This is a genomic window from Candidatus Limnocylindrales bacterium (assembly GCA_035559535.1).
Lineage (GTDB): Bacteria > Moduliflexota > Moduliflexia > Moduliflexales > JAUQPW01 > JAUQPW01.
This window is the reverse complement of sequence record DATMBG010000011.1, coordinates 1-52,166: the sequence shown is the minus strand read 5'-3', so window position 1 is coordinate 52,166 and position 52,166 is coordinate 1. Positions and strand designations below refer to the sequence as shown.

Genomic DNA, 52,166 nt, shown 5'->3' with positions numbered 1-52,166 from the left:
GGCCTCCCGCCCCTACGGAGAGGGGAAACTGGGGGGTTAGAGGGGGGGGGATGGGGGTGAGGTATGCGAGGTTTCAACGTAGAAAGGGTATTATGTATCGTTCTTTGCAGATAAAAAATATATGGGAATGATGGCGGTTAAATAAGCAATCTGACCACCGATTAAAGCTGCAGAAAACCCCAGGGTAATGGCCAATACCATAGCCAAAACCGAGGCTAAGACCGAAGTGGCCCCATTAACTCCCCAGACCCATGGAATTAAGGTACTGGCATAGGTATCTACCAGCTTGATCCCTAAGGGAAGGGGCATTCCCATGAGCAGTCCCAGAGGTAATAAAAGCAGAACGGTCAAGAGAATTTTATAACCGGTCTTAATGGCCAGAAGGGCATTGATCAAATGGGGAAGATAAAAAATATAGAAGACCAGAAGAAGACCCAGTATCGGCAGGATCTTCAAGAGATATTTTTTCGTCTGGGTGGGAGGAATAAACGTGGTAAGATAACTGCCTACTCCACTGAACAGGAGAAGAGAGAAAAGAATAACCGAAAGGGCGTAAATAGGATGGCCTAAAAAAAGAATAAATCTCTGGATCAAAGGGATTTCTACCAATATAAATCCCAGGCCCAGGCAGGAGAAGTAGACCAGGAAGGAAATGGTTTCCGGCGTTTGGGCATACGAATGGGCCGAAATTCCATCCCTGCTAAAAATCCATAAGGGTCCCAGAATAAAAACAATGACCAGGCTTGTAACCACGAGAAAGAGGATTCCGAGTACAGAAACGGCCCGAAAATTCATGTTTATGATTTCAGGAGGGATGTTTTTATTGAAAAAGTCACTGAAACGCATCATGTGAAAGAAGAAGGGTTTATTATCGGTCGGTGGGGAGATATCCAGAAGGAAATTTTCGTAAAAAGCAGATCGATCGGCTGAGCCGGTCAGTTGGGCAAAGTAGGGGTCCTGGGGAGACCCCGGTGTATAAATGACCTCGAATCCGAGTTGCCGGCTTACTTCCAGGAGGGTTTGGATTTCCTCGGTGGTGAAAGGCTGCTTCTTCATCAAAAGGGTTGCAACTCCGTTGGGGCCGAAGGCTTTCCAGGTTGTTTTTTTGATGATAATCATATGTTGTTCGGGATGTTGGACTCCGGCCTTCTGCCAGGCCTCGAGTCCGAGAGCTGAAAGTCGGAGACTTTCGGCAGGAAGACCTTCAAAAAACCACCGGGACATGGTTAAAATGCCGTCTTCTTTAAGATGGTGGAAGTAGTTTAAAAAAGCCTCCTGGGTATATAAGTTGTTTTCTGTTAAGATAAAGGCCCCGGCCGTGGTGGCCGCCCAGGTATCGATCAGAGAAGCCTGGATAATATCGTAAAGTTCGTTGGTTCGGGCAATGTAGCTCCGCCCTTCGTCCATGACAATGTTGACTCCGGGATAGTCATACAGGTGATGGGTAAAATCCCCAAATACTTCATTAACAGTCTGAATGATCACGGGATTCACTTCAACTCCGGTAATTTTTTTTTGTCTGAAGACCAGAGCAGTCAAAATGTCCCGTCCGCCGCCGGGTCCTATGATCAAAATATCAGCATCTTTTTTAAGATAATGGGCCAGGGCCGTTACATCGTATTTTAGGTAGTTTACTTTTTCTAAATCCCCATCAAACCGCGTGATAGGTGTTCCGGCCGCTTCATCGATATACATCATCAACTCTTCGGGATCGTTCCCTTCGTAGGCTTTCTCGCTCAAACCCCATCCAAAGGGCCCTTCATCATACTCCCTGGTGACCGAGATCAGGGAGAAAGCATTCCATTTTTTGTATAAAAATCCTTCTTCCTGAAGGGTTGTCCCTTTAGAAAAACGGACCCTTACAAAGTCATTTTGAAGGTTGGCCAGGAGGGTAGTTATCAAGAGGGCGAGCAAAAGACCGGAGAAAGTAAAGAGTCTGGAGCTTGAGAGAACCGTAGATAATGGATAAGAAGGCATAGACCGCAGGGATACCGGGCCGCCTACTTCTGCCGATTTTTGCTCATCTTCCCTTGTCCACCGTTCTTTATTTCTTAAGGCCGAATTAAAAAAAAGCGTTCCTACCATGGCCAGAATGGCAATGGCCAGGACGGCGTTGGGCCCGCCCAGTAGATTAAGGGTAGGAATCAAAAGGATACAACCGATACCGGCTCCCAGGAGATCGGAAAAATAGAGGATACTTACCAGGTGACGATAGTGGAATAACGCCAGAGAAAGGGTAAGTCCTCCCAGGAAGAAAGGAATGGAGGTAACCAGATACGTGGCTCCCACCGTTATAAACCCTTCCAGAGAAAGTTCGGGAGTAAAGGGGATTTGTAACTGCACGATAAGAGAAACAAATATGGAAAGGGAAAAAAATAGGGAGAAAAGTACAAGATGTTTCTCTGCGTTATGGGGTTTAAACTGGTGGGGAAAAAGGTAAATATAGATGCCACTTAACCCCAGTCCAAACATGGCTATGGAGATAGACATGAAGGCAAAATGATACCACATGGTTACGGAAAAGATCCGGGTGAGTGCCAGTTCCAGCATTAAAATGGCCAGTGAAGTGAAGAAAACTCCCAATAAGTTTTGTATTTTAGAGGTAGATAGGCTCATCTTGAATTGTTCGTTATCTGTCGAGGGTTAAAGGAATATCAACGAAAAAACTTGACAAGTTGTAAAAGATACCTTCTTGATTAACCTATTGTTTCGGTTAACTCTTGTCAAGCGACCGGATGATCAAAAATCAAGTTGCTTTTAAAAAGAACGTATTTTAGTATAGACATTACAGAAGTTTTCGGATAAGGTTGGGGTTGAATGAAGAACTTTGTCTTTCTTAAGGATGGGTAAATTCGGCGAATTACGCATCCTGGATAAAACGTAATCCTGTAGTTCTCAAAATTTATAGATTACGAGAGGACCTATGCCGGACATTTCTATCGGTTTGTATTTTACCTGGCAAATTGCTGCGGCTGAGGCTTTGTATGGCCATCACGCTCTCATTGCCCCGGCCCATCTCTTTATGGGGTTATGCAGCCTGGATAAGATGTTCACGCAATTACAACTACCGGATCCGATAGCGGCGGAGTTACACAGGGAGTGGACAATACTTGCTGAATTATTCGCCCGGTTTAACATAGATCCGATCCCCTTCCGTCGTGAACTGCGTACCCGGATTGGAAAAGGCAGCTTTTCGGTTCAGGATCGAAGGACGATAAGTCGTTCACCCGCCAGTAAAGCCGTTTTTGCTCGGGCCAACGAACTGGCGGCAAACGCTTCGGCCATCCTGACCCAACATATGTTGGCAGCCTTGTTGGAGGGGACCAATAACCCGGCTGTTGGCTTACTAAAAGAAAAAGGAGTTGATGTTACTGCCTTGGGAACTGCAGCCCTGGCTATTCCCCCTCAACCCGTGGTTATCCATATTCCAAGGCTCGAAACTCTTGTTCTCGGAAATATAGAGGAGTTGTTAAAAACCCTTAAACCCCAATCCGGACCCTGACCCTCGATCCTAAATATCCATCAAGATCCCACCGTTTACATCGATGACCTCTCCGGTAATATGTCGTGAATCTTCCGTCACAAGAAAAAGAACTACATTGGCAATATCTTGGGGGGTTGCCTGCCGTTTAAGCGGTGTCTGATTGATGGTTTGATCCAGTGCGCCTGGGGGGAAAGCTCGGGTCATATCGGTATCGACCGGGCCGGGAGCTAGGGCATTTACGTTAATATTGAAGGGAGCCAGTTCCTTGGCTAGGGAGAGGGTCAGGCACATGACCCCTGCCTTTGAGGCGGCATAGGCCGATGAAACGACTATTCCTCCGACTTTTCCGGCCAGAGAACCCATGTTGACAATTTTACCGCTCTTTTGCTTTTTCATGGCACCCATCACCGCTTGAGAGCAGAGAAACACGCTCTTCAAATTGATCCGAAGTACCCGGTCCCACTCTTCCTCAGCCAATTCAGCAACCGGTCCAAAGGAAATAATGCCGGCATTATTCACCAAAATATCGATCCGACCCCATTTTTGCATAACGGTGTCTACCATGCCCCTTATATCGGTTTTGTTCGTTACATCGGTCTGAATCGCCATAGCCTGTCCACCTGATTTCTCTATTTCTTGAACCAGTTTCTGACATCTGGGAAGGTCAATGTCTGAAGCTACCACAGCAGCCCCTTCCCGGGCTAAAGTCTGACAGATAGCCTGACCGATTCCACCGGCTGCTCCGGTTACAATGGCTACTTTCCCGTCGAGTTTTCCCATATTTTTACAGGAGTCAGAAACCAGGAGTCGGATGCCCCAGGACTTCTGAATTCTAACTCCCGGGTGTAGATTCACATAAATTCTTTTTTCACATAAAACGCAATGTCTTCTGAACCGGTAGGATTATAAACCTCTCGAAAAAGGAAATAGTTCCATAATTGCCGCCAGGTAGGATTCTCACCTGGAATCCACCACTCCCTTAGTTTCACGTGGATTTCAAAATAGTCTTGAAGTAACTCCTTGTACTGTTCGCGGGAAACCCAATCTATAATAATAACAGGCCGATCCAGAGCCGTCTTGATATCCCCCGGATAGTACCAGTTTCGATATTCCCGCAAATACCAACTCAGGGGCCAGACGGCAATCCCTTGAACGGCTAAAGGGGTATCCTTTCCTTTACCGAATTTGAAGCTTACCTCTTCGATTTTATCAACCATTTTCACCACTTCCGGTGAGGTATGGGTATAAACCAGGCGTTCTATAGGATTGGCGTTGTAATAAAAATTCGCATGGATGGTGGTGTGCAGGGTAAAGGCCAGAGCAAGGAGTATACAAATCAGAAAATACTTTAAATGACGTTGAAAGAAAGGAGAGTTTAAAAATTCTCCCATAAACTTTCCGGCTAAAAGTATAAGGGGAAGAGCTACGTGAACGGATAACCAGGGTATTTTCTCCCCGGCATAGGAGTAAATCAAAAGGGCCATAACGGACCAGTAAAGAAGAAAGGCAGTGAAAACCTCCTTTTGGCCAAGGAAATGAAAGACTCCCCACCCCCCTAGAAAAATCAAATAAAGGGCATAAACAACATCTGCGAAGGTATCCATATGGGTCAGATGATTTACCTGAAAAACCTGCCCGAAAAGACTCAACTCCTTGGGAAGAAGACTATTCCAGAAAGTATACATCAGGACTCCAGTTGTCAGGGTTGCCCCGATAAAAATCTCTCGGGTATACGCTGTTTTAGAAAGTTTGGTGAAAAGTCCTAATCCAACAACCAGAATTACCGGGAGTTCATAGAGGACTAAAAACGGGAGATAATACGTAAAGGCCCCCCGGATTCGTTGAATTCGATTCTGTTCGATCCAATATTGAAAGGTGGTAAAAATACTATCCCAGACTCCCCTGGGGTTGGTGAAGAAGGTGGTATAGAGCGTAATGTATATACCTATAAACATGAAGGATGCAAGGAGGAGGGGGAATTTGTGCTCCCGTAGAAAGTTTTGAGCTTCTCTTAGAAAAGACCTGTCAGCCGTAAACAACTGACCATCATTCGGGGTTCGGGATTTCTTCCCCTTGCCTGAGGAAAGGTCCTTCTTATTTTTTACAACGAACTGCCGGCGACGAATTACAAACTCATAGACCACGCCAAACGTGACAAAAATAAAGGTATGAATATAGGCCGTCAATTTAATGGTAAACAGGAAGGCCAGAGAGATCGCAAGACCATACAGATAAGATCTGTTATTCAGATCTTTAAGGTATTTAATAAAAAAAATAACCGGAAGCAGGGTGAATACAGCCACGTAGCTGTCATGGGCTAAAAATCTGCTAAAATAAAGATTAATAGGAGACAGGGCCAGAAACGTTGCGGCAGCCAGAACCCCCTTTTCCCCAAGCTGTTCCTTTAAATAATAAGTCAGTCCAACCAGGGCCGTTCCAAAAAGGGCTACCGATAACCGGGCGGTAAAATTACTGACCCCAAACAGGAAAAAGAACAGGGTATTGATATGAAACAGAAAAGGCCCATGCAGCATAGGAAAGTATTGGTATCCCCTACCTGTATAAAGGTTCCAGGAATAGGTGGCATAGAGACTTTCATCATGGTGATAGGGTTTTTCACCCAACTGGAATAACCTCAGAAACAAAGCAAACCCGAGGATTCCCAGAAAAAGGAGATGGAAGGTATCCAAAAACCTTGTTTTTTCCTTTGGTAAGGTCATCGTTTTATAAGAAGTTTCTGTCATCATAGAAAAATATTTAAAGCATCAACCAGACAGGAAGTCAATAGCTAAATAACCTGTGGGTTCAATTTATGGATTATTTTACCGAACCCTCATTCTTTTCTTATTTTATTGACACCCTTGATAAAAAGATATAAAAATATCTGTAATTCTTAAAAAAATAAAGCACCTGTATAGCTTATTACATTAAATCTTTAAATCTAATCTGAAGAGAGGTCGACGATGAGTCTTCGAGATAGTTATGAATACCTGGATCCAAATTTCGATAGGTCTAAGCTTATAGATTTAGATTATGAGGTAGATTTTGATCCTGACTTTGGTCCTGATCCTTACCTGGAAGAAGGTATAAAACAGGGTAAGCTTCCCTGCTCGGAAAAACAGTTTTGGTACGTTTCTAAAGTTATATGGCCTGTGGAATCTTCCTTTAGACGTGTCCTTGTAGCCCAGGATGACCTGATCAAGTATACCACCCTGGGGCTTTTTGCCGTGGGAGATCGGGATCTGGGTCATTTGGGACGCGGTCATGTGCTGTACGAGGATGACCCAGGTAAGGGAAAAACCCTGCTGGCTACCATCCCCTCGAAGGTGCTTGGAGGCAAGTGGGAACGGTTTCAGGGTGCCAACGACAACGTACCGGCAGATTTAATCGGAGGCTGGGTGGTGGATGTGGATGAAAACGACAAGCGCTATTTCCGGTTTGTCCCCGGGGCCGCTTTTGCAGATTTCCTGCTTCTGGATGAAATAAACCGAAATACTCCTAGTTTTTTGGGTGGAGCTCTTTTGGAATTGTTGGGTGAAGGGAAAGTTACTTCCCGGGGTGTGACCTATTCCACCAGGCCCTTTGCCATTATGACCATGAACTGGATTGAAGCCGAAGGGACCTATCGAATTCCCCCGCCGCTTTTGGATCGAACCATGTTTAAGATTATTGGCAGGCCCTTTACAGCGGAGGAATATGCAGAGATTTTAGAACGAACCAGTAGTTTTGTAGATTTTGAGCTCAAGCAGGTATGCGATGTAAAACTGGTCGACGAGATTCGCAGGTTCATCCATCAAAACGTTTATGTCAGTAAGTTGATCCGTCAGGCCATGGGTCGATTTATTACCATTTCCCATAACCCGGTTAATTACCTTCGGTGGTTCCATGAAAAATTTCAAGCTCCTATTATCCTATGTGGAATTTCCGCCCGAGGGGCAACCCATTGGGAAGGGGCGGCAAAGGTCCACGCCTTTAGACACTATCGAAACTATGTTTTGCCGGAAGACGTAAAGGAAGTTCTGCTACCGGTCTTTAGGCATCGCATAGTTTTTGCGCCCTCCGTGCTTGAATTTTTCTCTGAGGAATTGATGAAAACAGATCCCGAGGACCTGCCTGAGCCTTTGCGAAAAATTCTTAAGAAAACACTGGCCCGGTTTGATAAAATCAACTCCAGCATTACAGCGGATATCATTTTGCAAACTCTGATTGAGGAGGCCTGGTAGGTATGACCCTCTCTATACCCGTTGTAAAACCTGTCGGACGCCTTCCACTTAAAATTCGAAAGGTTATGACTTCGGTATATACCGGTGTGCATAATAGCCTTATAAGTGGAAAAGGATTGGATTTTAAGGGATTTCGCCCCTATAGAAGTTCTGATAATCCCCTCCATATTGATGATTCTGTATCCGAGAGGATCTCGAATATGCCGGATCTTGAGCCCTGGGTGCGGACCTATTATGCGGAAAAAACCATCCGTGTGATTTGCATTTTGGATACCAGACCCTCTATGGCGGCTCCGATCCGAAAGCAGGAATACGCCACAGAACTCCTCTGGCTGTTTGCGCTCTCCGCTTTTGAAAACCAGGATCCTTTTCGCCTCATCTGTTTTCATCCAAAATGGTCCTACGATTCAGGGTGGAATATGTCGGAGGAACACTTTAAGATGTTTCTTCGGGCTTTGTCTCAACAACGGGTACGTGCTTTTCCACCCAAGAAGAATTTAGATATGTTCGGTCTTCTGGCCCCTTTCCGGCTCCGAGATACGTTGGTGATTGGAATTTCTGACTTTACCACACCGTGGGATCGAGAAATGGAGTCTTTAAGACGCCTGAATATGCCTAAGAGAAATATCCGTGCCATTCTCTGTGGATTGGATGAATGGAAGGGATTTTCCCCTCAAAGCTATGGGGTAACCTTTATAGACCCAGACACCCGGGTATTCCACCAGGATGATTTACGAAAAGAAGGTGACACGGATCGCAGACGACAGAAAGCTCAAGATCGTTTTCAGTCGATAGCTCAGGTGGCCCGCTCTCGTTCGACGATATTTATCCCTATTCCCCTCCTCGAAGATCCCATTGGCACGGTTAAAAGAACTTTTCCACAATCCTGACTCCCAAATAAGAAATCCTCGGATACCCCGGCGAAAATTTTAAGTATCCGTATCCATTTAGTAGGTGGAAAAAGAAACACCTCCTTAGCCCCCCTCCAGGGGGGACTTCGGTCAGGAGCCATTCCCCTTTAAGTCCCCCCTGGAGGGGGGCTAAGGAGGTGTTCTTCTCTGCTTATCCTGGCGCATATGGAGGCCGGGGGTGAAGGCGGAGAGGGGCACAAAATTTACTTTACCAAGTAATGTTATCGTTTTTAACGGGATAACGGCTTACCAGTCACAGGGAAACCGGCTGGAGAAACTGAGAAAAAATCCGGTCTATAAGAAATCCAAGGTTTTTTTAAAGAGATTTATTGATTTTTTGCTAAGATACTGAGTTAAAAAGGCTTGCTAAATTTCCACAGGGATTCGAACGTTCTCTCAATATAAAAATTATTAAAAATTATTGACCGGATTTAACTTGTGAGATATATCAACCTCCATAGGGAGGAGTGACTGCTATGAACTATGAAACCTTGATTCTGGACAAGAAAGGACCGGTTGCAACCATTACTCTCAATCGGCCGGAAAGTTATAATGCCTTAAATAATACTTTAGGAAAGGAATTTCTGGAGGCTATCTTACACTGTGGCGAAGATCCAGGTATCCGGACGGTAGTTATTACGGGGGCCGGAAAAGCATTTTGTGCCGGTGGAGATGTGAAGAGTTTTAAAGATAATCTGGATTCTATTTCCATTTTTCTTAAACAACTTATTCTCTATTTTCATACGGCTCTTTCCGAGATTACCCGGATGCCAAAACCTGTGATTGCAGCGGTCAACGGGGTTGCAGCGGGTGCCGGGATGAGCCTGGCTATGGCTTGTGACATGGCTGTTGCCGTTGAAACGGCCAGGTTTACCATGGCCTATACCGGCATTGCGGCTACCCCGGATGGGAGTTCTACTTATTTTCTTCCCAGACTGGTGGGATTGAAACGGGCCATGGAATTGGTGTATACCAATCGTGTGCTAACGGCCAAAGAAGCCCTCGAGTGGGGACTTATCAATCAGGTGGTCTCTGAATCAGACTTTAAAGCCGCCGTGGAGACTCTGGCCGGACAACTGGCTCAAGGCCCTACCTGGGCTTTAGGACACACCAAGCGCCTTCTCTACCTCAGTGAGCATGCTTCTTTAGAAACTCAGATGGAAAATGAAGCTCAATTTATTGCCATGGCCGGAAAAACAATGGATTTCAAAGAGGGCATTACGGCCTTTGTGGAGAAACGAAAAGCGCAATTTCAAGGAAAATAACAGAAACAGGAAACAAGAAGCAAGAAGCAGGAAGCAAGGCCCAGAAAGTAAATTCCTTGCTTTTTACTCCTGGCTTCTTGTCCCTTACCCTTTAGGGGGAGCTTCCTGCCCTTTGCGTTAAAGAAGTGTACTTATTGGAAGGCCACCAGATTACCAAACGGTTTGGAGGACTGGTCGCTTTAAATAAAGTCGATTTCTTCATTAAGCCTGGAGAGATTTTAGGCTTGATCGGCCCCAATGGAGCCGGAAAGACCACGCTCTTTAATGTAATTACCGGCGTCTACACTCCGAGCTCGGGAACAATCCTGTTTAGGGAAATCCCTATATCCGGACTCAAACCCCATCAGATTTGCCACCTGGGAATTAGCCGAACCTATCAACTGGTTAGACCTTTTCCTTCGCTGACGGCTCTTCAAAATGTTTTGGTTGGGATCTACTTTGGACAGGCTAAGCGGTCCACCCGGTATGGAGCAGAAGGAAAAGAGGAAAAAACAGGAGGGGGAAGAAAAAAGGATGCGGAACAGGAAGCCTTAGAACTTCTGGACTTTCTTGGGCTTTCCCACAAAGCCCATACTTTAGCCAGGAATCTAACCATAATGGAACGAAAACGTCTGGAAATTGCCAGGGCCTTAGGTACTCATCCACAACTTCTGTTACTGGATGAAGTCATGGCCGGTCTTACACCATCGGAAATCTCTTCCACCATGTTCCTGATCCGACAAATCCGGGAGAGAGGAATTACCATTTGCCTGATCGAACATATCATGAAGGCTATTATGGAACTTTCAGATCGGGTGGTGGTTCTCCACCATGGAGAAAAGATAGCTGAAGGAACTCCCAAAGAAGTGGTCCACGATCCAGGCGTGGTCGCCGCTTATCTTGGGGAATAACCCTATGGAAATACTTTCTGCCTTACCGGTTCAACTACTCCATGGCCTGGTCTATGGAATGCTTTTATTTCTGGTTGCCTCCGGACTCACCTTAATCTTTGGAATGATGGGCGTACTTAATTTTGCCCATGGAACTCTCTACATGTTGGGAGCCTATTTTTCGTTTACAATCCTTCAAGCAACCGGAAATTTCTGGCTCAGTCTACTCCTGGCTCCGATCCTGGTAGGGGGTATTGGAATCTTAATCGAAAGGTTCCTGCTTAGAAAAATCCATACCTACGGCCATGCCCATCAATTGCTGCTTACCTTCGGAGTTGCTTTTATCATTGAAGAACTGGTTAAGTGGATCTGGGGAAATGAGCCGTTGTTTGTAGAAATTCCGGCCATCTTATCCGGCTCCGTCCATTTTCTGGGTATCTCCTACCCGACTTACCGTCTCTTTATTCTGGCAACCTCGCTGGTCGTTTTTGCCATCCTGTTTATGATTCTCTTTAAAACCCGAGCAGGAATTATCGTTCTGGCTGCCGTATCTAACAGGGATATGGTTAATGCCCTGGGGATCAATGTTCCCCTAGTCTTTACAGTTCTTTTCGGTGTCGGTGCAGCCCTGGCCGGTTTGGCCGGAGTTATCGGAGGTCCTTACCTGATCACCCACCCAGGTATGGCTGCCACCATTATTGTAGATCTGTTTGTCGTTATCGTTGCAGGAGGTCTCGGCTCCATTCAAGGTGCCCTACTGGCCTCGTTTTTGGTCGGAGAGCTTCAATCCTTGGGAGTTTTATTCATTCCAGAACTGGCCATTGTCTTTGAATTCTTGTTGATGGCCGTGATTTTGATCATCAAACCCGAAGGATTATTGGGAGAGAAAGGATAATGAACAGAAAAATCCTCTACCAACTCAGTGTTTTGATCGTTCTGGTTATTCTTGTTTTCATGCCGACTCTCATTTCAGAATATAAACTCAATCTGATTATCAGAATGGCCATCTATGCCCTGTTTGCCGTAAGCTACAATATTCTGTTTGGGCAGGCCGGGTTACTTTCATTCGGCCACGCGGCTTATTTCGGGATGGGGGCCTACGCCACACTTTTTCTCTTTAAACACGTTAAGATGCCCCTTATAGGAGGTATTTTATCCGGTGGTATGCTTGGAGGGCTTCTGGGACTCGTGTTCGGGATTTTCGTAGTTCGACTCGGAGGGGTTTCCTTTGGCCTTCTGACCCTGGCTTTTAATCAGTTTATCTACGCTGTAGCCGAAAAATGGCGATCGGTCACCGGCGGAGAAGATGGTTTGACGGCCAGTCGACCCGATATGTATATCCCGGGAATTGGAGAGGTGGAAATGTTCAGCACGGTCCACTGGTACTACTTTGTTCTGATTACGGTACTCCTCTCTATCTTCGGGTGCTGGTACTTCACCAAGACCCCTCTAGGCCGTCTAAACCTCTGTATGCGAGAGAATGAAGAACGTGCCGGGTTTATCGGTTATAATACCTACCTTTCCAGGTTGATCATTTATGTTATCTCGACGTTTTTCGCCGGAATTGCAGGAGCTTTAGCTTCATCCTTTCAGGAATTTGTGTCTACTTCGTTTATTAACTTAGATAAATCTGCCGAGGTCCTGATGATGACCTTTATTGGAGGAGGAGGAACGTTCGTCGGTCCTATCCTGGGAGCCTGTTTTCTGATTTACATCAACGATCTTCTCAGCACCCTTACCGAAAGGTGGGCCGTAATCCAGGGAGCTATCTTTATCCTGCTGGTTCTTTATGCCCCCCGGGGACTTTCTGGACTTGCAGAGTCCCTGACGAAAATACTGGATAAAACAGGCGAAGTACAAAGGGCTTAGAAGCAGAGATATCCCAAAACTCTTGGGATTGCTCCATAACTGAAAATAAGGGATTCTATAAGTTGAGGAACACATTGAATGGAAAACGAGGTCTTATTGGAAATAAGGGGACTTTATAAAGATTTTAGTGGAATCAAAGTTATTGAAGGAATCGATTTATCTGTAAAAAAGGGTGAACGACATGCCATCATCGGTCCTAATGGAGCCGGAAAGACGACCTTTTTTAACCTTTTAACGGGGCGGTATAAACCTTCCAGAGGGCATATCTACTTCAATGGCCAGGAGATCACGGGATGGCCTCCCCATAAGATTAACCGGATGGGAATCTCCCGGTCCTTTCAAATTACCAATATTTTTCCTGGATTGACCGTTTTTGAAAATGTGCGGGCGGCAGTTCTTTCAAAAAATCATATTCGGTTTAATCTTATTTCCCGGGTAGACCGGATGAAAAATATCACCGAAGAAACCTACTTTATCCTCCAAAAAATAAATCTCCTGGACAAAAAGGATCAACCGGCCGGAGAACTTGCATATGGAGAACAGCGGGCCCTGGAAATCGGGATTACCCTGGCCACAGATCCCGCACTGATTATGCTGGATGAACCTACGGCCGGTATGTCCATCGCCGAAACCCGGGAAGTGGTTAAGCTTATTGATCAATTAACCCGAGGAAAAACCCTGATGATTATTGAACATGATATGGAAGTCGTCTTTACTCTGGCGGATGTAATTACCGTGATCCATTATGGAAAAGTCCTGGCAACCGGAAAACCCGGAGAAATAAGGGGGAATCCGTCGGTCAAAGATGCCTATTTGGGAGAACATGTAAATTGAGGAACCTGCCAAACTTCCGGAGTTTAAAAACAACCCAACTGCCCCTCCTTCCCCTCTTCCATTTCCCCCGTTGACAGGAGGGTTTTAGGGGATTCAGTTATTCAGAAATTTTTTTCAAGCTCCGGAGAAGCGGCTGGTTAAACAGGTCGCCCCGCCGGGGCTAACCTTCTTATCCTAGTGCCTAGGCCCCTTAATCCCCTTTCCGACTCGGGAAGGGGGCCTTGAGGATGGTCTGGATCCTAACTCTCCCAGAGAAGGGAAGTTAGAGGGGTCAGGTCCAAAAAACCTGCTCCGGAAAGCCGTCAATGGGGAGAGAGGAAAGCCGGTACTTCGTCTATGCTGGAATTAAAATCGGTTAATACCTACTACGATAAAAGTCATATCTTGCACGATGTTTCGCTTAAAGTCTACGGTGGAGAGATTGTGGCGTTACTGGGTCGAAATGGGGTTGGAAAGACAACCACCCTGAAAACCATCATGGGTTTGACCCCACCCCGTAGCGGTTCTATCCTCTTCAAAGGAAAAGAGATAGCCGGTCTAAAACCTTTTCAAATAGCCCGGGCCGGGATTGGTTTTGTACCTGAAGAACGCTGGATTTTCCCGAAATTAACCGTCCATCAAAATCTCCTGATTGGAATCAAAACCGGCCCGGCGGCCAGGGAAAAATCTGAAAAAGGCTGGAATTTAGATAAATGCTATGAGTATTTTCCGGCCCTTCGAGAAAGGAAAAATCTCAAAGGAGGGGTTCTCTCCGGCGGTGAAAAACAGATGCTGACCATTGCGCGAACCCTGATGGGAAACCCTGAATTAATTCTCATCGATGAACCTACAGAAGGACTTGCCCCTAAAATTGTAGAAGCCGTACGTAACATCATTCAAGAAATCAACCAGACGGGAACTACCATCCTTCTGGTAGAGCAAAAACTGGCTATTGCCTTAGCTTTAGCCAGTCGAATTTATGTCATGAGTAAAGGAACGATCCAATGGGAAGGAACTCCGGAGGATCTACGTCAACAAGAGGAGGTGCGAAAGAAATATCTGGAAGTATCCCAATGAAAACCCATCCATGGTCTGAGAGCTTTTAAAGGTCTTTCAAGAAAAGAATTTTGACCGGGGTTGAAGGAGGTTTAAATATATTAAGTTTCAGTTTGATAGGGACCTGTCACCATCCAGTAAAAATTTTAACCTGCTATCCACTGTAATCTGCAGATTCAAGGATTCCGTAGATTGCAAAGGATCAGGGGATTAAATAACCATGAAAAAAAATCTGCTCATCTTTATATTGTCTCTCACTTTGGCTGTAGGGGTTATTTTGATCTGGTTTATAAATCTTCAGGCTGAAGAACCTCCGATTATACTAGGAGTCAATGAGATTCGCTCGGGAGCTTTTAAATCCAATGGAGATCGCATTATCTGGGGTATTGAAGCGGCTGTGAAGGAAGTCAACGACGCCGGAGGACTTCTGGGGAGAAAGGTTGAAATTGTCGTGGAGGACAATCAGATGAAAAACGATATCGCGGTCCAGAAGGTGAAAAAACTCATTCTTGAGGATCAGGCCATTGCCATTCTCCAGGGATCGTCCAGTAGTGTAGGAGGCGGTATCGCACAAACCATGCCCCGGTACAAAAAGATTTATCTGGATTTGGCTGCGGAAGCCGTCAGTATCACCGGGGAGAACTTTAATCCCTATGTATTTCGGACCTGTCTCAATGCCGCCATGCACGTAAAGGGTCTGGCCAGGTATTTTGCCAGTAAGGGCTATAAAAAGGTCTTCCTCATCAACCAGGATTACTCCTGGGGACACGATGTAGCCGACTATTATGAGAAATTCATCAAAGCCTTTGCGCCCGACACCCAGATTGTGGGTAAGGAATTCCATCCCATATTTAATAAGGATTTCGGTCCTTATATCAGCAAAATTAATGCCTCAGGAGCTGAGTACGTTATCAGTGGAAACTGGGGAACAGACCTGGCCCAGTTGATGATCCAGGGAAGGCAATTTGGAATGAAAATATTGGTAGGAGGAACCTTCTTTGATGATGATGGGGTTATGAATATTGTTCGGGAGAATGCCCTTGGTTCTATCACGGCCAACATGTACCTGGCAGGCATAGATACCCCCAGTGCTAAAGCCTTTGAAGAGAATTTTAACAAACTCAGTGGAGGAAAATGGCCGGTTTTTGTAGCCATGGAAGCCTATCTTGGAACCAAGATGTTCTTACAGGCCATCAAAAAAGCAGGTTCTCTGGATACCGAAAAAATTATCGAGGCTTTTGAGGGGATGTCCATGGAAGGTCCCATTGGAACTTTAACCATGAGAAAAGAGGATCATCAGATACAAACCCCGGTCGTCATAGGGGAAGTGGTAGAAAAGACCCCCTATTATGATTTCCCTTATCCCAAGCCCCTTATGATCATTCCAGCCGAGGAAGTCTCCATGAGTCTGGAGGAAAGTGGTTGGAAGGGATGGCAGAAGAAGGAATAGAACGGGAAGGGATCTATCATTACCAGAAGTGGCGCGATGAAACCATCGCTTCACTTCTACTCCTGATCAAACAGATTACCTCGCTCCTGCCATTACCGGCAAGGAAAAGATATAAGCAGGAAGGATAACCATGAAAATCAAGGTAATTAATCCCAATACAACCGAAAGTATGACCAAGAAAATCGGCGAGGCGGCCCGTGCCGTTGCTGCTCCGGGAACCGAAATTCTGGCCTGTAATCCCACCATGGGACCTGTCTCCATTGAAGGACATTACGACGAGGCTATCAGTGTCCTCGGGATGTTGGAAGAGGTTCGTAAAGGCGAAGAAGAAGGTGTGGATGGCTATGTTATCGCCTGTTTCGGCGATCCTGGCCTGCTGGCTGCCCGCGAAATTGCACGGGGACCTGTGATCGGTATTGCCGAAGCAGCCATGCATGCAGCCAGCTTCATTGCAACGGGTTTCTCCATTGTAACTACCCTGGCCCGTACCTGTGTCATTGCCCGACAACTGGTCGAGAATTACGGTATGACCCGATTTTGCAGAAATATCCGGGCTACAGACCTGGCGGTGCTGGAGCTGGAAGAAGAAGGTTCCAACGCACGACGGATCATTACCGAAGAGTGCCGTCGGGCCCTCCTTGAAGACAAATCCGGAGCTATCGTTTTGGGTTGTGCAGGAATGGCCGATCTGACTTCCCAAATCTCCCGGGAAATCGGGGCCCCTGTGATCGACGGCGTTGCGGCTGCAGTCAAATTTGTGGAGGCCCTGGTAGGGTTAGGTTTGGGTACCAGCAAGGTCGGTGACCTGGCGTACCCCCTGGTCAAAACCTATACGGGGATGCTACGTCCTTTTGCCCCGTCCAGCAAGAAGTAAAATCAAGTTTGTCCTTTGTTTATTCTTCCTCGAAGCAAACAAGGGATAAAGGATAAAAGACCATGCCGGAATTCGATTTAATCGTACGAGGTGGGACCCTGATCAACGCAGCTAGTACCCGGATTGCCGATATAGGCATCAAAGAGGGTAAGATCAGTGCCCTTGGAGAGAATTTATCGGGAAGTACAAGAGAAGAAATCGATGCAACGGGTCTTTATGTATTTCCAGGTTTAATCGATGCCCACGTTCATTTCAATGAGCCGGGTCGGACCGAATGGGAAGGATTGGCTACAGGGAGCCGGGCGTTGGCAGCCAACGGGGTTACAGGTTTTATCGATATGCCGCTCAACTCCACCCCACCGGTTACAGATGGAGCTACCTTTGAAGCTAAAAAAGCCTGCGCAGAGCGGGAATCCATTATAGATTTTGGTCTTTGTGGCGGCATGATCCCCGGTAATGCCCGGGGAATGATCGAACAATGGCAACGAGGAGCCCTGGCTTTCAAGGCTTTCATGTGCTTCTCAGGAATTGAAGACTATCCCTGGTGTGATGATGCCGCTCTGTACGATGGAATGAAAGTGGCAGCGGATTTGGGGGCTATAGTGAGCGTCCATGCTGAAAACCACGATATTGTTACAACACTCACCGCACGGGCAAAACTCAAAGGAGATCACTCGGCGGCTGCTTACGAGGCTACCCGTCCGCCTATCACCGAAGTTGAGGGTATCCAAAGGGCTCTGCTTCTGGCTTCCCATCGAGATGCCCCACTGCATATCTTGCATGTTTCATCACGGGAAGGAATCCTGGCAATACGAGAAGCCAAAACAAAAGGAATAAATGTATCCGCCGAGACCTGTCCCCATTATCTGATCTTTGAACTGGAAGACGTTGATGTCCTAGGCCCTGTAGCTAAATGTGCACCCCCTATTCGGGGTGGAGTTCATCGAGAGGCCTTATGGAGGGCTATTGAGGATAGAACCCTGGATATCATTGTATCGGATCACTCTCCCAGCCCACCGGAGCTTAAAGCCAGAAAGCTTCTGGACGCCTGGGGAGGTATCCCGGGCTGTCAATTTGGTCTCCCGGCTATGCTGGAATACGGCTATCACCAACGAGGTATCCCCCTTAATCGAATCGTGGAACTCTATAGTACCAGACCGGCCCAACGGTTTAACCTGGCTCCCGCAAAGGGATCCATCACCGTCGGTGCCGATGCCGATATTGCATTAGTAGATCTTCATAAAACAATCACCCCCCGGGCAGAGGATATTTTATATCGCCACAAACAGAGTCCATACCTGGGACGTACCTTACGCGGAACTGTTGTTCGAACTATCCTGCGGGGTCGGACGGTGTTCGCAGAAGGTCGTATTATCGAGGATGGTCGACGAGGTCAGATGATGATAAGATATTAAGGTAGTCAAGGACCTCTGTTGATTTTATATGAGTTTTAAGGATCCCTTTGTAAAAATTTTAACCACTCTGACTTTTCTGATAGCCCTGATCTTAATCCCTGTAGACCCTGTCCGCTTATACAGGGCGAAGCCTGTTAAAATAATGCCGTTGGGTGATTCCATCACCCAATCGGATTCTCAACATAACAGCTACCGCAGGAACTTATGGCAAAAGCTCAAAGCCGACGGATATAATATAGACTTTGTCGGAAGCCAGAAGGAAAACTTCGGAGGCCCGCCTCCGAATCCTGATTTTGATCTGGATCACGAGGGCCATTGGGGCTGGCGGGTGGATCAAATCCTGGAAAAAATCGATGGATGGGCAACCACTTATCAACCGGATATCGTGCTGATTCACCTGGGACATAACGATCTGGGCCGGGGGCACAGTATCTCCAGTACCGTTCAAGAATTGGGCGAAATTATAGATATCTTACGTCGTCAGAATGCTCACATAATCGTGCTTTTGGCCCAAATCATTCCAACCTATCCACCCAGTCCTGCCATTCAAAAGTTGAATGCAGAGATATCCCGGCTGGCCATGGCAAAAAATACTAGGGAATCCCCTGTTCTTCTGGTTAATCAAGCCGAGGGTTTCGATGCCCGGGAGGATACCTTTGATGGCCTCCATCCCAATGAATCGGGAGAGGAGAAAATGGCCACCAGGTGGTACACGGCCCTGGTTAAGGTTCTTAGAAGTAAAACAAATCCTCCTTAGTCCAGGGTCCACTTAGTTTTACTTAACGTTTAAGTGGCCCTCACCCCCGGCCCCTCTCCCCCTCCCCGTCCACGGGGAGGGAAGGGGTGGGGGCGGAGAGGGGCTGAGGGTGAGGGCCTGGGATCCATGAAACTCATTTCTGTTAATATAGGAAGTCCCCGTCCTATAACCTGGAAGGGCAAGATCGTGATGACGGGAATTTTCAAAGAACCTGTCCGGGATCGCCGTATTTTACTACAAAAATATAATCTGGACGGGGACCGACAGGCAGATCTGTCGGTACATGGGGGGGAGAACAAAGCAGTTTACGTATACCCTTCTGAACATTATGGGTTTTGGCAGCAACAATTCCCTGGCATGAACCTGCCCTGGGGTATGTTCGGTGAGAACTTCACCACCAAAGGTTTATGGGAAAATGAGGTCCATAAAGGGGATCGATTTCGAATCGGCTCGGCTGAAGTCATGGTTACGCAACCCCGAATGCCCTGTTACAAATTGGGGGTCAAGTTTGGGAGGGCCGACATCATCCGGAGGTTTCTGACCAGTGGTCGTACGGGATTTTATCTCACGGTTTTACAGGAAGGAGAAGTTGGAGCCGGAGATGTCATTGAATTAATCCACCGGGATGAAAGCCAGGTTACAATTGCAGAGATGGTCTGGCTTACCCGTGGGAGAAAGAAGTAATCTCAACCTGCGCTTCAGTTAAGTTTCACCTTGACACTAACTGCCGGGGGGAGTTTTGTAGAGTTACCGGGTATATCCGGTTAAGAGACTATCTTGGGTAAGGCCTGAGAAGGTGTCTGCTGAGGTAGGTAACTTCAACCAGATACTTTCGTTACAAAAGGAAGGTGTTATGAAATTCCCACGTTATGGTTTTCTACCTGGATGGATGTTCTTGTGGATAATCTTCTCCGCTTCATTGGTACAAAGCGAAGAAAAGGATATCAGTCAGGTTCGTAAGATTCTCGAAGAAGGTGGGATCAAATTTGTTGAAGCAATTAACAAAGGGGATGCCTCTGCAGCGGCTGCCCTTTATGCCGATGATGCCATCCTTATGCCACCGAATAGTGAAATGATCAAAGGAAGGTCGGCGATCCAGGAATTCTGGCATACGAGTATTCAAATGGGCATAAAGAATGTAAACACAACCGTTGTGGATATCCAGGTAAGTGGAGATCTGGCCTACCGAATCGGGAAATACACCCTTACCGTCCAGCCTCAGGATCATCCCCCGGTAACCGATTCGGGTAAATTTCTCGATATATGGAAACGGCAGGCGGATGGTTCCTGGAAAATTCAGGTAGATACCTGGAACAACGATATGTCAGGACATCATGGTCAACAGTAATATAGAAGCCACCTGGGCTTATCATAATGCAACGAAACACTCCTATTGGAGTGTCCGTAACCAGCCCCATTTTTTAGATTGGGAGAATCAGCCTCTTCCGTTTAAAATTTACTCTACCCTCGAACCTATTTCTTTACCAAATCCCATGGATCCACCGGAGATGGCTGCAGGAGCGGCCATCTCCGGAGTGAACATCCGACCGGAAGGAGATTGTATCCCAGATCTTACTACCCTGGCACGAATTCTTTATTTCTCTGCAGGTATTACCCGGCGAAGGACTTATCCCGGCGGAGAGATTTACTTTCGTGCGGCTGCTTGTACAGGAGCGCTCTACGAAATAGAACTCTACCTGGTCTGTGGTAACCTGCCCGATCTGGAAGCCGGGGTTTATCATTTTGGTGTACGGGATTTTGCCCTCAGGCGATTACGTCGGGGAGACTATCGGGGAATATTGGTAAAGGCCAGTGGAGATGAGCCTGTCATCTCTCAGTCCCCGGCAATCCTTATCTGTACCGGAACCTATTGGCGCAATGCCTGGAAATACAGGGCTCGAACCTATCGGCATTTCTTTTGGGATAATGGAACCATCCTGGCCAATCTTCTATCGATCTCTACATCACTCCAGGTGCCTGCGCGGATTGTGTTGGGGTTTGTGGACGAGGAAGTGAATCGGCTATTGGATCTCGATACCCGGCGTGAAGTGGCTCTCTCACTGGTACCTCTGGGTCGGGTTACCGAACCACCCCCGGCGGTCCAGGAAGAAATCTTACCCCTCCATCTTGAAACGGTTCCCCTGTCCAGGCGAGAAGTGGATTATCCCAGTATGAGAAAGATGCATGAAGCCTCCATGCTTACGAGCCCTGAAGAGGTCCGCATCTGGCGAAGCGGAACTTTCCAGATATCGACTCCGGAACCGACAGGAAGGCTTTTTCCCCTCCCACCCTATCGGGAGGAAGAACTGCCTGTGGATCCCATTCACAAGGTTATCCTGAGGCGGGGGTCTTCGAGACAGTTTGCCTGGGAGTCGATTTCCTTTGTACAACTCTCTATTTTACTCTCTCTGGCTACACGAGGAATATCTGCGGATTTTCTTGAGCCTTTCGGTACACAACTCAACGACCTCTACCTCATAGTCCATGCCGTGGAGGGCCTGCCTCCGGGTGCGTATTTCTTTCGTCGGGACAGAAAAGCCCTCGAACTACTTAAAGAAGGAGACTTCAGGCAACAGGCAGGCTATTTAGGGCTTGAGCAGGAATTACCGGCAGATGCCAGTGTGGATGTCTTTTTTCTTGCAGATCTCCATGGGATATTGGAACGGTTTGGGAACCGGGGCTATCGGGCGGTTCAACTGGAAGCGGGCATTCTAGGAGGAAAACTCTATCTGGCGGCGTATGCCCAACGCCTGGGTGCAACGGGTTTGACCTTTTATGATGACGCAGTCGTGGAGTTCTTCTCGCCCCATGCTGCTGGAAAAAGTACCATTTTCCTGGTAGCAGTAGGGGTAGGGATTAAACCGAAGTCTTAACCAGAAGGATGAAGGAGTGGAAAAATGATCCATACACCGATTTGCGACCTTCTCGGAATTACCCATCCCATTGTTCTGGGTGGAATGAGTACCGGAACCTCTGTACCCCTGGTTGCTGCTGTCTCCAATGCAGGTGGACTGGGTATTCTGGGAGTTACCGGAATGAGCGCTGCTCAGATAAATGAACAGATTACTGCCATTCGGGCTACGACCAACAAGCCTTTTGGGGTAAATTACCTTTTATTCCGAACCGACGATGCAAGCTTTGAGGCTGCTCTGACTGCCGGAGCTCCGGTTATTTCCACTGCCTGGGCACGTTCTAATCAAGACCTGCGATCCTATTTTGACCGTGTACACGAGGCCGGATTAAAGGTTATTCACATGGTTAGCGAAGTTCCCGAAGCCATACGGGCCGCTGAAGCGGGGGCCGACGTCATTATCGCCCAGGGTACCGAGGGGGGTGGCCACGTGGGGTGGATGGCCTCCATGGCCCTGATACCCATGGTGGTAAGGGTGGTTGCACCGCGCCCTGTACTTGCGGCAGGGGGCATCGCCGACGGACGTGGATTGGTTGCCGCTCTGGCCCTGGGAGCAGAGGGAGTTCTCCTGGGAACCCGCATGCTGGCCACCGAGGAATCACCCCTTCACCCTAATCTCAAGCAGGCTATCATCCGAAGTGACGGTCATGACACCGTACTGACTGAGATCCCGGATATTGCCACCGGACAAATCTGGCCGGGAGCCATGGCCCGTGCTCTGCGTAACCGCTTCATCGAACGCTGGGCCGGAAGAGAATGGATGTTACGTCAGCGTTACCAGGAGGAGGGTCGGGCAGCCCTGGAAGCCCGATTGGCCGGGGATGTTGAAAATGCCCCTATCCTGTTTGGACAGGATGCCGGACTCATCGATGCCATACTTCCGGCCGGTGAGATCGTCCACCGCATGATTGCCCAGGCAGAAGAAATCATTAAAGGACGCTTGAATCTCCTCATCCAACCCGGGTCATCCCCACAACCCTAACCTGGGATGACTAAATATATAGAATTCTACTTGATTTCTTGCTCTATCCATGATTATTATTTCTTGAATAAGCCTTAACGAATTCATAAGTACGGGCGTACGGCCGTACGCTCCTTTGCAGGAGGGAATCCCATAAATAAATAAAAAACTTTAAGGAGGTCAGTAATGAGCGGTCCGTTGAATAAATATAGCTCTGTTTTAACCCAAAAGCGGTCACAAGTTGGCTCGCAGGCCATGCTCTATGCTACAGGTTTGACCGAAGCAGATATGGATAAAGCCCAGGTTGGTATTGCCAGCATGGGTTGGGAAGGAAACCCTTGCAATATGCATCTTAACGACCTGGCCAGGCTGGTTAAGGCCAGTGTTCAGGAAGCGGGACTGGTTGGATTTATTTTTCATACCATTGGCGTCAGCGATGGGATCTCCATGGGGACCGAAGGGATGAAATATTCGCTGCTTTCCCGTGAAATCATTGCAGATTCCATTGAAACGGTGATGCGAGCCCAATGGTACGATGCCAACATCTCTATTCCCGGATGCGATAAGAACATGCCGGGTACGCTGATTGCCATGGGACGATTAAACCGGCCCAGTATCATGATTTACGGGGGTACGATTCGACCTGGGTTTCTCGGTAACAGGAAGCTGGATCTGGTTTCGGCTTTTGAAGCCTACGGCCAGTTCGTTGCGGGTCAAATAACCGAAGAAGAAATGAAAAAAGTAATTCGATATGCCTGTCCGGGTCCCGGAGCGTGTGGAGGTATGTACACAGCCAACACCATGGCTGCTGCCATCGAGACCATGGGAATGAGCCTCCCTTTTAGTTCCTCCAGCCCCGCTACCAGCGAAGAAAAACGTCGAGAATGTTCCCAGGTCGGCCCGGCCATACGGAATCTGATGGAGAAAGACATCAAGCCCCGGGATATCATGACCCGTAAAGCCTTTGAAAATGCCATTACCATGGTAATGGCCCTCGGTGGCTCTACCAATGCAGTGCTCCATCTTATGGCTATCGCCAAGGCAGTGGAGGTCCCCTTGAGCCTCTCCGACTTTCAAGAAATTGGTTATCGAACGCCTTATATAGCAGACTTGAAACCCAGCGGTAAGTATGTAATGGAAGATCTATACCAGGTTGGGGGAGTACCTGCGGTTCAGAAATTACTCTTGAAGGAAGGGCTACTGCATGGGGATTGCTTGACAGTCACGGGAAAAACCCTGGCCGAAAATTTAGAAAATGCCCCTGACCTCGCCGCAGGCCAGAAAATCATTTTTCCTTTATCCAATCCCATCAAGAAAACCGGCCATCTCCGAATTCTCTACGGCAATCTGGCCCCGGAAGGAGCTGTTGCGAAAATCACCGGCAAGGAAGGTACCCATTTTTCCGGTCCTGCTAAAGTGTTCGATTCAGAAGAAGCCTGCCTTGAAGGAATCGAAAAGGGGAAAGTAGTGGCCGGTGATGTGGTGGTCATTCGTTACGAAGGGCCTAAAGGGGGACCCGGAATGCGAGAGATGCTGTCCATTACCAGTGCTATTATGGGAGCCGGTTTGGGAAGTAGTGTCGCCCTCATCACCGATGGCCGTTTTTCCGGAGGTACCCATGGTTTTGTGGTGGGTCATATAACCCCCGAAGCACAATCCGGTGGCCTTCTTGCTATTGTGGAGGACGGGGACCGTATTACCATTGACGCAGAACAGAATACCATTACCCTGGAAGTACCCCAGGAAGTGATCGATCAACGCCTTGCCAGATGGAGCCCTCCACCTTACAAAGTAACCAAAGGGGTGTTGTACAAATTCATCAAAACTGTTTCTTCGGCCTCGGAAGGATGTGTAACCGATCAATAGAAATTAACAACGGTGAGACAGTCCCGCCTACTTACGGGACTGTCTCTTACCCCTTTGTGTTTCATGAAGTAGAGGCAGTTTGAAATCTGCTTCGGCAGAAGACCCGTATCTTTATCCTATGAAATAGGAATTGAGGTGACGTAGGAAGGAGTAAAATAAAAATGGAAAATACCACGGCCAATCGGATCGAGGAAATTTTACATTTTTGGTTTGGAGACCTTCAAACCATTAACCTGGAAGAGCGCTTGAAGCTTTGGTTTGGTGGAGAGGAAGAAACCGACCGACTCATTCGAGATAAATTCGAGCCGGACCTGCTACAGGCGATAAGTGGAGAGCTTGCTCACTGGGAAGAAACGCCTCGAGGAACTCTTGCCCTGATCATCCTTTTGGATCAGTTCTCCCGTAACATTTATCGGAATACACCCCGAGCTTTTGCCCAGGATGAAATGGCCCTCGGAATATGCCTTCGAGGTATGGATCGAGGTAAAGATCTGGCTCTAGACCTCCTGGAACGGGTATTTTTTTATCTTCCCATGGAACATGCTGAGGATCTGGAGATTCAACGGAAATCGGTAAAGGCTTTTGAAAGCCTCGTAAAGGCAGCTCCACCCAACATGAAAAACCCCTTTGAGAGCTTTCTGGATTATGCCATACGGCATTATGCCATCATCGAGAAATTCGGACGATTTCCCCACCGCAACGAAATTCTTGGCCGGGCTTCGACTCCAGAAGAGCTGGAGTTTCTCACCCAGCCTGGATCTTCTTTTTAATCCGGGTGCTCAGAGCCTCTGAGACCTGGTTCTCTGAAGAATTAAAACAAACCCCTTCTGAGTACGCAAGAAGTGGAAAAGTCCATCCTATACCCAATCGGTATCGAAATGGGATATAAAGTATAAAAACCGCCCCACCCCCTTCCCGTAGGCGCCGGGATAAAAGTGAGATACCTGAAGAGGTCCCCTTCCTCCTCCCTCCGCATGCAGAGAAGAAGGGTAGGGGGCCTACTTGACGACCTGTTTAATCAGGATGGGTATTAGATGCCAGGGTATAGAGTATTTTTCTTAGAGCCGGTAAATCGATGGGTTTGACAAAATGATAATCAAATCTGGCTTCTTGAAAACGAGGTTGGACCAACTCCTCCTTATATACCGTAAGGGCTATCAGGACAACGTTAGACAGGCCTGTTTCTTGTCGAAGCCGCCGGGCTACTTCATAACCGTCCACTCCGGGTAAGCAAAGGTCTAAAAGGATTACCTGGGGCTGAAAGGTTAGAGCTAATTCTATGGCAGTTGGACCATCCTGAGCGGTCTGTACCTCATATCCCCATAGGGTAACCACGTCCCTTAAAGTAGTCAGGGTATCCAGATGATCGTCCACAATCAACACCCGAAGGGGTTTTTGGATTGCCTGAATCCCCTTTGGATCTGATAAACTCTTTGGAGGGGTTTTAAGAGCCGGAAGGCGTACGACAAATTCACTTCCCTGGCTGAGACCTGCACTAAAAGCCTGTACCTTCCCTCCATGCATCTCCACCAAACTCCGCACCAGCGTTAATCCTATTCCAAGTCCCCCCTGTATCCGAGTGAGGGACTGATCGACCTGGATGAATAAATCGAAGATCCGAGAGAGCATGTCCTGGGAAATACCGATCCCCGTGTCCTTCACCCGGAGCACAATTTCTCCCCCTTCTTGATGAGCACTCAGCCAGATACGACCTCCTGGTTCTGTATATTTAGCCGCATTGTTCAATAAATTAACCAATATCTGCTCTAATCGGAGAGGGTCTGCCTCCAGTTGCACAGGTTCTTCAGGTAGAGAGACCAGGAGTTGATGTTGCCTGGCTTCAATAAGAGGACGACTGGTTTCCACGGCGCGGTTTACCACGGTCGCCAGATCCAAAATCTCCTTCTGAAGGGTAACTTTACCACGCGTAATCCGAGAGATATCTAATAAATCGTCGAGAAGTCGGGTCATATACCGGGTCTGTCGTTTTATTACCTCTATAGACCGATGGAGAACTGGATTGTCTAGATCTTGCAAGCGTATAAGCTCCAGAGAATTCCGAATGGGAGCCAGGGGATTCCTTAATTCGTGGGCTAATATAGCCAGAAATTCATCTTTGCGCCGGTTCTCCTCTCGAATTTCCCTGTAGAGCCTGGTATTATGGATGACCTGGGAGGCTTGAGGGACATATAAATCCAACAGATGGAGTTCACGATCTGAAGGAGTATGGGGCTCACGGAAATAAACAACAATGGCTCCCATGATATCTCCACTCTGAGTAAGTAAGGGCGTGCTACAGATAGCCCGATAACCTCCCAAACGTGCAATTGGAAGATAGGAAGTAAGGAGGGGATCTGCTTCTATATCTTCAATAATAAATCGCCGACACTCTAATACGGTCCTTCCACAAATTCCGGCACTCAGAGGTATACGCCTTACGAAGTTCAGATATTCATTGGTAAAGCCGACACTGGCTACCGTATAAAGATCGTCTTTTTCACGATCATAAAGCAGGAGCGTCCCCATGTTGGTGCTTACCAGGGTGGTTGCCGAGGTAATGACTTCTTCCAGAATCCTGTCGAACTCCATCGTCATTGAAAGGTGTGTACTTAACTTATAGAGATGGGCCATATCGGCAAGTTGACGTGCCAGTTCATCTTTCGCCCTGATAAGTTCTTTTTCTGTAACACCTTCAAGAAGGCTGATTATTTGTTTTTGTGTTGCCTCGGCTTCTGCCTGAGCAATTTGCACCTGAAGAAGGAGTTGGGCGTTCTCTTCTTTTATCCTTCTGAGCTCAACGGCATACTGGAGAGTATGGACGAGTAGAGCAGGATTTAGCTGCTCTTTAAAAAGATAAGCTTCTACATCCGCCCTTCTCGCCTGATCTGCAAGCCCTTGATTACCGGAACTTATAAGTAGTACGATGGGTACGGAAGAAGTAACGGCTCGTATCCTTGTAACAACCTCCAAACTACACCTGTCGGATAAGTCCACGAGGACCACATCAAAATTCTCTGCCGTGAGACGCCCTAATCCCTCCTCTAAGAGTTTCACAGATATGAACTCCAATGGAGTCGTACCTAGTTCTGTTAAAAGTTCCTGCAGTAGACAAGAGTCTTCTGAATTGACTTCAAATAGTAAAACTTTAAGGGGTTTATGAGTTACTTTATCCACTCTTATAGACCTGGTGAAGGGGAGAGGTTATAAGGCTTTCACCGACTTGAAGAAGATACAAGGGTTGGTTTTCTAATGCTTAGATTTATTCCTTAAAAGACAAGTTTAAATACTGAGAGGATTTTTTAAGCTACTTTTAAGCTACTAAGGAAGAGATCCTTATCCATCTTACTTAGGTTACGTGCTTTACTTACCTTGCCAGATATATACTAAAACCATTTTATGATAAAGTCAACAAAAATAGCTAAATTTATCTAATATTAGAATAGAAATAACAGATAGAAATGAAAACCCCTATCTGTTGAGGTTAACCTTTGAGGGAGGTTCCCTCAAGGCCCTCAGGATCTTACCTCCGGGTTTTCCATCTTTTGGGAGGGTTCTTCGAAGAGGGTAAGCACGGCAGCCCCATGTACTTCTCCCCGTCGCAAGCGCTCCAGGGCATCCTGGGCTTGTTGAAGGGGAAATACCTGTACCGTTGTTTTAACCGGTACCTTCGGAGCGATGGCCAGGAATTCTTCACCATCCTGGCGGGTCAAATTCGCCACGGAGCGAATAGCCCGCTCTTCCCAGAGCAGGCGATACGGAAAAGAAGGAATATCGCTCATATGAATCCCCCCACAAACCACGATTCCCCCCTTAACCGTTGCAGCGAGAGCTGCCGGAACCAGGGAGCCCACCGGGGCAAAAATAATAGCTGCATCCAACGGTTCTGGAGGTAACTCTGTGGAACTGCCGGCCCAGACAGCCCCAAGCTGGCGAGCAAACTCCTGGGCCTGAATATCACCCGGTCGGGTAAAGGCATAAACCTGTTTCCCCTGAAATATTGCTATCTGAAGAATAATATGCGCAGCAGCCCCAAATCCATAAATTCCCAACCGTTCTACGTTAGGCCCGGCCAGCCGATAGGATCGGTATCCGATGAGTCCCGCACACAGAAGGGGAGCTACTTCTACATCGGAATAAGTTTCCGGTAAGTGAAACCCATAGCGTTGATGGGCAACCGTATATTCGGCATAACCTCCATCAACCGTATAACCTGTAAAAAGTGGACGATCACACAGATTCTCCTGTCCACGTTGGCAGTAACGACACCGACCACAGGTAGATGCCAACCAGGGTATCCCAATTCGGTCACCCACACGAAATCGCTCAACCCGATCCCCCACTTGAATAACCGTTCCTACAATCTCATGACCTAAAATAAGTGGAAGCTTTGGATCGGGAAGTTCCCCTTCAAAAACATGCAAATCGGTGCGGCATACGGCGCAGGCATGAACACGAACTAAAACCTGGTCCGGGTTGGGATGGGGAACAGGTACTTCCCGTGCCTGCAAGGGCTGCTTCGGCGCTTCCAATACCATGGCCTGCATTTTATTTGGAAATTTCATACTCGGTCTTCTCTGTGGAAGTAGGGGCGTATGGAGGTGTGGAAGTAAGGGAGTGTGGAAGTGTGGAGGTGGGGGTGTGTAGGAGAATTTCCACCTCTACTCCCATACTTCCATACTTCAACACTTCCACACTCCCTTACTTCCACACTCCCACACTTCCACGGCCCTTCAGGGAGGGATAAAATCCATAACTTCTGGAAAGTGAATTCCATACTTAGTATTAAAATCACCACCTTTTTTCCTTTACTTTCCTCCTCCCAGCATAGAACATATAGAATATTTATATAATCTCGTCAACGAAAATAACCTTCTAGTATCCATATCAATTTCTTACGAAAATCGTCTTACGATTTTCATGCTTCGTGAGGTCCTGAAAGGTTATGACCGTTTAGCAGGTGGAAAAAGAAACACCCCCCTGTTTCGCCCCCCTTCCAAGGGTATTTTTTTAATCTAACCCCTCCGACTTCCCTTCCCCGGCAGGGAGGAGTCGAGATAGAGGCAATCCTCAAATTCTCCCTTCTCGAGTTTAAGGGCGATCCTGGGAGATCGCTCTGTTAGTAGAAGATCATACCCTTGAGAAAGCAGCCCTGGAATAAAAAAGGTTATATGGAGCCTTTAAAAAAGAAGGCAAAGAAAAGGGGAGATCGATTCTCCTGGCTCTGAGAGGCTACTGTTAAGTAGAAAAATTGGCCGGATTAAGCGGTCGTATAGAGTATGTAGTGGGTAGGACTCAGTTTTTCACTTAATCCGGTCAATGTTGACTTTACTTATAAGGGCAAATTTAATGCCAGAATTTCTCTCATTTAAGATAAGTCCGGTTCCTGACGGGTTGTATACTGTTTTTTGAGTTTTTTTATCCAAAAATCTTGCAATTGTCCTATGGAATAACGTCTAAAAATTAGACGCTTTCCCCATGCAATTTATTCAAATACGATTAGACAGGCTCACCCAAAATCCGGTTATAGAAACGGTCGATTTGCCGCTCCTGTCAAGGTTACAGGATTTATTTAGTGAAAATTTGTATTACCCTTGAGAAAGAGCATTTTTTTTGACATTCCAGCCGGGATGGTTGTATTGTTATCATACGATGAGATAGGATAGAAAGTAAGATTTTATCAAACTGTTGAAAACCCCAGGTCCAAAACAGTTGGTTAAAATCATCCGGCGAGGATTCCAGAAAAGCCTATCTTACTAAAGACCTTCTCCAGGATTTACCTGTCGATCTTACCTGTGATAACCATAGCTGAATCGAATAGGTTTTAAAGGGATTTTATGAATATTTACGCAATAATTATTCTTTCGGCACTCATTATAAATTACATCTTAGATCTCCTTGCAGATTTTCTGAATCTAAGGGCCTTACGGGATGAATTACCGGACGAATTCAAAGATATTTACGACGCAGAAGCTTATCGTAAATCTCAAGAATACACACGGGTTACTACCCGATTTGGATTTCTTACATCGACCTTCGACCTTATGGTCACTCTGATATTTTGGTTTGCAGGAGGTTTTAATTACCTGGATGGAATAGTTCGAAGCTGGCAGTTAGGGTCTATAGGGACCGGTTTAGTTTATATCGGAATCTTGTTATTCCTCCAGATGTTGTTATCGTTACCTTTCAGTATCTATTCGACTTTTGTCATTGAGGAACGTTTTGGTTTTAATAAAACGACTCCGGCTACTTTTGTGACCGATATTCTTAAAGGGTTAGCCCTTGCCATAGTACTAGGAGGACCGCTACTGGCGGGGATACTGGCTTTCTTTGAATACGCAGGGTCCTACGCTTGGGTATACTGTTGGATTGTCTCCACCGGATTTGCCCTGTTTACTCAATTCATTGCGCCGACGTGGATTATGCCGCTTTTTAATAAATTTAAACCCCTCGAAGAGGGTGAGTTAAAGGAGAAGATCCTGTCCTATGCCCATTCTGTCAATTTTCCGATTCAGGACATCTTCATTATGGATGGCTCTCGACGTTCCAGTAAATCCAATGCCTTCTTCACCGGTTTTGGTAAAAATAAACGTATTGCCTTATTTGATACCCTGATCGCAAACCATACAGTCCCTGAGCTTGTCTCAATTTTAGCCCATGAGATTGGTCACTATAAGAAGAAACATATCCTGCAAGGGATGATCCTCAGCATCCTACATATGGGGGTGCTATTTTTCTTACTCTCTATCTTTATCAGTCATCAGGGACTTTTTGATGCCTTTTACATGGATCACCGTTCCCTCTATGCCGGACTCATTTTCTTTGGCCTCCTTTATACCCCCCTAGAGACTCTGCTCTCCATTTTCGTGCAAAAGCTCTCTCGCAAAAACGAATATGAAGCGGATCGTTTTGCCGTCGAGACGGCCGATCAGCCTGAGATTATGATTCAAGCTTTGAAAAAGCTCTCCAGGCATAACTTATCCAATTTAACACCCCATCCTTTTTATGTTTTTTTGAACTATTCCCATCCACCTGTGTTGGAACGGATTAAAGCCCTACGACGCCTGGAGGCCCGGAAGTAAGTAAGGAGAAAATGGGTAAAGAGGTAAGCCTATCTATCCATTCCCTGTAAATTTACAAATTTAAGTATAAAAAATCCGATTTCATGTTTTGAATAGCATTTGACAAACCTGTCATTTTTCTATATAATTTTCTTTTACTGAGAAGACGGGATCAAAGGGTCCTTTTAAGGGGTCCTCTAGCAGGAAGGTAGGGAGTTTTGGACTTTAGATGAACGGCTTTATCTAACCTTATAAAGAAACAGGGGAAATATGCATCTTACCAACTATCCCATTGTAAATGTTCTGGAAGCCAGAGCCCGTTTGGGAGAGGGTCCGGTATGGGATGATCAAACCCAGAGGGTATATTGGGTGGATATTTACAACCATGTGGTTCATCAGTTTACCCCTTCAACGGGACAGGATCGTGTTTTTAAGGTGGGTGAGATGGTCAGTTGTGTGGCATTAACCCGATCCCAAAAGTTAATCATGACCCTGCGTCATGACCTGGCTTATTTAGATACCCTGACAGGAGAGGTTACCCTTATTCAGACAGTAGAAGGGGATAAACCCAACAATCGTTTTAACGATGGCAAGTGTGATCCTCAGGGGCGATTCTGGTTTGGTTCTATGTCCCGGTCCCTGGAAAAAGGTCAGGGGACCCTTTATCGCTACGATCCAGATGGAAGTTTACACATTATGGAAAAGAATGTGACGCTCTCCAATGGCCTGGGCTGGAGTCCGGATCAAAAAACCTTTTATTATACCGATTCTCCTTTAAAAATCATCTATGCCTATGACTACGACCCTCCAACGGGAAATATTACACGCCGGCGTATTTTTGTTGATCTAAGCCATGCGCCTTCCTACCCCGATGGCCTGACCGTTGATGCAGAAGGCTGTGTATGGTCCGTCCAGTGGGACGGCTGGTGTATTCTTCGGTTTGCGCCCAATGGTCGACTCATTCAACGGGTTCCCATGCCGGTAAAACGCCCCACAAGTTGTGTTTTTGGAGGAAAAGAAGGAGATCTGCTCTATGTCACCTCCGCATCGGTAGGTTTAAGCGAACCGGAGATTCAGGAGAGCTTTTACTCAGGAGATCTATTTTGTGTACGACTTGATGTAACCGGATTGCCATCGAATCGATTTGGAGGATAAAGGATAAATCCAGGTTAAACTCGTTTTTTATTGACATTTCCTGTCAGTCTTTATACGATTTCAGAACAGCAGGTAAGAATTAACTCATTCAGGGAGGATAGAGATATGTTTAGGCGCATTGCAAATTTAATCAGGGGTTTTTTTAGTCTGTTTATTGGGAGTTTGGAAATGAGAAATCCGGAAGCTGTTTTAGAAGCGGAGAAAGAAAATCTGCGCAGGCAGATCAGTCAATATAATCAAGGTTTAGCCTCCCACGCAGCACTTTGTGAAAGACTCATGGCCCAGGTTAAGAAACTCGAAGTAGAAGAACAGGATTTGAAGGCGAAAACAGGAGCCAATTTAAAGGCGGGAAATCGATCGGCGGCTGCCCAATATGCGCTCCGATTACAAACGGTAACCGTGAATTGGAAGAGAACCGAAAACAGCTAGAACAGGCCGAGACAACGTATCGAGATCTCCTCAAAGCCCGGGATGTAGCCGTTACTGCTGCCCGGGCTAAGATTGAAGCTGTTAAGTCAGGAATTAACGACATCAAGATAAAAAAAGCCATGGCCGAGCTTACGGAGATGGCCTCGGGTATGATTACGACCATTGGAGGTTCTGGAGATACCCTCAATCGACTCCATGAGATGATAGAAGAGGAGCGTGCAAAAGCAGCCGGAAGGGTCCGGGTCGCCCGCAGTGAAATAGATATGACCGAGGTTTTAATGAAAGAAGCTGAACAACAAGCCCTGGCCGAACAAGCCCTGGCCGATTTTGCTGCCAAAGAAGGTATCGTTCTGGAGCCCCCAGCAGGATCCGGGGATACTTCTGCCGAGGCATCGAATCAAAAAACCAAGACCATGGGTCCCGAGACGGAGCGCTGAACCAGGCTGTTCCTGAGACCCATACCCGATAACCCATCATGAACAGATGATGACAGACCAACAACTTCCCAATTGGAGTAAAGAACTCATCACTTTATACGAAAGTAATGCCACGAACCAATTCATCCTGTATGGGAATGTTTATGATCGGTTGGTGCTACCGTTAGGTCCGAAGACGGTACTGGGCGACCTCAACGAGTTTCTTCTGCGGGTTTTAATGGCGGGATTTGATGTGATCCTCAGCTATGATCTGGGTCATGGGATTCGGATCGAAAAGGGAGGAGAAATCTTCTCCCAATGGCCAAGTTTTAAGGAGAACCAACAACTCCCTAAGGCCCCTCGTATGGCCATCGAAACGCTCACCCACTACTTCCGTTACTGCGCGAATCTGGCCAGATTAAATATTTCCAGATTACAGGTCGGCTGCTTTATCAAAGCGGCCCATCTGGTTATGCCGGCTCTGTACGGTGCCCTCAACTACGATTTAAATGCGATGGCCTTGCTTGTTCGCGACTGGGCTGGGGATAATTTACTCACCGGACACACTCTGGCGACGTTTCTCATCACAGAAAACCTTAACGATCTGCATCCCCTCCTGGTGAATAACCCCCGGACCGCTCAGATTAAAATTCCTTTACCTTCCCCTCAGGACTTACAAAAAGCCTTTGAACTGATGGCACCTCGCTATACAACGGCTCTGGGTGAATACGGAGATCATTTTGAGACCCTCGCCCATCAATTGGCCGGTACTACGGTCAGTGCCATCGAAAGCTTACTTAAAACGAAAGAGTATCAAAAACAAAAGCTGATATCCGAAGACCTTGTGGAATTAAAAAAACAGCTTGTGGAAAAGGATTGTAATGGGTTGATCGAATTCATCGAATCCCAACGGACTTTAGACGACCTCTACGGACAGGAAAAGATTAAGGCCTGGCTACGACAAGATATTGTTCTGTGGAACCAAAACGATCTCCAGGCAATGCCCAAGGGGTATCTTCTTTGTGGACCGGTAGGAACGGGTAAAACCTTCCTGGTAGAATGTCTGGCCGGGGAAGTCGGGGTTCCGGTAGTTAAGTTAAAAAACTTCCGGGACAAATGGGTTGGAAGTACGGAAGGCAATTTGGAGAAAATTTTTAGACTCCTTCAGGCGTTGGGACGTTGTTTCGTCTTTATCGATGAAGCAGATCAGGCTCTTGGCAAGCGAGATTCTGGAACCGGGGATTCAGGCCTTTCCGGTCGCGTGTATTCGATGATAGCAGAAGAAATGGGTCAAACCCGGAATCGAGGTAAAATCATCTGGATTTTAGCTTCCAGTCGACCTGATTTGATTGAAGTAGATCTCAAACGACCGGGTCGAATTGACGTTAAAATACCTATTTTCCCAACTACCAGTACCAGAGAAGGATTTCAACTCATCCAGACCTTGTGCCGAAAACGGGGAATCGACATAGAGGAGAGCCAATTCCCTGAACTGGAACCCCTCATTCCTTTACTGCTTACTCCGGGAGCTGCCGAAGCCCTGGCCGTTAAAGTTTACCGATTGGTTCGTACAGAATCCCGTCGACCGGCTGAGGCTCTCAAGGAATGCTTGAGCGATTACCAAAATCCGGTGCCTCCCGAAGTGATGAACTTCCAAATACGACTGGCTATCCAGGAAGCCAGCGACCTGGATTTTGTTCCACCCTACTTTCGATCCTATCTGCAACGGTGAATAAATTTTGATAAAACTAAGGCCATGGAAAGTAAAGATAAAATAAAAGAATCCAACCCGGAAAAATACGAAGGTTTACCAGGTCAGGTGATCGAATTTAAAGAATTAAAGGCGAAATATGCCCGGCTGGAAGAGGAATTACAAAAGTACCGGGAACGTTTGGGAGAAGAGGTGAAAAAGCGTACGGCTCAATTAGTCGAAATCAACCGGCATCTTCAACGAAAAATCATCCGGCACAGGCGGATTGAAAAGATTCTCGTCAGGCAACGTAATTTATTGCAGACATTGATAGATAGCCTACCCGATTACCTGTACGTTAAAAATGTTAAGAGCCAATTTGTTCTCGTTAACCGCGCCCTGATGCAGTTCTTAGGGATCGCAACACCGGATCAGATCATCGGAAAGACGGATTTCGACTTTTTCCCAAAAGAATTGGCTACACGCTATTACCTCGATGAACAGCAGATCTTCCGATCGGGCCAGCCCCTGGTTCATCAAGAAGAACCCATGATAGACCGGACGGGAAACCCAGGATGGTCTTTAACGACGAAGATACCTTTGTGGGATAACCGGGGGAGGATTTTTGGACTCGTCGGGTTAAATCGGGATATTACAGAACGTAAACAATCCGAAGAAAAATTACGTCGGCAGAATGAATATCTGGCGGCTTTGAATGAGACGACGCTGGCCTTAATGAATCGATTAGAAATAGATGATCTGCTTAAAACGATCATTGCCCGGGCAGGTAACCTATTGGGAACTTCCCATGGATTTATCTTTTTAGTTGACTCGGAAAGTAAGGGGACAGGTTTAAGCCCGGCTTCCGGCATGGTTTTGCGGGTAGGTGTGGGGGTTTATAGTAAATACCTTGGGATTTGTTTAAAACCCTATGAAGGCCTGGTAGGAAAAGTCTGGCAAACCGGTCAAACGATGGTGGTGGAAGATTATCAAACCTGGCCCGGTCGCCTGCCCATTTTCAAGGGTGATGTTTTCCATGCCATTGTAGCAGCTCCCCTTAAATCGGGTCCAAATGTGGTAGGTGTTATCGGCTTAGGCCGACTTGAAGTAGACCAAATGTTCAGGGAAGATGAGGTTGAGTTGTTAAATCGATTTGCCCAACTGGCCTCCATTGCCTTAGATAATGCCCAATTATATACTTCGGCCCAACAAGAATTAGCCGAACGCAAGCGTACCGAAAAAGAACTCTACAAAGCTAAAGAAGCTGCAGAGATCGCCAGCCGTGCCAAGAGTACTTTTTTAACCCATATGAGCCACGAGATTCGTACTCCTTTAAATGCCATTTTAGGGTATACCCAGATCTTACAACGCGACCCTCATTTAACCAGATCCCAGCGAAAAGCTGTAAATACCATTCAGAAGAGTGGAGACCATCTGCTACAGCTTATTAATGATGTTCTGGATTTATCTAAAATCGAAGCAGGACGTATACAATTAAACTCCACAGATTTTGATCTGGTCGATTTGATTACGGATCTTTCCGCCATGTTTCAACTTCGTTGCGAGCAAAACAGATTAACCTGGCGGGTAGAGGGCCTGGAAGGAAGATCCCATCTTCTGGTGCGAGGAGATGAGGGCAAGCTCCGACAAATCTTGATCAATTTATTGGATAACGCGGTTAAATTCACTTCTTCGGGAAGTGTTGTACTAAGAGTAACCCAAAAAGACGCTTCACAATATCTCTTCGAAGTTATCGACACGGGCCCAGGTATTCCGGTGAATATCCAGAAAACCATCTTCGATCCCTTTTATCAAGATGAGAAAGGAATCCGAAAAGGAGGAACCGGTCTGGGTTTACGTATTTCCAAAACCTACGTGGAATTGATGGGAGGGGAACTGGCTATAGAGTCCCAGGAAGGTCAGGGGGCATGCTTTTTCTTCACTATTCCCCTCTCACCAGTCTTAAAAGAGTCCTTTTTACGAGAGGATTGTAAAGGAAAGGTCTCTCGCCTGGCTCCCGGTTATCGAGTTAAAGCCCTGGTTGTTGACGATGACGCCTCCAATCGAGAAGTGATATCGGATATGCTGTCAGAAATTGGGGTTGAAGTCCTGGAAGCTATGAATGGACAGGAAGCTATAGAGAAAGTCCGTGAACAGATGCCTGACATTGTATTTATGGATTATCTCATGCCTGTTCCAGATGGAGTTGAAACCATTCAACGCATCACCGAAGAATTCGGCAGGGAAAAGATTAAAATGGTTATGATGACCGCTTTAGCCTTCAACCATGAGCAGGATCGATTTCTCCAGGCAGGATGCCACAGAGTTATTACAAAACCCATCCGGATGGAAGAGATTTTCGATTGCCTGGCCAACCTTCTCAAGGTCGAATACGAATTTGAAGAAACCAAACCAGAAGATTGCTTGGATAGCAAAGATACCACAACCCTTCCGGTACTTTCCAAACTCCATCTACCAGAAGATCTTTTAAGGCGCTTGAAAGAGGACGCCGAGTTTTGTATGATTACCCGGCTTAAACAGTCTCTCGCCGAAATGGAAACCTTAGGTCCAGAAGCAGCTCAATTGGCCACATATCTAAAGGAATTTGTAAACAGATATGATCTGGAGGGTTTACAAGAGATAGTAGGAAGGCTACCATCCTAATAAAAGGGTAGGATTGCCGATGGATGGGGAGGGAATTCGGGAGGTAGCCGGGATAAATCTTCAGGTACTGGCAGGGGCAATAGAGAAGGACTTAGAATGAAGGATGAGGTTTTAAACGTATCTGAAATGAAGATTCTGTTGGTAGACGATATACCGGCAAATATCGACATTTTGGTCAGGACCCTGGAACCCGAAGGTTATGATTTAGCCATAGCCTCTAGTGGAGAAAAAGCCCTCAAGATTGCCGATCATTTTTTACCTGATTTGGTTTTGGCAGATGTTATGATGCCGGACATGAATGGCTTCGAGATGTGCCGCCAACTCAAAATGCAGGAAGCCAATCGAGATGTTCCTGTCATTTTTATTACGGCAAAGAAAGAAATGGAAGCCATCGTAGAAGGCTTTCAGTCGGGTGGGGTAGATTATATCACCAAGCCATTTCAACAAGAAGAAGTCCGTGCCCGGGTACGGACCCACTTACAACTCCGTGCGCTTATCAAGCAGCAGAAAAAACTTAATCAACAACTTCAGCGAGAAATCAACGAGCGTAAGCGAACCGAAGAAGCACTACGAAAAGCGAACCAAGAACTGCGACGTCTGGCCACTTTAGACGGCTTAACCCAGGTAGCCAATCGCCTTCAGTTTGACGAATATATTCGTCAAGAGTGGCGCCGATCGGCCCGAGAACAAGAACCCTTATCTTTAATCCTCTGTGATGTGGATTATTTTAAGCGTTATAACGATACCTATGGGCACCAAAAAGGAGATGACTGTTTACGTGCTATTGCAAAGGCAATCACCCGAAGTGTCCGACGTCCGGCAGATTTAATTGCTCGCTACGGTGGAGAGGAGTTTGCGGTAGTTCTTCCCAATACAAAGGCCCAGGGAGCCATCCAGGTGGCCGGAACCATACGAACAGAGGTCCAACAACTGGCCATTCCCCATGAGCAATCCCCGGTAAGCCAATACGTCACGTTAAGCCTGGGGGTTTGTAGCACCGTTCCACCCAGAGATTACGGACTGACGGCTCCTTCAGTAGAAGATCTCATTGCATGCACCGACAAAGCTCTCTATGAAGCTAAAGAAAAAGGACGTGATTGTATGATTCTGAAAACCCTTGAATTCAGGTCAGTTAGATAACGTCGGAGGCCTCAGTTGGGATATCCTCAGGTAAAAAGAAAAACTGCTTGACAAAGTTTTAAGAGGGTGATTACGGTATGGTTGTGTACTGAATCGATAGCTTTCCTCTTGATAGAGGATTCACCCAATTAACTTTTTCATAACCTGTAAAACTTAATGAGGGTTCATTATGAACAAGGGACTCGATAGAACTTATTCACGGCGAGATTTCTTGAAGATTACAACGGCCCTTGCTGCAGCCGGGCTTACCACCAGTTTAACCCCTGATCTTCTTTATGGGGAAGCAGGCACCGATCTTAAGGGGATTACCATCGATTACTGGAATATGATCGGGGTTCAGAATCCCGTGGTGAAACAGCTTTCAGAATCCATTATTAAAGCATTTGAGCAACGGACCGGCGCAAAGGTGAATACAACCTGGGATACCTATGGAAGTATCATAGGACCCAAATATCGTACTAACTTTCTGGCCGGCAAAATTCCCACGGTCTTTGATGCCATTTCTAGCTGGACGGGACAACTTCGAAGTTTCCTCAGACCCCTGAACGACTTTGTGGGAGAATGGGATTCGGAAACCAGGGAACCCGTTTCCTGGCTTTTTCCGTTGATCAAGGTACAGAATCGTGGCTTTCCCGATGCCGATCAGATCTATGATCTTCCCTTTTTGATCATTCCCCAAGCACCCGTGGTCACACGGCTTGATCACTGGAAGAAAGCCGGATTAGATTTTGAGAAAAATTGGCCTATCAGAGATACCGATCACTTCTTAGAACTTCTTAAGGTGTTTAAAGACCAGAAAGTCAGCGAGTATCCTTATGAAGTTTACGGTAAGATTTGGGACGCCGGAGATACCCAATTGAATGGTTGGGTTCGCTCCCTGGATATTGAGAAGAGTGATTTCCTTAATGCCGACTGGACCCGTTCCAATTGTGATTCAGAACCCTGGATTCGAGGGGTTCAATTTTATGTCGATCTGTTTCGTAAATATCACTACTCTTCTCCAGATAGTCCCCAAAGTACCGATGAGGATGCCGTGGAACAACTTATCCGCGGGCAAAAGAGCATTGTTCACGCCGATATCTTGAATCGAGGTACCTTTTTGAAGCGTATCCCCAAGGAAGTGGAAGCCGGACTTATCCAGTGGGGACCCCACTTTCCTATGGCCGGAGGTACAACGGGTTCCGTAGTCTTTCAAGCCATGGCTTCCTTCAGTATTACCAAACAGACCGGGCCCGATGCAGAGATTAAAGAACGGGCAGCCTGGGAGTTTATCAAAGAATGGTTTCGGGCTGAAAACCAAATTGCTCTGGCTAAAAGCAGCGGACTTTCTGCCCGCCGGGACGTCTGGGACGGGCTTAAGGGGGCTCCAGATCATTACATCGAAGCTGTCACTTCCATGCTGAACAATCCAGGCGTATGGAGCAATCATCCCAAGAGCGTTGATATCCAATACAACCTTTTTGCCCCCCATATTCAGCAGGCTATGGGAGGAGCCGATGTGGCCACCGAACTCAAAGCATATGCTGAAGAAGTCAATAAGATCTTAAAAACTTAAAAAGTAAGGAATAATGGACGGTAGGGAGAAAACAAACCGATCCTTACCCACGCCCAGGACCTGCTCTCACCGACTACAATCCTATGATCGATACAAAACCTCGTACGCGCGAAACCCAGTTCGTTTCTACCCGGGAAGTCAGCCTGTGGGGAAGAATGCTTCAAGGGGATACCTGGCTTATTATTCTCTTTTTATTGCCTACGCTGGCTTTCTTGATCTTTCTCCTGTGGTTACCGTTTCTTCAAGGGATCTGGATGAGTTTCCACAACTGGCCCTTTATCGGTAAACCGAAGTGGGTTGGACTCCAAAATTACCGGGATTTTATAATGGCAAGTTATTTCTGGACTACTATCCGGGCTACTCTGATCTACTCCCTCAGTACGGTTTTTCAATTAGGAATTGCTCTGATTGCTGCCCTGGCTTTGAATCAAAAATTTATCCCCCTTAAAGGAATCTGGTGGGGTATCATGCTGATGCCCTATGCCATGCCGCCGGTGGTGACCGGGGCTATCTGGATGTACCTGTTGGATCCCAATCTGGGTATGGTCACGCACTACCTTATAAAACTGGGTATTCTCTCCGAGCCTGTTTACTGGGCTTCAGATCCCACCTGGGCAAAGTGGGTCATTACTCTGGTTGTTTCCTGGACGTTCTGGCCCTTCATGTTCCTTATTATTCTATCTGCCCTTCAATCTATTCCAGAGAGCTACTACGAACTGGCCGAAGTTTACGGAGCCAACCTCTGGCAACGATTTCGCACCGTAACCTGGCCCCATATTCGAGGAGCTGTCCTGGCAGCCTTTATCATCCGCATCGTCTGGAATCTGGAGAAGATCGATCAACCCTTTCAGCTTACCGGGGGAGGCCCGGGGTATGAAACCAGTGTTTTAAGTGTTCTGACCTATCGGTTTGCATTCTTATCAGGCGATTTCGGAATGGCTTTTACTGTGGGTCTTTTCCTGATCGCCTTCATGGTGATCCTCATGATACCTTTCCTGAGACGGTTCCAGACTCTAGTAACCCAGGCCGGAAAGAAGGGGTAGGATGGGAGTGGAGGAGTGGGGGAGTATGGGAGTGTGGAAGTATGGGGGTATGGGGGTGTGGGAGTGTGGAAGTATGTGGAGGGATAGGAGAACTTACCCCCATACTTCCACACTCCCCTGGTAACTTGGTGGCAAAACTATGGCCTATGTAACCGACCGCTCTTCCTTCGTACATAAAACCCTGGCCTATGCGGGGCTTATTTTAGTTCTTTCTATCATTCTTATTCCTTACTCCTATATTGCCCTTACCGCCTTTAAAGCTCCTGGAGAAGTCTTTGAAGTCGAATGGTTTCCTCAAGAATGGAGTCTGGAAGCCTGGCGATATACGTTTAAAACGGTTGAGTTCCAGAAATATATCTTCAACAGCTTCATAGCAGGACTGGGAGCTGCGATCTTATCCCTTTTTATTGCAGTACCTGGGGCCTATATTTTCGGACGGAAGCAGTTTCGGGGGAAGGAAATATTTTTTTATATCATAACGGTGGCCTTACTCTTCCCCTATGTCCTGTTGATTGTACCGATTACTATTACCTGGATTCGGATAGGTCTTTATGATACCTTGCCGGGATTATGGATTGCCTATCAGATCTTTATTATCCCCTTTGCTCTCTGGATTTTACGTGGATTCTTTGCAGAATTACCTCCTTCTTTGGAAGAGTGTGCTATGGTTTACGGCTGTACCCAGTTTCAGGCCTTCTACCGGGTTATGCTTCCCCTGGCCAGGCCCGTGATCGTCTCGTTGTTGTTTATGACCTTTCTTATTGGATGGAGTGATTTTCTATTTTCCAACATGCTAACCACTGGTGAAGGACCCAGAACTGCTTCTGTTATCCTCTACGTCACAGCGGTAGGGGGAGAACGGGTGGAATGGGAAGTTTTGATGGTGATGACCCTGATGGCCGGGATTCCACCGGTACTTCTTTACATTCTAGCCCAGAAACAACTCATGAAAACCTTTGCCGTGAGGCGGCGTTAAGAAAAGTTAATAGCTACGGAGGACCACGAAGGACTACAAAGTAGGGACGACCGGCCGGTTGCCCTTACAGGTCCTTTGCAGATGAAAAGTTTTGGTAAAAAATTCAGGTATTCAAGTAAAAAATCTGGTTAAGTCTTTTCAAAAAGGCGCCGTTCAGGCCTGTAAAAATGTGAATCTGGACATTGCTGAAGGGGAACTTATGGTATTGTTAGGCCCCTCCGGGTGTGGTAAAACCACGACCCTGCGTTGTATTGCAGGGCTTGAGAGTCCGGATAATGACGATGCCATCTGGATTAAAGGTCGGAATGTAACCCGATTACCTCCCAAAGACCGAAATCTGGCTTTTGTTTTCCAGGATATTACCCTTTTTCCCCATCTTAACGTGCGAAAAAATATCTCCTTTGGATTGGACATGCGTAAAACCTGCAGTAAGGAAGAAATTGACAGGCGGGTTCGGGAAGCAGCCCGGCTCCTTCATCTCGAAGAGCTTCTGGATCGAAAACCCAACCAGCTTTCTGGAGGACAGGCTCAGCGCGTAGCCTTGGGTCGGGCCATTGTTATGGAGCCCGATGCCTTTCTCATGGATGAACCCCTGGCCAACCTGGATGCAGCTCTACGGATAGAGATGCGAACGGAGATCAAGCGTATTCAACGAAAACTCTCGACCTCCACTATTTTTGTCACCCACGATCAAGAAGAAGCTCTAACCTTGGGGGATACCATTGCCGTCATGAAGGATGGGGTCATTCAACAGGTAGGAACTCCCTACCAAATTTACCACCAACCGGCCAACATCTTTGTGGGAACTTTTATTGGAGCTCCTCCCATCAACCTCTTTCCCTGTTCGATCCAGTCCAGGGGAACCGAAATGATGGCTACCTCCGATCTTTTTTATCTCCCTATTCCTGAAGCTATAGCTAAAAACCTTTCGTTGAGTTCCCAAAATCTCACCTTAGGAATACGCCCCGAGTTTGTCGCGATAGGTCCTAAGTGGGAGAATTCCTTTCCGGCCCGTGTGACCCTCCTCGAGCCCCTGGGAAGCCGAACCCTCATCTTCCTGGAAGCCAAAGGTAAGGAGATTCGATCGGTCGTTCAAGGGGAAGCTCCCGTTGCCGAAGGCGAAGCGGTACACGTAACCTTTCAAATGGAACGGGCCTTTTTCTTCAATAGTACCGGCCAGCGAATTTGAGCAATAAATTGGATTTAAGGGTATTGACAAAAGAAAATCCCCATACTAACTTAATTATGTTCAAAACAAGCGCTTTGAACCCTATTCCCCGGTAGCTCAGCAGGTAGAGCGGGTGGCTGTTAACCACTTGGTCGCTGGTTCGAGTCCGGCCCGGGGAGCCAATTTGAAAAATCGCCGCTTCCATCCTTGGAGGCGGTTTTTTTCTTTTCTTCTTCCTTCGCAACTACCAATAAATCAAAAGGTCTTCGGTACTCCGGATACAACTTCCCATCCCTCCAAACCGAGTTCGAAAGTACCCATTGTAGCAAATTTTCTCTTTTCTTCTCCTGATTGTTGAGAATATAGCTCTACGGCCTTTTTCGCGAGTTCGAGAAGCCAGATCCCTTCATTGAGATAAGTTTTATCCGTTTGGCTTTCTCAGTCAACTGTCTGATAGCATACTGTCCTGTTGCATACCACTCAAACAGGTTCCGTACAAACAACGCAAGCTTAGGAACCGGCTCAATGAGGTATTTTCCGTTTACATTTTAAGATACCCGCAATTGACAAAACGACTCATTCTTCTGTAAGTACTACCATAGATGTTTCGAAATGTGGCTCTTTGAGATAAAATAAACCGCGATCAGGAAGATTTCACCGAACAGGGGTGATCGGTCAGTCGCCTTTACTTTGTCGGCCTTATGACGACAAGGACAAAGAAGACTCCTAAAGGAGGTGAAAGAATCTAAATGGCCAGATTCATCAAAGTGGCGAAGATTACAGATCTCGGACCGGGAGAGAAAATGCGGGTAAAGTACGAAGATGAACCCGTAGGATTGTTTAATCTTGAAGGGAAGTTCTATGCCATTTCAGATGTCTGTACCCATGACGGTGGACCCCTGGTAGATGGGAAATTGGAAGGTGAGTATATCATCTGTCCCCGCCATGGGGCTCGTTTCAATGTTAAAACAGGTGAGGAGACGCTCCCGGCTTATGCTCCTGTACCTCTCTACGAAGTCAAGATAATAGATGAAGATATCTGGATTGCTCCCAAGGAGTGAAAATCTTTCTGAGAGGGAAGGTTGTATTCAAAATGAATAGGGGCGACCGAGGGTCGCCCCTACAAGGGGTTATTTGCCTGCCGGCGGTGTAGCCTATTCAATCAGAATTACCGGCAGGAGGGGGGTACCCCCTGGACTGAGGACGAAAAGTTATTGACTTTTTTGAATCCATTCCGTATTCTCTCCTACTAGAGCTTTGGAGATAAGTTTCTAATTGGATAGCTAAAGCTGGAGAACAGCGTAGAATTGTACACGTGGAGTTTATCTCTCGCCGTCTGAAGCGAGTGTTAAACCCTCCGAGTTAAAAGGAGAACTCTATGTTTCAAAGAAGGATCTTTAACCTGGTCGGGATAGTCTTAGGGATGATTTTATGGAGTAGTACAACCCTAACCCTTGTTTATAGCGGGAATGAGCAACCGGCCCCGTCAAATCATTCTACAACCTCAACCGCTTCAACGGCTTCTCCGGTAGCCCAGGGTAGTGGAGAATTTGAGGGAGTCATCACCATGAAGATGAATGTCGAGAACCGAAAAGAGACAATGGAGATGATCTACTTCCTTAAAGATCGGCATATTCGCATTGAGACGAAAGCCGCTAACACGCCAGAAGGACAGGCCGTGATGCTGTGGGATTTAGAAGCAGCAAAAATGACCACCTTGATCCCATCAAAGCAAATGTACATGACCCTAGATTTGAAGGAAACAGTTGAAAGCCTGAAAGGAGTGACCAAGGATAAGGAACCTGCCACCGAGGAGCCGATAAAGTTCCCCAAGCTTACCCCTACGGGCAAACAAGAAACAATTGCCGGTTATCCGTGTGAACACTGGTTGATGGGAGATCAACAAGAGATAGATATATGTGTGGCTAAAGGACTGGGTTATTTCGGAATGGGGAACCCCATGGGAAGGGGCGGGAATTTGCTGAAGAATTTGATATTTGATCCCAAACTTCTCACGGCAGCGGCTGCCCATCCAGAATGGGTGAAGTTTCTCCAGGGTGGTGCCTTTCCTTTAAAACTCACCAAACAGGAGGATGGAAAGACCAGGATGACCCTGGAAGTAACCAAAATCGAACGAAAATCACTCAGTGATGCCCTCTTTACCGTCCCACCGGGTTATAAAGAATTCAATATGCAGAATATCATGGGTAATAAATTGCCGATACAACCAAAGCGGTAAGTGCCGGAAAGGAGAATCAACGAAGCTTCGGTCTGTCCCTGGGACCCCTTCATGCGAGACAGGTAGGGGGCATGTGTGCGGGTCCTGGTCCGGACCGGTCTGACGATGTCCGGTTTACTGACTTCCGTCCCCATGGTCACCACGTCTGCTTATTTCATGCAAGTTGTTATAGTGTTACTCTTTATGCCGCATGGGAGTCAAAAACTCTAGACCAACAGCATTCCTCCATTCTATCCTCATTACGTATTTAAGAGCCTCGACATGTAGAAGCTTAGAAAAAATGGTAATCCAATCCAGCCTGTTAAGGTTAATAAGTTTTGGGTTGAAGTCAATCCATGTGTTTTTTGATAGAAAAAATGGAATTTTTTCTTTACATATTCACCCTCTCATAATAAGATAAACTGACATAACCGTTATGGTTTAGATTGCCTTATAGAATTGTAAAGGAAGTCATCGTACGAGATTCTATTCACCAGCTAGAAAACCTTGAGGAGGCAGTCATCGATATCTAATACCAATTCTGTCAAAAATATCCCTCAATTAGGATAATTCCTAAACAGTAGAAACGAATACGTTTGGTGTCTTATCTAATTTTGATTCATGTCAAACCAAACAGGTAGTTCCAAAGTTATAGATGCAACATCATAAGAAGATCCCATAAGGAGGGTAATAAAATGACTCCACCCCTGCACTTAAAAATAAGAAATATAAAGCCATGCAAACATTTTCCAGGAATCCGGCCGTTCTCTGATCGGTTAGTGATGTTGATTATTGGACTGTATTTCGTTGGTGGCATAGCGGTTGCGGCAGATTTTTGTACCCAAACAGCAAATGCAGCTTTCAAAGCATGCCAGCATGAAGTAAAAGATGACTTCTGGATTTCGATGGGAAATTGCACTAATTTATCAGACCCAAATATTCGTGCAGGGTGTGAAGCTTTGGCTGTAGCCGTATTGGGAGAAGACCTGCAACTGTGTAGAGAACAATTGGAGGCGCGTCTAGAAGTCTGCAGGTTGTTGGGTGAAGCACGTTATGACCCGCAGATTGATCCCGGCAATTTTGTTAACCCAACCCAGATTGGCAGTACTGTCTCACCTAATCCTTATTTTCCCCTTATAATGGGTACCACCCGAACTTACAGGGGTGGTGGACAGATAACTACAGTTTCTGTAACTAAATCGACCAAGACGATTTTAGGTGTGACCTGCGTGGTTGTGCGAGATATCGTACAAGAAAACGGACAAACTATTGAGGATACCGAAGATTGGTTTGCTCAAGATGTTCAAGGAAATGTATGGTACTTCGGTGAAATTTCTCAAGAATTTAATAATGGTGAGCTCGTTAGCCTCGAGGGTTCCTGGAAAGCTGGTGTTGATGGAGCAAAGCCTGGTATTGTAATGAAGTCTTTTCCCCAAATTGGCAATGTTTATCGTCAAGAATTTGCACTCGGTGGGGCTGAAGATCTGGCTCAGGTACTAAGTCTAACAGAGTCAACCACCGTACCTGCAGCTTCATGTAATGGCAACTGTTTGGTTACCAGGGACTTTACGCCGATTGAACCTGGTGCTGAGGAAAACAAGTACTATGCCCCAGGTATAGGTCCGATATTAGAGATTGATCTCGAGACCAGGGAACGGGTAGAACTCATAGATATTAAAATGAATCCATAACGGGTACAAATTCACTTTAGCAGCGTACTTCTTTGTCAATCGATAGGCGTCAGGTCAGGGTTAGTTAGTGATGAACTGATTGTTGACTCCCAAACTATTCCAGCAGGCAAATTATGCGTTTGGAGGGTTGCCTATGTATCCGTATCAATTTAGTAGGTGGAAAAAGAAACACCCCCCTGGCCCCCCTCCAGGGGGGACTTAAGGGGGAATGGCTCCTGATCGAAGTCCCCCCTGGAGGGGGCCAGGGGGGTGTTCAGACAGAAAAAATGACACCTACCAACTAAATTGTTATAGTTACGTTGCCTATGAAAATATTAAATTCTTCATTAGGAAAAGGATATAATTATTCAATTTTGGCTCTTGATCCTGACGTAAAGGACTGCCGATACAATCCAATAGCTTATGCAAACACCCTATTGGCTTGCAGTTCTGAGGGCTCTGGGTTGGTTATTCACAATGGGGTTACAAAAGCTGTATATTATCTCCCGATGCAACCAGTATTGGTTTTTCCATAATCCAATAAGACGCTCTTCTTAGAGAGATAGGAGGGACTTTATGACCAATTCAAAATCCTTTTACGCAACCTGGTCGCCATACCTGCTCAGTATCATGCGAATTGTTATAGCATTACTTTTTATGCAGCATGGGAGTCAGAAACTTTTTGGCATACCGACTGCTCCGCAAGGTGGCTTACCTCCTCTGATGTCATTGTTGTGGGTAGCCGGAATTTTGGAATTCTTCGGTGGACTGTTCATTCTGCTGGGGTTGTTCACCAGACCGGTAGCATTTATCCTGGCAGGAGAAATGGTCGTAGCCTATTTTAAAGTACATTTACCCCAGGGATTCTGGCCTCTCTTGAACAGAGGAGAGCTGGCAGCACTCTATTGTTTCGTGTTTCTTTACCTGGCTGTGGCTGGAGGAGGAGTGTGGTCGATAGATCGTTTGTGGCAGCGCGACGAAACCCTGCAGGGTTCCAATACTGCCTGATAGCAAAGGCCTGATCTTTCAGGGAAAGGAGGTTGCCTTTAGAAATGGAAATTAAAACCGTTCGAATTCAAAAACCGGAAAATGTGAACCTGATTTTAGGCCAGAGTCATTTTATCAAAACTGTAGAAGATATCCATGAAGTGATGGTCAATACAGTACCCGGTATTAAGTTCGGAATAGCTTTCTGTGAATCTTCGGGTCCTTGCCTGGTGCGATTCAGTGGAACCGACCCTGAACTCATTGAGCTGGCTAAAAATAATGCCTATTCCCTGGCCTGTGGTCACTCCTTTATCGTCTTTATGAAAGATGCTTTTCCCATCAACGTTCTCAATGCCATTAAAAACGTTCCAGAAGTATGCCGGATTTTCTGCGCCACCGCCAATCCTCTGGAGGTTCTGGTTGCCGAAACAGAACAGGGGCGAGGTATCATAGGGGTCATAGACGGATTTAAATCCAAAGGAATTGAAACGGAAGAGGATATTAAAGCAAGGAAAGAACTTTTAAGGAAGCTTGGATATAAACTCTCATAGAGGCCTGTTGTCCGTTGCCCGTTATCATTTTGTAATCATAATCTTTAAAACAAAATCGGATGGGTTTTCTCCCGATTCACGGAGAGGCAGAAGCTTTGTGGGGTAAGTTTTTCGAACCTAATCCCTCTTGTTCCCATAGGCACCAGGTTAAGGCGCCTCACCCGGTCCCTCCCCCGTTTAACAGGGAAGGGAACTTCGCTTCAAAGTTCCTTCTCTTGCAAAGCAGGGGAAGGTTAGTAGGGTAAACGTCTTGTTTGACATTAAGGGGGCCCGCCTCATGGACCCTATTCTTATCCTGGTACCTATGCCCCCTACGCATTCAGCTAAGGATCCCTATTAAAAAACCAAAACACAACGGACAACGGACAATGGACGAAAATATGAAACTTCTCCCTCTTACCATTGCCTGTCCTGGCTGTAATTCTCAGGAGGTAGCCTATACCTGTAGTCCTTCCTGTTGTTTCAACCATGTCTGTGCAAATTGTTACACCACCTTTGAGCCTTTCACCCGGGCATTGGGGAAAGAACTATCCTTAGGGGATCTTCCAGAAACCGAGGTAGACTTCTCACGGCCGGTAGTTTCCTGTGAGCGCTGCCATCAACTGGTTGTTTATTCTATTGCAGAAGATAAAGCTCTAGAAAATAAGCTGGTCTGTGTTTCCTGTCACATGTTGTTGGAATTAGGCTTCTCCAATGTGAATTCTCGATAGATAAGGATCGAAGTGTTGAATACTTGAGGAAGTTAGAAAATGCTACAAGAGATACTCCACCGCCTTCTGACCACCATTCCAACCTTGCTGGGAATATCCTTTCTTGTCTTTTTAACCCTGCGTGCAACGCCGGGAGACCCCGCACGGATTATGCTGGGTGAGCGAGCCTCTGAACAGGCTTTAGCCGAGCTTCGGCGAGAATTGGGATTAGATAAACCGTGGTACATTCAGTATGGGCGGTTTTTGAAGGGGGTTTTGCAAGGTGACCTGGGGCGATCCATCAAAACCCGAGAGAAGATCGTTGTAGAGATCAAGAACCGATTTCCGGCCACCATGGAATTGGCCATAGCCAGCATGATCTTTGCCACAACATTGGGTACATTGGCCGGGATTGTTTCTTCAACCCGACGGTATTCTTTCCTGGATTATGGTACCATGATCGGCGCCCTGATGGGGGCTTCTATGCCTATTTTTTGGCTTGGGTTGCTTCTCATTCTCGTTTTCTCCGTTAACCTGGGTTGGTTTCCGGTCTCCGGTCGTCTTAATCCCCAGCTTTCGTTACAGACAATAACCAATTTTTATATCGTAGATAGCCTGCTGACCGGGAACTGGGCCGCTCTCAAGGACACCCTCTGGCATCTGATTCTTCCTGCCGTTGCTCTGGGAACCATCCCCCTATCCCTCATTGCCCGCATGACCCGTTCAAGTATGCTGGAGGTTCTCCAGCAAGAGTTCATCCGAACTGCCTATGCTAAAGGCCTTTCAGAGCGATGGGTAATTTATAAACATGCCCTTCGTAACGCTCTGATTCCTATTATCACGGTAACCGGCTTACAATTGGGATTTCTCCTGGGTGGAGCGATTCTGACCGAGACCATATTTGCCTGGCCGGGGGTGGGACGATGGCTGGTTCTGGCCGTTCAAGCCCGGGACTTTCCGGCCGTTCAAGGTGGGGCCATGCTACTGGCGACAACTTTTGTACTTCTTAATCTCCTTGTAGATCTTTTATACGCATATGTGGACCCTCGAATTAAAGGATGAAAGAAAGGAAAGAAGAAGAGCAAACGGATCATCTGGAAATACGGAGGTATCTCTTACACCTCGATCCCCTTCTACGCCCACACTTAAAACCTGGTATCGCTTCAAAAAAAACAAAGCTGCACTGGCCGGGGGAATTCTTCTCCTGTTATTTCTGACTTCTGCCCTTTTGGCTCCCTATCTGGCTCCTTATGATCCGTTGGCCCAAGACCTGTATGGGCGCTTAAAGCCACCTGTTTGGGACTTGAAGGGAAGTCGGGAACATCTTCTGGGAACCGATGATTTTGGAAGGGATATCCTCAGCCGAATCCTTTATGGAGCTCGCATTTCTTTTCAAGTCGGATTGGTTTCGGTAGGTATCTCTTTGGGATTTGGGATTATTTTCGGCGCTTTGTCCGGATATTATTCAGGTGCTTTGGATCATCTCATCATGAGATTCATGGACATCCTCCTGGCTTTCCCGGGCATTTTACTGGCGATTCTCATTGTAGCAGTTTTGGGTCCCGGCCTGTTCAATGCCATAATTGCCATCGGGATTGTAGGAATCCCGGAATACGCGCGAATTGTAAGGGCTTCGGTGTTGGTAGAGCGTCAGCGGGAGTATGTTCAGGCAGCCAGATCCCTGGGTGCCCGGGACTTGAGAATTCTCCTCCTTACCATTCTGCCCAATTGCTTTGCACCGATTCTGGTTAAAACTACCCTGGGTTTCGCTACGGCCATTGTAGAAGCAGCCGGATTAAGCTTCCTGGGTCTAGGTGCCCAACCCCCTACTCCAGAATGGGGGGCCATGCTCAATCAGGCCAGAGCTCTGATTCTCCGGGCCTGGTGGGTTATTACCTTCCCCGGATTAGCTATTTTCCTTTCCACCTTGGGATTTAATCTCTTAGGGGACGGATTACGGGATGTGCTCGACCCCAGGTTAAAGTAGAATGGGAGTGTGGGGGTATGGGGGTATGGGAGTATGTAGGGGCGGG

44 protein-coding genes and 1 tRNA gene are annotated in these 52,166 nt (G+C 46.8%); 40 read left to right on the top strand and 5 right to left on the bottom strand.

All coding sequences use genetic code 11. From position 1 onward, the window contains the following. Positions 1 to 90 precede the first annotated feature (90 nt). A complete protein-coding gene (locus VNM22_02995; GenBank protein ID HWP46107.1) occupies positions 91 to 2,616 on the bottom strand; it encodes a hypothetical protein in 2,526 nt (841 codons plus the stop codon). A 307-nt stretch (positions 2,617 to 2,923) separates the two neighbouring features. On the opposite strand from VNM22_02995, the gene VNM22_02990 reads away from it, so the two are divergent. Beyond that, positions 2,924 to 3,502 (top strand): Clp protease N-terminal domain-containing protein, encoded by a 579-nt coding sequence (locus VNM22_02990; protein HWP46106.1) that lies wholly within the window; start codon positions 2,924 to 2,926, stop codon positions 3,500 to 3,502. A gap of 9 nt (positions 3,503 to 3,511) precedes the next feature. Here the strand turns inward: VNM22_02990 and VNM22_02985 are convergent, their stop codons facing one another. Both VNM22_02985 and VNM22_02980 read right to left on the bottom strand, forming a co-directional pair. Then, a complete protein-coding gene (locus VNM22_02985) occupies positions 3,512 to 4,339 on the bottom strand; it encodes a 3-oxoacyl-ACP reductase family protein (GenBank protein ID HWP46105.1) in 828 nt (275 codons plus the stop codon). Next, positions 4,336 to 6,231, bottom strand: a complete 1,896-nt coding sequence (locus tag VNM22_02980) for a flippase activity-associated protein Agl23 (GenBank protein HWP46104.1) — start codon at positions 6,229 to 6,231, stop codon at positions 4,336 to 4,338. The genes VNM22_02985 and VNM22_02980 overlap by 4 nt, the downstream gene beginning before the upstream one ends. Positions 6,232 to 6,447: 216 nt before the next feature. Between VNM22_02980 and VNM22_02975 the strand changes: the two genes are divergently transcribed. The 19 genes from VNM22_02975 (at position 6,448) to VNM22_02885 (ending at position 25,494) form a co-directional block, all read left to right on the top strand. After that, positions 6,448 to 7,707 (top strand): MoxR family ATPase, encoded by a 1,260-nt coding sequence (locus tag VNM22_02975; protein HWP46103.1) that lies wholly within the window; start codon positions 6,448 to 6,450, stop codon positions 7,705 to 7,707. A 2-nt stretch (positions 7,708 to 7,709) separates the two neighbouring features. After that, entirely contained in the window at positions 7,710 to 8,597 is an 888-nt protein-coding gene (locus VNM22_02970; GenBank protein ID HWP46102.1) for a DUF58 domain-containing protein, read from the top strand. Between the two features lie 497 nt (positions 8,598 to 9,094). Then, positions 9,095 to 9,883: an enoyl-CoA hydratase-related protein gene (locus tag VNM22_02965; protein ID HWP46101.1), complete on the top strand. Its 789-nt coding sequence runs from the start codon at positions 9,095 to 9,097 to the stop codon at positions 9,881 to 9,883. 134 nt (positions 9,884 to 10,017) lie between these two features. Then, positions 10,018 to 10,773 (top strand): ABC transporter ATP-binding protein, encoded by a 756-nt coding sequence (locus VNM22_02960; GenBank protein ID HWP46100.1) that lies wholly within the window; start codon positions 10,018 to 10,020, stop codon positions 10,771 to 10,773. 4 nt (positions 10,774 to 10,777) lie between these two features. Further along, positions 10,778 to 11,647: a branched-chain amino acid ABC transporter permease gene (locus VNM22_02955; GenBank protein HWP46099.1), complete on the top strand. Its 870-nt coding sequence runs from the start codon at positions 10,778 to 10,780 to the stop codon at positions 11,645 to 11,647. Then, positions 11,647 to 12,621 (top strand): branched-chain amino acid ABC transporter permease, encoded by a 975-nt coding sequence (locus VNM22_02950; protein ID HWP46098.1) that lies wholly within the window; start codon positions 11,647 to 11,649, stop codon positions 12,619 to 12,621. Before VNM22_02955 ends, VNM22_02950 begins: the two co-directional genes overlap by 1 nt. A gap of 78 nt (positions 12,622 to 12,699) precedes the next feature. Continuing rightward, positions 12,700 to 13,455, top strand: a complete 756-nt coding sequence (locus tag VNM22_02945) for an ABC transporter ATP-binding protein (GenBank protein ID HWP46097.1) — start codon at positions 12,700 to 12,702, stop codon at positions 13,453 to 13,455. A gap of 336 nt (positions 13,456 to 13,791) precedes the next feature. Then, a complete protein-coding gene (locus VNM22_02940; protein HWP46096.1) occupies positions 13,792 to 14,511 on the top strand; it encodes an ABC transporter ATP-binding protein in 720 nt (239 codons plus the stop codon). Positions 14,512 to 14,710: 199 nt separating this feature from the next. Then, a complete protein-coding gene (locus VNM22_02935) occupies positions 14,711 to 15,940 on the top strand; it encodes an ABC transporter substrate-binding protein (protein ID HWP46095.1) in 1,230 nt (409 codons plus the stop codon). Next, the gene (locus VNM22_02930) at positions 15,922 to 16,068 is read left to right on the top strand and encodes a hypothetical protein (protein HWP46094.1); all 147 of its coding nucleotides are present in this window, start codon (positions 15,922 to 15,924) and stop codon (positions 16,066 to 16,068) included. The genes VNM22_02935 and VNM22_02930 overlap by 19 nt, the downstream gene beginning before the upstream one ends. Positions 16,069 to 16,070: 2 nt before the next feature. After that, the gene (locus tag VNM22_02925; protein ID HWP46093.1) at positions 16,071 to 16,814 is read left to right on the top strand and encodes an aspartate/glutamate racemase family protein; all 744 of its coding nucleotides are present in this window, start codon (positions 16,071 to 16,073) and stop codon (positions 16,812 to 16,814) included. Between the two features lie 62 nt (positions 16,815 to 16,876). Then, positions 16,877 to 18,229, top strand: coding sequence for an allantoinase AllB (gene allB, locus VNM22_02920; protein ID HWP46092.1), 1,353 nt, complete (start codon positions 16,877 to 16,879; stop codon positions 18,227 to 18,229). A 28-nt stretch (positions 18,230 to 18,257) separates the two neighbouring features. Beyond that, the gene (locus VNM22_02915) at positions 18,258 to 18,986 is read left to right on the top strand and encodes an SGNH/GDSL hydrolase family protein (GenBank protein HWP46091.1); all 729 of its coding nucleotides are present in this window, start codon (positions 18,258 to 18,260) and stop codon (positions 18,984 to 18,986) included. A 126-nt stretch (positions 18,987 to 19,112) separates the two neighbouring features. After that, entirely contained in the window at positions 19,113 to 19,670 is a 558-nt protein-coding gene (locus VNM22_02910; GenBank protein HWP46090.1) for an MOSC domain-containing protein, read from the top strand. Positions 19,671 to 19,839: 169 nt separating this feature from the next. After that, positions 19,840 to 20,334 carry an SgcJ/EcaC family oxidoreductase gene (locus tag VNM22_02905; protein ID HWP46089.1) on the top strand — a complete coding sequence of 165 codons (495 nt, stop codon included), beginning with the start codon at positions 19,840 to 19,842 and terminating at the stop codon, positions 20,332 to 20,334. Beyond that, positions 20,321 to 21,859 carry a SagB/ThcOx family dehydrogenase gene (locus VNM22_02900; protein HWP46088.1) on the top strand — a complete coding sequence of 513 codons (1,539 nt, stop codon included), beginning with the start codon at positions 20,321 to 20,323 and terminating at the stop codon, positions 21,857 to 21,859. The genes VNM22_02905 and VNM22_02900 overlap by 14 nt, the downstream gene beginning before the upstream one ends. Positions 21,860 to 21,883: 24 nt before the next feature. Further along, on the top strand, positions 21,884 to 22,879 hold the full coding sequence (locus VNM22_02895) for a nitronate monooxygenase (GenBank protein ID HWP46087.1): 996 nt from the start codon (positions 21,884 to 21,886) through the stop codon (positions 22,877 to 22,879). Between the two features lie 165 nt (positions 22,880 to 23,044). After that, the gene (gene ilvD / locus VNM22_02890) at positions 23,045 to 24,724 is read left to right on the top strand and encodes a dihydroxy-acid dehydratase (protein ID HWP46086.1); all 1,680 of its coding nucleotides are present in this window, start codon (positions 23,045 to 23,047) and stop codon (positions 24,722 to 24,724) included. Positions 24,725 to 24,885: 161 nt separating this feature from the next. After that, positions 24,886 to 25,494, top strand: a complete 609-nt coding sequence (locus VNM22_02885; GenBank protein HWP46085.1) for a DUF924 family protein — start codon at positions 24,886 to 24,888, stop codon at positions 25,492 to 25,494. A gap of 244 nt (positions 25,495 to 25,738) precedes the next feature. Here VNM22_02885 and VNM22_02880 read toward each other — a convergent pair whose 3' ends face one another. Next, positions 25,739 to 27,778, bottom strand: a complete 2,040-nt coding sequence (locus VNM22_02880) for an ATP-binding protein (GenBank protein ID HWP46084.1) — start codon at positions 27,776 to 27,778, stop codon at positions 25,739 to 25,741. A gap of 458 nt (positions 27,779 to 28,236) precedes the next feature. Then, positions 28,237 to 29,286, bottom strand: coding sequence for a zinc-dependent alcohol dehydrogenase family protein (locus VNM22_02875; GenBank protein ID HWP46083.1), 1,050 nt, complete (start codon positions 29,284 to 29,286; stop codon positions 28,237 to 28,239). A gap of 1,272 nt (positions 29,287 to 30,558) precedes the next feature. On the opposite strand from VNM22_02875, the gene VNM22_02870 reads away from it, so the two are divergent. The 20 genes from VNM22_02870 (at position 30,559) to VNM22_02775 (ending at position 52,120) form a co-directional block, all read left to right on the top strand. Beyond that, positions 30,559 to 31,803: a M48 family metallopeptidase gene (locus tag VNM22_02870; protein HWP46082.1), complete on the top strand. Its 1,245-nt coding sequence runs from the start codon at positions 30,559 to 30,561 to the stop codon at positions 31,801 to 31,803. Between the two features lie 249 nt (positions 31,804 to 32,052). Further along, positions 32,053 to 32,937 (top strand): SMP-30/gluconolactonase/LRE family protein, encoded by an 885-nt coding sequence (locus VNM22_02865; GenBank protein HWP46081.1) that lies wholly within the window; start codon positions 32,053 to 32,055, stop codon positions 32,935 to 32,937. A 105-nt stretch (positions 32,938 to 33,042) separates the two neighbouring features. Then, positions 33,043 to 33,366, top strand: a complete 324-nt coding sequence (locus VNM22_02860) for a hypothetical protein (GenBank protein HWP46080.1) — start codon at positions 33,043 to 33,045, stop codon at positions 33,364 to 33,366. Continuing rightward, entirely contained in the window at positions 33,342 to 33,803 is a 462-nt protein-coding gene (locus tag VNM22_02855) for a hypothetical protein (protein HWP46079.1), read from the top strand. Before VNM22_02860 ends, VNM22_02855 begins: the two co-directional genes overlap by 25 nt. A 46-nt stretch (positions 33,804 to 33,849) precedes the next feature. Continuing rightward, complete coding sequence (locus tag VNM22_02850) at positions 33,850 to 35,514, top strand: ATP-binding protein (protein ID HWP46078.1); 1,665 nt, start codon at positions 33,850 to 33,852, stop codon at positions 35,512 to 35,514. Positions 35,515 to 35,538: 24 nt separating this feature from the next. Next, on the top strand, positions 35,539 to 38,136 hold the full coding sequence (locus VNM22_02845) for an ATP-binding protein (protein ID HWP46077.1): 2,598 nt from the start codon (positions 35,539 to 35,541) through the stop codon (positions 38,134 to 38,136). A gap of 96 nt (positions 38,137 to 38,232) precedes the next feature. Next, a complete protein-coding gene (locus VNM22_02840; GenBank protein HWP46076.1) occupies positions 38,233 to 39,276 on the top strand; it encodes a PleD family two-component system response regulator in 1,044 nt (347 codons plus the stop codon). Positions 39,277 to 39,445: 169 nt separating this feature from the next. Further along, positions 39,446 to 40,831, top strand: a complete 1,386-nt coding sequence (locus tag VNM22_02835) for a substrate-binding domain-containing protein (GenBank protein ID HWP46075.1) — start codon at positions 39,446 to 39,448, stop codon at positions 40,829 to 40,831. Positions 40,832 to 40,914: 83 nt separating this feature from the next. Further along, positions 40,915 to 41,874, top strand: coding sequence for a sugar ABC transporter permease (locus tag VNM22_02830; protein ID HWP46074.1), 960 nt, complete (start codon positions 40,915 to 40,917; stop codon positions 41,872 to 41,874). A gap of 139 nt (positions 41,875 to 42,013) precedes the next feature. Next, positions 42,014 to 42,850, top strand: coding sequence for a carbohydrate ABC transporter permease (locus VNM22_02825; GenBank protein ID HWP46073.1), 837 nt, complete (start codon positions 42,014 to 42,016; stop codon positions 42,848 to 42,850). A gap of 91 nt (positions 42,851 to 42,941) precedes the next feature. Then, positions 42,942 to 44,039, top strand: coding sequence for an ABC transporter ATP-binding protein (locus VNM22_02820; GenBank protein HWP46072.1), 1,098 nt, complete (start codon positions 42,942 to 42,944; stop codon positions 44,037 to 44,039). Positions 44,040 to 44,124: 85 nt separating this feature from the next. Beyond that, positions 44,125 to 44,200: transfer RNA gene (locus tag VNM22_02815), tRNA-Asn, on the top strand. 567 nt (positions 44,201 to 44,767) lie between these two features. Then, the gene (locus VNM22_02810) at positions 44,768 to 45,079 is read left to right on the top strand and encodes a non-heme iron oxygenase ferredoxin subunit (GenBank protein ID HWP46071.1); all 312 of its coding nucleotides are present in this window, start codon (positions 44,768 to 44,770) and stop codon (positions 45,077 to 45,079) included. 317 nt (positions 45,080 to 45,396) lie between these two features. After that, positions 45,397 to 46,257, top strand: a complete 861-nt coding sequence (locus tag VNM22_02805; GenBank protein HWP46070.1) for a DUF4412 domain-containing protein — start codon at positions 45,397 to 45,399, stop codon at positions 46,255 to 46,257. A gap of 674 nt (positions 46,258 to 46,931) precedes the next feature. Beyond that, on the top strand, positions 46,932 to 47,927 hold the full coding sequence (locus VNM22_02800; protein ID HWP46069.1) for a hypothetical protein: 996 nt from the start codon (positions 46,932 to 46,934) through the stop codon (positions 47,925 to 47,927). 555 nt (positions 47,928 to 48,482) lie between these two features. Beyond that, positions 48,483 to 48,914, top strand: a complete 432-nt coding sequence (locus VNM22_02795) for a DoxX family protein (GenBank protein ID HWP46068.1) — start codon at positions 48,483 to 48,485, stop codon at positions 48,912 to 48,914. Between the two features lie 44 nt (positions 48,915 to 48,958). After that, positions 48,959 to 49,444 carry an adenosine-specific kinase gene (locus VNM22_02790; GenBank protein HWP46067.1) on the top strand — a complete coding sequence of 162 codons (486 nt, stop codon included), beginning with the start codon at positions 48,959 to 48,961 and terminating at the stop codon, positions 49,442 to 49,444. A gap of 380 nt (positions 49,445 to 49,824) precedes the next feature. Next, positions 49,825 to 50,154, top strand: coding sequence for a hypothetical protein (locus VNM22_02785; protein HWP46066.1), 330 nt, complete (start codon positions 49,825 to 49,827; stop codon positions 50,152 to 50,154). Between the two features lie 39 nt (positions 50,155 to 50,193). Next, a complete protein-coding gene (locus tag VNM22_02780; protein HWP46065.1) occupies positions 50,194 to 51,195 on the top strand; it encodes an ABC transporter permease in 1,002 nt (333 codons plus the stop codon). Continuing rightward, positions 51,170 to 52,120: an ABC transporter permease gene (locus VNM22_02775; GenBank protein HWP46064.1), complete on the top strand. Its 951-nt coding sequence runs from the start codon at positions 51,170 to 51,172 to the stop codon at positions 52,118 to 52,120. Before VNM22_02780 ends, VNM22_02775 begins: the two co-directional genes overlap by 26 nt. Positions 52,121 to 52,166: the final 46 nt, after the last annotated feature.

Excerpts from the sequence above, each read along its gene's own strand:
- VNM22_02995 (HWP46107.1), bottom strand. The coding sequence starts at position 2,616 with ATGAGCCTATCTACCTCTAAAATACAAAACTTATTGGGAGTTTTCTTC.
- VNM22_02990 (HWP46106.1), top strand. The coding sequence starts at position 2,924 with ATGCCGGACATTTCTATCGGTTTGTATTTTACCTGGCAAATTGCTGCG.
- VNM22_02980 (HWP46104.1), bottom strand. The coding sequence starts at position 6,231 with ATGATGACAGAAACTTCTTATAAAACGATGACCTTACCAAAGGAAAAA.
- VNM22_02975 (HWP46103.1), top strand. The coding sequence starts at position 6,448 with ATGAGTCTTCGAGATAGTTATGAATACCTGGATCCAAATTTCGATAGG.
- VNM22_02970 (HWP46102.1), top strand. The coding sequence starts at position 7,710 with ATGACCCTCTCTATACCCGTTGTAAAACCTGTCGGACGCCTTCCACTT.
- VNM22_02965 (HWP46101.1), top strand. The coding sequence starts at position 9,095 with ATGAACTATGAAACCTTGATTCTGGACAAGAAAGGACCGGTTGCAACC.
- VNM22_02955 (HWP46099.1), top strand. The coding sequence starts at position 10,778 with ATGGAAATACTTTCTGCCTTACCGGTTCAACTACTCCATGGCCTGGTC.
- VNM22_02950 (HWP46098.1), top strand. The coding sequence starts at position 11,647 with ATGAACAGAAAAATCCTCTACCAACTCAGTGTTTTGATCGTTCTGGTT.
- VNM22_02945 (HWP46097.1), top strand. The coding sequence starts at position 12,700 with ATGGAAAACGAGGTCTTATTGGAAATAAGGGGACTTTATAAAGATTTT.
- VNM22_02940 (HWP46096.1), top strand. The coding sequence starts at position 13,792 with ATGCTGGAATTAAAATCGGTTAATACCTACTACGATAAAAGTCATATC.
- VNM22_02935 (HWP46095.1), top strand. The coding sequence starts at position 14,711 with ATGAAAAAAAATCTGCTCATCTTTATATTGTCTCTCACTTTGGCTGTA.
- VNM22_02930 (HWP46094.1), top strand. The coding sequence starts at position 15,922 with ATGGCAGAAGAAGGAATAGAACGGGAAGGGATCTATCATTACCAGAAG.
- VNM22_02925 (HWP46093.1), top strand. The coding sequence starts at position 16,071 with ATGAAAATCAAGGTAATTAATCCCAATACAACCGAAAGTATGACCAAG.
- allB (HWP46092.1), top strand. The coding sequence starts at position 16,877 with ATGCCGGAATTCGATTTAATCGTACGAGGTGGGACCCTGATCAACGCA.
- VNM22_02915 (HWP46091.1), top strand. The coding sequence starts at position 18,258 with ATGAGTTTTAAGGATCCCTTTGTAAAAATTTTAACCACTCTGACTTTT.
- VNM22_02910 (HWP46090.1), top strand. The coding sequence starts at position 19,113 with ATGAAACTCATTTCTGTTAATATAGGAAGTCCCCGTCCTATAACCTGG.
- VNM22_02905 (HWP46089.1), top strand. The coding sequence starts at position 19,840 with ATGAAATTCCCACGTTATGGTTTTCTACCTGGATGGATGTTCTTGTGG.
- VNM22_02900 (HWP46088.1), top strand. The coding sequence starts at position 20,321 with ATGGTCAACAGTAATATAGAAGCCACCTGGGCTTATCATAATGCAACG.
- VNM22_02895 (HWP46087.1), top strand. The coding sequence starts at position 21,884 with ATGATCCATACACCGATTTGCGACCTTCTCGGAATTACCCATCCCATT.
- ilvD (HWP46086.1), top strand. The coding sequence starts at position 23,045 with ATGAGCGGTCCGTTGAATAAATATAGCTCTGTTTTAACCCAAAAGCGG.
- VNM22_02885 (HWP46085.1), top strand. The coding sequence starts at position 24,886 with ATGGAAAATACCACGGCCAATCGGATCGAGGAAATTTTACATTTTTGG.
- VNM22_02875 (HWP46083.1), bottom strand. The coding sequence starts at position 29,286 with ATGAAATTTCCAAATAAAATGCAGGCCATGGTATTGGAAGCGCCGAAG.
- VNM22_02870 (HWP46082.1), top strand. The coding sequence starts at position 30,559 with ATGAATATTTACGCAATAATTATTCTTTCGGCACTCATTATAAATTAC.
- VNM22_02865 (HWP46081.1), top strand. The coding sequence starts at position 32,053 with ATGCATCTTACCAACTATCCCATTGTAAATGTTCTGGAAGCCAGAGCC.
- VNM22_02860 (HWP46080.1), top strand. The coding sequence starts at position 33,043 with ATGTTTAGGCGCATTGCAAATTTAATCAGGGGTTTTTTTAGTCTGTTT.
- VNM22_02850 (HWP46078.1), top strand. The coding sequence starts at position 33,850 with ATGATGACAGACCAACAACTTCCCAATTGGAGTAAAGAACTCATCACT.
- VNM22_02845 (HWP46077.1), top strand. The coding sequence starts at position 35,539 with ATGGAAAGTAAAGATAAAATAAAAGAATCCAACCCGGAAAAATACGAA.
- VNM22_02840 (HWP46076.1), top strand. The coding sequence starts at position 38,233 with ATGAAGGATGAGGTTTTAAACGTATCTGAAATGAAGATTCTGTTGGTA.
- VNM22_02835 (HWP46075.1), top strand. The coding sequence starts at position 39,446 with ATGAACAAGGGACTCGATAGAACTTATTCACGGCGAGATTTCTTGAAG.
- VNM22_02830 (HWP46074.1), top strand. The coding sequence starts at position 40,915 with ATGATCGATACAAAACCTCGTACGCGCGAAACCCAGTTCGTTTCTACC.
- VNM22_02825 (HWP46073.1), top strand. The coding sequence starts at position 42,014 with ATGGCCTATGTAACCGACCGCTCTTCCTTCGTACATAAAACCCTGGCC.
- VNM22_02810 (HWP46071.1), top strand. The coding sequence starts at position 44,768 with ATGGCCAGATTCATCAAAGTGGCGAAGATTACAGATCTCGGACCGGGA.
- VNM22_02805 (HWP46070.1), top strand. The coding sequence starts at position 45,397 with ATGTTTCAAAGAAGGATCTTTAACCTGGTCGGGATAGTCTTAGGGATG.
- VNM22_02800 (HWP46069.1), top strand. The coding sequence starts at position 46,932 with ATGACTCCACCCCTGCACTTAAAAATAAGAAATATAAAGCCATGCAAA.
- VNM22_02795 (HWP46068.1), top strand. The coding sequence starts at position 48,483 with ATGACCAATTCAAAATCCTTTTACGCAACCTGGTCGCCATACCTGCTC.
- VNM22_02790 (HWP46067.1), top strand. The coding sequence starts at position 48,959 with ATGGAAATTAAAACCGTTCGAATTCAAAAACCGGAAAATGTGAACCTG.
- VNM22_02785 (HWP46066.1), top strand. The coding sequence starts at position 49,825 with ATGAAACTTCTCCCTCTTACCATTGCCTGTCCTGGCTGTAATTCTCAG.
- VNM22_02780 (HWP46065.1), top strand. The coding sequence starts at position 50,194 with ATGCTACAAGAGATACTCCACCGCCTTCTGACCACCATTCCAACCTTG.
- VNM22_02775 (HWP46064.1), top strand. The coding sequence starts at position 51,170 with ATGTGGACCCTCGAATTAAAGGATGAAAGAAAGGAAAGAAGAAGAGCA.